The sequence below is a fragment of the Microbacterium sp. P03 genome (assembly GCF_043556235.1).
Classification (GTDB): domain Bacteria; phylum Actinomycetota; class Actinomycetes; order Actinomycetales; family Microbacteriaceae; genus Microbacterium.
Window position 1 is genome coordinate 57,282 of sequence record NZ_JBIGIM010000001.1, and the last position, 57,411, is coordinate 114,692.

Annotated in this window: 47 protein-coding genes and 1 pseudogene (2 of these 48 running past the window's edge); 16 read left to right on the forward strand and 32 right to left on the reverse strand. The window is 70.1% G+C overall.

Going from position 1 to position 57,411, the window contains the following annotated elements:
• The 3 genes from ACFXOO_RS00235 to ACFXOO_RS00245 form a co-directional block, all read right to left on the reverse strand.
• Positions 1-35 carry the beginning of a cytochrome P450 gene (locus ACFXOO_RS00235; RefSeq protein WP_394562422.1) on the reverse strand. Its footprint begins 1,219 nt before the window's first position, so 35 of the gene's 1,254 nt are visible here — the first part of the coding sequence; the start codon lies at positions 33-35; the stop codon falls past the left edge of the window.
• A 61-nt stretch (positions 36-96) separates the two neighbouring features.
• Positions 97-1,269 (reverse strand): NAD(P)/FAD-dependent oxidoreductase, encoded by a 1,173-nt coding sequence (locus tag ACFXOO_RS00240; RefSeq protein WP_394562423.1) that lies wholly within the window; start codon positions 1,267-1,269, stop codon positions 97-99.
• Positions 1,266-1,457: a ferredoxin gene (locus ACFXOO_RS00245; RefSeq protein WP_378843447.1), complete on the reverse strand. Its 192-nt coding sequence runs from the start codon at positions 1,455-1,457 to the stop codon at positions 1,266-1,268. Before ACFXOO_RS00245 ends, ACFXOO_RS00240 begins: the two co-directional genes overlap by 4 nt.
• Positions 1,458-1,689: 232 nt before the next feature.
• On the opposite strand from ACFXOO_RS00245, the gene ACFXOO_RS00250 reads away from it, so the two are divergent.
• Positions 1,690-2,958 carry an FAD-binding protein gene (locus ACFXOO_RS00250; RefSeq protein WP_394562424.1) on the forward strand — a complete coding sequence of 423 codons (1,269 nt, stop codon included), beginning with the start codon at positions 1,690-1,692 and terminating at the stop codon, positions 2,956-2,958.
• A gap of 6 nt (positions 2,959-2,964) precedes the next feature.
• On the opposite strand, the gene ACFXOO_RS00255 is transcribed toward ACFXOO_RS00250, so the two are convergent.
• The 3 genes from ACFXOO_RS00255 to ACFXOO_RS00265 form a co-directional block, all read right to left on the reverse strand.
• Positions 2,965-4,311: an MFS transporter gene (locus ACFXOO_RS00255; RefSeq protein ID WP_378843451.1), complete on the reverse strand. Its 1,347-nt coding sequence runs from the start codon at positions 4,309-4,311 to the stop codon at positions 2,965-2,967.
• Positions 4,312-4,316: 5 nt separating this feature from the next.
• Positions 4,317-4,742 (reverse strand): MarR family winged helix-turn-helix transcriptional regulator, encoded by a 426-nt coding sequence (locus ACFXOO_RS00260; RefSeq protein ID WP_378843453.1) that lies wholly within the window; start codon positions 4,740-4,742, stop codon positions 4,317-4,319.
• A 77-nt stretch (positions 4,743-4,819) separates the two neighbouring features.
• Positions 4,820-6,472, reverse strand: coding sequence for a DHA2 family efflux MFS transporter permease subunit (locus tag ACFXOO_RS00265; protein ID WP_394562425.1), 1,653 nt, complete (start codon positions 6,470-6,472; stop codon positions 4,820-4,822).
• Between the two features lie 161 nt (positions 6,473-6,633).
• Between ACFXOO_RS00265 and ACFXOO_RS00270 the strand changes: the two genes are divergently transcribed.
• Both ACFXOO_RS00270 and ACFXOO_RS00275 read left to right on the forward strand, forming a co-directional pair.
• Entirely contained in the window at positions 6,634-9,513 is a 2,880-nt protein-coding gene (locus ACFXOO_RS00270; protein ID WP_394562427.1) for a fibronectin type III domain-containing protein, read from the forward strand.
• A gap of 73 nt (positions 9,514-9,586) precedes the next feature.
• Positions 9,587-10,438: an alpha/beta fold hydrolase gene (locus ACFXOO_RS00275; protein WP_394562428.1), complete on the forward strand. Its 852-nt coding sequence runs from the start codon at positions 9,587-9,589 to the stop codon at positions 10,436-10,438.
• A gap of 142 nt (positions 10,439-10,580) precedes the next feature.
• On the opposite strand, the gene ACFXOO_RS00280 is transcribed toward ACFXOO_RS00275, so the two are convergent.
• Entirely contained in the window at positions 10,581-11,144 is a 564-nt protein-coding gene (locus ACFXOO_RS00280; RefSeq protein WP_394563228.1) for a hypothetical protein, read from the reverse strand.
• 72 nt (positions 11,145-11,216) lie between these two features.
• Positions 11,217-11,345: pseudogene (locus ACFXOO_RS00285) on the reverse strand (TetR family transcriptional regulator); the annotation flags it as partial.
• Between the two features lie 93 nt (positions 11,346-11,438).
• On the opposite strand from ACFXOO_RS00285, the gene ACFXOO_RS00290 reads away from it, so the two are divergent.
• Entirely contained in the window at positions 11,439-12,311 is an 873-nt protein-coding gene (locus tag ACFXOO_RS00290) for an NAD(P)H-binding protein (RefSeq protein WP_394563160.1), read from the forward strand.
• Between the two features lie 210 nt (positions 12,312-12,521).
• Here the strand turns inward: ACFXOO_RS00290 and ACFXOO_RS00295 are convergent, their stop codons facing one another.
• Positions 12,522-13,694, reverse strand: coding sequence for an epoxide hydrolase family protein (locus ACFXOO_RS00295; protein ID WP_394562429.1), 1,173 nt, complete (start codon positions 13,692-13,694; stop codon positions 12,522-12,524).
• Between the two features lie 114 nt (positions 13,695-13,808).
• Between ACFXOO_RS00295 and ACFXOO_RS00300 the strand changes: the two genes are divergently transcribed.
• Complete coding sequence (locus tag ACFXOO_RS00300) at positions 13,809-14,408, forward strand: TetR/AcrR family transcriptional regulator (RefSeq protein ID WP_394562430.1); 600 nt, start codon at positions 13,809-13,811, stop codon at positions 14,406-14,408.
• A gap of 93 nt (positions 14,409-14,501) precedes the next feature.
• On the opposite strand, the gene ACFXOO_RS00305 is transcribed toward ACFXOO_RS00300, so the two are convergent.
• Both ACFXOO_RS00305 and ACFXOO_RS00310 read right to left on the reverse strand, forming a co-directional pair.
• Positions 14,502-15,677: a Gfo/Idh/MocA family protein gene (locus ACFXOO_RS00305; protein ID WP_378843624.1), complete on the reverse strand. Its 1,176-nt coding sequence runs from the start codon at positions 15,675-15,677 to the stop codon at positions 14,502-14,504.
• A 138-nt stretch (positions 15,678-15,815) separates the two neighbouring features.
• On the reverse strand, positions 15,816-16,862 hold the full coding sequence (locus ACFXOO_RS00310; RefSeq protein ID WP_378843461.1) for a substrate-binding domain-containing protein: 1,047 nt from the start codon (positions 16,860-16,862) through the stop codon (positions 15,816-15,818).
• Positions 16,863-17,153: 291 nt separating this feature from the next.
• Here ACFXOO_RS00310 and ACFXOO_RS00315 point away from each other — a divergent pair, with 291 nt between their 5' ends.
• From ACFXOO_RS00315 to ACFXOO_RS00345, 7 genes are all read left to right on the forward strand, one after another.
• Positions 17,154-18,629, forward strand: coding sequence for a sugar ABC transporter ATP-binding protein (locus ACFXOO_RS00315; RefSeq protein WP_378843463.1), 1,476 nt, complete (start codon positions 17,154-17,156; stop codon positions 18,627-18,629).
• On the forward strand, positions 18,626-19,705 hold the full coding sequence (locus tag ACFXOO_RS00320; RefSeq protein ID WP_378843465.1) for an ABC transporter permease: 1,080 nt from the start codon (positions 18,626-18,628) through the stop codon (positions 19,703-19,705). The genes ACFXOO_RS00315 and ACFXOO_RS00320 overlap by 4 nt, the downstream gene beginning before the upstream one ends.
• 131 nt (positions 19,706-19,836) lie before the next feature.
• Entirely contained in the window at positions 19,837-21,015 is a 1,179-nt protein-coding gene (locus tag ACFXOO_RS00325) for an ROK family protein (RefSeq protein ID WP_378843467.1), read from the forward strand.
• Between the two features lie 23 nt (positions 21,016-21,038).
• Complete coding sequence (locus tag ACFXOO_RS00330) at positions 21,039-22,088, forward strand: biotin/lipoate A/B protein ligase family protein (protein ID WP_378843469.1); 1,050 nt, start codon at positions 21,039-21,041, stop codon at positions 22,086-22,088.
• Positions 22,085-23,065, forward strand: a complete 981-nt coding sequence (locus tag ACFXOO_RS00335; RefSeq protein WP_378843471.1) for a DNA-methyltransferase — start codon at positions 22,085-22,087, stop codon at positions 23,063-23,065. The genes ACFXOO_RS00330 and ACFXOO_RS00335 overlap by 4 nt, the downstream gene beginning before the upstream one ends.
• A 74-nt stretch (positions 23,066-23,139) precedes the next feature.
• On the forward strand, positions 23,140-24,606 hold the full coding sequence (locus ACFXOO_RS00340) for a cryptochrome/photolyase family protein (RefSeq protein ID WP_394562431.1): 1,467 nt from the start codon (positions 23,140-23,142) through the stop codon (positions 24,604-24,606).
• A 9-nt stretch (positions 24,607-24,615) separates the two neighbouring features.
• Positions 24,616-25,602, forward strand: a complete 987-nt coding sequence (locus ACFXOO_RS00345) for an LLM class F420-dependent oxidoreductase (protein ID WP_394562432.1) — start codon at positions 24,616-24,618, stop codon at positions 25,600-25,602.
• Between the two features lie 42 nt (positions 25,603-25,644).
• Here the strand turns inward: ACFXOO_RS00345 and ACFXOO_RS00350 are convergent, their stop codons facing one another.
• Positions 25,645-27,150, reverse strand: coding sequence for a carboxylesterase/lipase family protein (locus ACFXOO_RS00350; RefSeq protein ID WP_394562433.1), 1,506 nt, complete (start codon positions 27,148-27,150; stop codon positions 25,645-25,647).
• Positions 27,151-27,299: 149 nt separating this feature from the next.
• On the opposite strand from ACFXOO_RS00350, the gene ACFXOO_RS00355 reads away from it, so the two are divergent.
• Entirely contained in the window at positions 27,300-29,441 is a 2,142-nt protein-coding gene (locus ACFXOO_RS00355; RefSeq protein WP_378843479.1) for a lamin tail domain-containing protein, read from the forward strand.
• A 77-nt stretch (positions 29,442-29,518) separates the two neighbouring features.
• Here ACFXOO_RS00355 and ACFXOO_RS00360 read toward each other — a convergent pair whose 3' ends face one another.
• The 6 genes from ACFXOO_RS00360 to ACFXOO_RS00385 form a co-directional block, all read right to left on the reverse strand.
• Entirely contained in the window at positions 29,519-30,355 is an 837-nt protein-coding gene (locus ACFXOO_RS00360) for an alpha/beta fold hydrolase (protein WP_394562434.1), read from the reverse strand.
• A 176-nt stretch (positions 30,356-30,531) separates the two neighbouring features.
• A complete protein-coding gene (locus ACFXOO_RS00365) occupies positions 30,532-32,310 on the reverse strand; it encodes a beta-galactosidase family protein (protein WP_394562435.1) in 1,779 nt (592 codons plus the stop codon).
• Positions 32,303-33,880: an alpha-N-arabinofuranosidase gene (locus ACFXOO_RS00370; RefSeq protein WP_378853273.1), complete on the reverse strand. Its 1,578-nt coding sequence runs from the start codon at positions 33,878-33,880 to the stop codon at positions 32,303-32,305. The genes ACFXOO_RS00365 and ACFXOO_RS00370 overlap by 8 nt, the downstream gene beginning before the upstream one ends.
• An 81-nt stretch (positions 33,881-33,961) precedes the next feature.
• Positions 33,962-35,311, reverse strand: coding sequence for an ABC transporter substrate-binding protein (locus ACFXOO_RS00375; RefSeq protein WP_378843487.1), 1,350 nt, complete (start codon positions 35,309-35,311; stop codon positions 33,962-33,964).
• A gap of 57 nt (positions 35,312-35,368) precedes the next feature.
• Entirely contained in the window at positions 35,369-36,298 is a 930-nt protein-coding gene (locus tag ACFXOO_RS00380; RefSeq protein WP_378843489.1) for a carbohydrate ABC transporter permease, read from the reverse strand.
• Position 36,299: 1 nt separating this feature from the next.
• Positions 36,300-37,226 carry a carbohydrate ABC transporter permease gene (locus tag ACFXOO_RS00385; RefSeq protein WP_378843491.1) on the reverse strand — a complete coding sequence of 309 codons (927 nt, stop codon included), beginning with the start codon at positions 37,224-37,226 and terminating at the stop codon, positions 36,300-36,302.
• A 205-nt stretch (positions 37,227-37,431) separates the two neighbouring features.
• Here ACFXOO_RS00385 and ACFXOO_RS00390 point away from each other — a divergent pair, with 205 nt between their 5' ends.
• Positions 37,432-38,421 carry a LacI family DNA-binding transcriptional regulator gene (locus ACFXOO_RS00390; protein WP_378843626.1) on the forward strand — a complete coding sequence of 330 codons (990 nt, stop codon included), beginning with the start codon at positions 37,432-37,434 and terminating at the stop codon, positions 38,419-38,421.
• 30 nt (positions 38,422-38,451) lie between these two features.
• On the opposite strand, the gene galK is transcribed toward ACFXOO_RS00390, so the two are convergent.
• Entirely contained in the window at positions 38,452-39,636 is a 1,185-nt protein-coding gene (galK, locus tag ACFXOO_RS00395) for a galactokinase (protein ID WP_394562436.1), read from the reverse strand.
• Positions 39,633-40,778 (reverse strand): galactose-1-phosphate uridylyltransferase, encoded by a 1,146-nt coding sequence (galT, locus tag ACFXOO_RS00400; protein WP_394563161.1) that lies wholly within the window; start codon positions 40,776-40,778, stop codon positions 39,633-39,635. Before galT ends, galK begins: the two co-directional genes overlap by 4 nt.
• A 222-nt stretch (positions 40,779-41,000) precedes the next feature.
• On the opposite strand from galT, the gene ACFXOO_RS00405 reads away from it, so the two are divergent.
• Positions 41,001-42,008: a LacI family DNA-binding transcriptional regulator gene (locus ACFXOO_RS00405; protein WP_394563162.1), complete on the forward strand. Its 1,008-nt coding sequence runs from the start codon at positions 41,001-41,003 to the stop codon at positions 42,006-42,008.
• A gap of 16 nt (positions 42,009-42,024) precedes the next feature.
• On the opposite strand, the gene galE is transcribed toward ACFXOO_RS00405, so the two are convergent.
• Complete coding sequence (galE, locus tag ACFXOO_RS00410; protein ID WP_394562437.1) at positions 42,025-43,005, reverse strand: UDP-glucose 4-epimerase GalE; 981 nt, start codon at positions 43,003-43,005, stop codon at positions 42,025-42,027.
• 176 nt (positions 43,006-43,181) lie between these two features.
• Here galE and ACFXOO_RS00415 point away from each other — a divergent pair, with 176 nt between their 5' ends.
• On the forward strand, positions 43,182-44,321 hold the full coding sequence (locus ACFXOO_RS00415; RefSeq protein ID WP_378843497.1) for a glycerate kinase: 1,140 nt from the start codon (positions 43,182-43,184) through the stop codon (positions 44,319-44,321).
• On the opposite strand, the gene ACFXOO_RS00420 is transcribed toward ACFXOO_RS00415, so the two are convergent.
• From ACFXOO_RS00420 to ACFXOO_RS00470, 11 genes are all read right to left on the reverse strand, one after another.
• The gene (locus ACFXOO_RS00420; protein ID WP_394562438.1) at positions 44,311-45,837 is read right to left on the reverse strand and encodes an aldehyde dehydrogenase (NADP(+)); all 1,527 of its coding nucleotides are present in this window, start codon (positions 45,835-45,837) and stop codon (positions 44,311-44,313) included. The two genes, ACFXOO_RS00415 and ACFXOO_RS00420, sit on opposite strands and share 11 nt — an antisense overlap.
• Positions 45,838-45,862: 25 nt before the next feature.
• The gene (locus tag ACFXOO_RS00425) at positions 45,863-46,942 is read right to left on the reverse strand and encodes a mandelate racemase/muconate lactonizing enzyme family protein (RefSeq protein ID WP_378843501.1); all 1,080 of its coding nucleotides are present in this window, start codon (positions 46,940-46,942) and stop codon (positions 45,863-45,865) included.
• Positions 46,939-47,838 carry a 5-dehydro-4-deoxyglucarate dehydratase gene (locus ACFXOO_RS00430; protein ID WP_378843503.1) on the reverse strand — a complete coding sequence of 300 codons (900 nt, stop codon included), beginning with the start codon at positions 47,836-47,838 and terminating at the stop codon, positions 46,939-46,941. The genes ACFXOO_RS00425 and ACFXOO_RS00430 overlap by 4 nt, the downstream gene beginning before the upstream one ends.
• Positions 47,805-48,764, reverse strand: coding sequence for an NAD-dependent epimerase/dehydratase family protein (locus tag ACFXOO_RS00435; protein ID WP_378853283.1), 960 nt, complete (start codon positions 48,762-48,764; stop codon positions 47,805-47,807). Before ACFXOO_RS00435 ends, ACFXOO_RS00430 begins: the two co-directional genes overlap by 34 nt.
• Positions 48,761-50,101, reverse strand: a complete 1,341-nt coding sequence (locus ACFXOO_RS00440) for a Gfo/Idh/MocA family protein (RefSeq protein ID WP_378853285.1) — start codon at positions 50,099-50,101, stop codon at positions 48,761-48,763. The genes ACFXOO_RS00435 and ACFXOO_RS00440 overlap by 4 nt, the downstream gene beginning before the upstream one ends.
• Before the next feature lie 69 nt (positions 50,102-50,170).
• Positions 50,171-51,169: a LacI family DNA-binding transcriptional regulator gene (locus tag ACFXOO_RS00445; protein ID WP_378843509.1), complete on the reverse strand. Its 999-nt coding sequence runs from the start codon at positions 51,167-51,169 to the stop codon at positions 50,171-50,173.
• A gap of 67 nt (positions 51,170-51,236) precedes the next feature.
• Entirely contained in the window at positions 51,237-53,096 is a 1,860-nt protein-coding gene (locus tag ACFXOO_RS00450; RefSeq protein WP_378843511.1) for a hypothetical protein, read from the reverse strand.
• Between the two features lie 96 nt (positions 53,097-53,192).
• Positions 53,193-54,227, reverse strand: coding sequence for a LacI family DNA-binding transcriptional regulator (locus tag ACFXOO_RS00455; RefSeq protein WP_378853291.1), 1,035 nt, complete (start codon positions 54,225-54,227; stop codon positions 53,193-53,195).
• Positions 54,228-54,301: 74 nt separating this feature from the next.
• Positions 54,302-55,183: a sugar phosphate isomerase/epimerase family protein gene (locus ACFXOO_RS00460; RefSeq protein WP_378843515.1), complete on the reverse strand. Its 882-nt coding sequence runs from the start codon at positions 55,181-55,183 to the stop codon at positions 54,302-54,304.
• Complete coding sequence (locus ACFXOO_RS00465) at positions 55,180-56,463, reverse strand: dihydrodipicolinate synthase family protein (protein WP_394562442.1); 1,284 nt, start codon at positions 56,461-56,463, stop codon at positions 55,180-55,182. Before ACFXOO_RS00465 ends, ACFXOO_RS00460 begins: the two co-directional genes overlap by 4 nt.
• 4 nt (positions 56,464-56,467) lie before the next feature.
• Positions 56,468-57,411 carry the 3' portion of a Gfo/Idh/MocA family protein gene (locus ACFXOO_RS00470; protein WP_394563164.1) on the reverse strand. It continues 184 nt past the right edge of the window, so only the last 944 of its 1,128 coding nucleotides appear in the window; the start codon falls outside the window, past its right edge; its stop codon occupies positions 56,468-56,470.

A 57,411-nucleotide genomic window follows, 5' to 3' on the forward strand; every position in this document is an offset into this window, starting at 1 on the left:
CGAGCGTGGAACGGGCACTGAGCAGGTTCGGACATGGGCCGTTTCTTCCGTTTCGAATCGTGGGCGGCGACAGGTGGGGCGGGGGACTCGGTCGGATCAGCCGGTGGTCGCCAGCGCGGAGCGGGCGAGCACGGCGCGCGCCTGACGGAAGGCCTTCGGTGAGGCGTTCCACCCGACGACGCCGCGGACTTCGCCTTCGACGCGTCCGCCGAACCCCCAGACCGTGCCGACGGCATCGGGAGGTGTGAGATCCACCACCCGCGCATCGCGATCGAACCACCCGAACGCGTTGATGCGCGTCTTGTGGATCTCCGACCAGAAGAGGGGGATCGGCTGAGCCGACTGCTGTCCGTGCGCGATGCGGCACGCGACGGCGACCGCCTGCTCGATGGCGTTGCTCTGGTGCTCGACGCGCACGTGGCGGCCCGACCCCGGGTCGCGCCACGCTGCCACGTCGCCGATCGCCGACACGCCGGGCGCCGCACAACCTGCCTCGTCGCAGACGACGCCGTCGGAGATGTCCAGTGAGGACTCTTCGAGCCACTCCGTTCGCGGGCTGCCGCCGATCATGGCGAACACGGCATTGACCCGCTGCACGCTGCCGTCGGAGAACTCGAGCTCCGACCCGCGGGGGAGCGGTCTGCTGCCGCGGACGTGCGTGTTCAGCGCCAGCTCGACGCCGTGCTCCCGGTGCAGGTCTTCCAGCGGGGCGGAGAGCAGGGTCCCGACGCCGCCGAAACTGAGCGAGGCGCCTCGGCCGACCAGGAGCGTGTCGGCGCCGTGGTGGCGGGCCGCACTCGCGACCTCCGATGCCAGGATGCCCGCGCCGACCACAGCCACGCGACCGGCGGCGGCCAGCCGATCCCGCAGCCGAACGGCGTCGCCCATCGTCCTCAGCGTGAGCGCATCCGGGAGGGCGGGGTGACGGCGCGGCCCCGTGCCCGTCGCGATGACCAACTCGTCGAAGGCGACGTCGCCGGTCGTCGTGTGCAGCACGCGCAGCCCGACGTCCAGTCCCGTCGCGGTGCAGGAGGAGCGGAACTCGACACCGAGCGCGTCGATCTCGCCGACCTCGCGGATCACCGCCTGATGAGGCTCCCACTCCCCGAGCAGGATCTGCTTCGACAGCGGCGGACGCGTGTACGGCAGGTGGTTCTCGTCACCGATGAGGACGATCGGTCCGGCATAGCCCTCTTCCCGCAGCGTCTCCGCGGCGGTGAGGCCGCCGATGGATGCGCCGACGACGACGACACCCCTCGAGACGGTCATCCCTCGAGGGCGATGGCCCGCGCCGGGCACAGTCGCACCGCACGCGTCGCGGCAACCCTGTCGTCGCCCTCGGGCTCGGCATTCAGGACGACCACGATGCCGTCGTCGTCCTGATCGAACACGTCGGGAGCGACGAGGGCGCACTGCCCGGCTCCGATGCAGGCATCCTGCGTGACGATGACACCCATCGGTACTCCTTCGTCCCTGTTCGCATCTCCTGCGTCAGAAGAATTCAATCCGCTGCCGCCCGTCGCCGACATGGTCGTCGCCCTCAGAACATGGACTGGACCGTCACGGCGCCTCCTCGCGAGCGGCACGCACCGAGGTCAGCGCTCGCCGGTGCGGGCTCGCGGATGTCGACCGCCGCCCCCGAGCCGTCCGAAGGGGTTAGCGTGAATCGTTCGAAGTGAAGGAGCGCGCATGGAACGCAACTGGGCAGGCACGTACGAGTTCACCGCACCCCGGATCGAGGCGGCGACCTCCGTCGACGAGGTGCGCGCGCTCGTCGCCCGCGAAGCGGCCACCGCGGGCAAGGTGCATGCCCTCGGCACACGGCACTCCTTCACCGACCTCCCTGACACCGCCGGGACGCTCATCGACGTCTCGGGGCTCGACGGCGTGCTCGCCCTCGACGAGGAGGCGCGCACCGTGACGGTCGCCGCAGGGACGCGCTTCGGCGTGCTCGCCCTCTGGCTCGAGGAGCGCGGGTGGGCGCTGCACAATCTCGGCTCGCTGCCCCACATCAGCGTCGGTGGCGCGACCGCCACGGCGACGCACGGCTCGGGTGACCGCAACGGCGTGCTCACCACCGCCGTCGGGGCGATCAGCTACGTGGGTGCCGACGGCGAGGTGCACGATCTCGCGCGCGGCGACGCCGACTTCCCGGCCGCGGTCGCCGGCGTGGGCGGGTTCGGCATCACCGTCGCTCTGACCCTCGACATCCAGCCCTCCTACCGGATGCGGCAGGACATCTACGCGGGCGTGACATGGGATGCCGCGCTCGAGGATCTCTCCGCGGTGACCGGCGCGGGCTACAGCGTGTCGGTGTTCACGTCGTGGGACGACACCACGCTCGACTCGGTGTGGGTCAAGACGCGCCTCGCGCACGATGACGACCCCGTGCCGGACGCTCTCCTCGACGGCCACCGGAAGGACCCGGCCTCCCCCCTCGGGGACGAGCACGATCCGAACCTCACGACACTCGGTGGCGTGCCGGGCCCGTGGCTGCACCGGCTGCCGCACTTCCGCCTCGACGGCACGCCGTCCTTCGGCGACGAGATCCAGAGCGAGTACTTCGTGCCCCGGGCCGACGCCGTGGCGACACTGCAGGCGGTGCGCGGCCTGGCCGACAGCATCCGTCCTCTGCTGTTCGTCAGCGAGCTGCGCACGGCGGCCGCCGACGACCTGTGGCTGAGCGGAGCGAGCGGACGGGACACTCTCGCGATCCACTTCACGTGGCGCAACGACGCGGCCGGGGTGGCCCGCGTCATCCCGCAGATCGAGGAGGCCCTCGCACCGTTCGGCGCGCGGCCGCACTGGGGCAAGTACCACTCCTTCGACGCGGTGCGGATGGCGCAGGTGCACCCGCGGCTCGCCGATGCCCGAGCGGTGTTCGAGCGCCTCGACCCGGAGGGCCGGTTCAGGAACGCCCACCTCCAGCGGGTCGGTCTGCGCGCGCGCGAGGTCTAGCGGGGCTCAGCGCGGTGGCGTCCGGCCCGTCGGCGAGCCGGCGGGTTCGGGGAGCGGCACGGGGGTCGTCGACGCGATCTGCTCGCTGAACTCCTCGGGGGCGACGACGCGGATCGGCAGGGTCTCGTCGATCGTGAGCCGGAAGCGCCGGGTGGCATCGCGCTGCAGCCGGCCGGATGCCGCGATCCACACGAGGCCGACGAGGCAGGCGACGAGCCCGGCGAGGGCTCCGAGCTGGATCGCCGCGCGCGGTCCGTACGTCGTGGCGACCCAGCCCGCGATGGGCGCGCCGACCGGCGTGGAGCCCATCAGGATCGCCATGTACAGCGCGAGCACGCGGCCGCGCAGCGCGGGGTCGGTCGTGGTCTGCACGTAGCCGTTCGCGGTCGTCAGCATCGACACCGTGCAGAACCCCACGAACACGAGCGTGACGCCGTACAACCCGTACACCGGCATGAACGACGAGACCAGCGACGCGATCCCGAACCCGCCGGTGGCGAAGATGACCACGCGCATGCGCGCACGGTCGCGGCGCGCGGCCAGCAGGGCACCGGCGAGCGAACCGACCGCGAGGATCGAGCTCAGGATGCCGTAGCCGTCGGCCTGCTGCCCGAATTCGAGCGCCATGGTCGAGGCGAAGATCGGGAAGTTCATCCCGAAAGCGCCGACGAGGAAGACCATCACGAAGGTGACGATGAGGTCGGGTCGTTTCGCGACATAGCGGAAACCGTCCGCGAGGCGCGCGGAGCCCGCGGACCGCAGACGCGGGATCAGCTCGCGCTGCCGGATCAGCATGAGCGCGACGATCATCGCCAGGAACGTGATCGCATTCACGATGAACACCCAGCCGGTGCCGACGAGCACGATCATGAAGCCGCCCACCGCGGGTCCGATCATGCGGGCCGCGTTGAAGGATGCCGCGTTCAAGGCGACCGCGTTCGACGCGTTCTCCCTCGCCACGACGTCGGAGACGAAGGCCTGCCGCGCCGGGCCGTCGAAAGCGTTGACGACGCCGAATCCCAGGGCGAAGCACCACATCATGGGCAGGGTCATCACGTCGGTGAGGAGCAGCACGCCGATCGCCACGGCCAGGGCCATGAGGATCGTCTGGGTGAGCATCAGGAGCCTGCGCCGATCGAACCGGTCGGCGACCCAGCCGGTGACGCTCACGAGCAGCAGCGGCGGCCCGAACTGCAGGGCCATCGTGATGCCCATGGCCGTGGCGTCGTTGTCGGTCAGCTGGGTGAGCACCACCCAGTCCTGAGCAGTCGACTGCATCCAGCCGCCGACGTTGGAGACGAGCGCGCCGATGGTCCACACCCGGAAGTTGTAGAGCCGGAGGGAGCGGAACATGCCCCTCATCGTTCGGCGACCTTGCGCATGACCTCGGCCGCGCGCTCCAACAGCTCGCGCTCGTCGCCGGACAGCTCGGCGAGCGCCTCCTCGAGCCACGCATCGCGACGCCGGACGGTCTCCTGCACGACGTCGAGTCCACGAGGCGTGAGCGCGATGTTCACCTTGCGCCGGTCGTTCTCGTCGGGCGTCCGGGTGAGGTACCCCGACTCCTCCAGACAGTTCACGGTGCGGTTCATCGACGGCGCCGTGACCCGCTCGCGATCCGCCAGCTCGCTCAGCGTGTGGGGACCGTGCACCTTGAGGGCGGCGAGGACGGCGAACTGACCGTCGCCCATCGAGTCGACGGCGCGCTGCGCCCGGAGACGTCGGGCGAGGCGGAAGGTGGCCATGCGCAGGTCGGATGCGGCATCGGGATGGGGGGTACTCATGCTTTTACTTAGCCTAGCTCATTAGCTCTGCTAAGGAAATCGAACGCCCACTACCTGACCGTTCGGGGTGTGCGTTCTCAGCGGCCGGCCGCGGCATCCTCCGGTCGTTCCTCGCCCCTCTTCCGCGGCCCCGAGCCCGAGCCCGACGCCGGTGCCGACCCCGAGCCGAGCGACAGGGACGCGAGCAGTCCGACCACGAGGAAGCCTGCCGCCGTGAAGGCAGAGAAGCGCGTGCCGTCGGAGAACGCGGCCTGTGCGTCGGCTCCCACGTCCGCGGTGGCGGGGTCCGCGACGAGCCCCGCGATGGCGCCGCCCGCGCTGTCGACCACGGCCGAGACGACCGAGTCGCGCTGCGCGGCGGGGACCCCCTGGTCGTCGAGGCGGGCGCCCAGCACGCCCGCCGTGCTCGTGAACAGCACGGTTCCGAGGATCGCGATGCCGAGCGCCGAGCCCACCTGACGCGCGGTCGACTGCGTGCCCGAGCCCTGTCCCGACAATTCGACGGGAACGTCCTGCAGCACCACGCCCGTGAGCTGAGCGGTGGCGAGGCCGACTCCGAAGCCGTAGATGAACAGGGCCGGCAGCAGCCATCCCCACGCGGCATCGGGCGCCACGACGATCCCCACCCAGACGATGCCGACGATCTCCGCCAGGATGCCGATCCGCACCACCGCGACGGGAGCGACCCGTCCGCTGAACGCTCCCGCGAAGCCGCTCGCCACGAACGAGCCGACCGCGAGCGCGAGCAGCACGAGCCCGGTCTGGAGTGCGTCGAAGCCGAGCACGAACTGCAGCCACAAGGGCAGCGACAGGATGATGCCGAACTCGCCGAGCGAGACGACGAGAGCGGCGATGTTGCCGTTGCGAAACGAGGTGATGCGGAACAGCGATGGCTCGATGAGCGTCGATCGGCCCGCGCGGCTGCGGCGGATCTCCCAGACCACGAATCCCACCGCCGCCAGGATCGCCAGCCCGAAGGCGAACGGGATCGGCGACACGCTCCAGGTCCAGTCGATCGGGCCGAGGTCGACGTTCTCCGTCGCCGTCCACCATCCGAACGAGCGTCCTTCGATGAGCCCGAAGACGAGCGAGCCGAAGAGCACGACCGACAAGGCCGCTCCGACGACGTCGAGGGCACCCGCTCGCCGTTCTGAGGACTCCTGAACGGTGAGCAGCACGCCGATCACGATGATGATGCCCAGCGGAATGTTGATGCCGAACGCCCATCGCCACGAGAACGCGGTGGTCAGCCAGCCGCCGAGCAGCGGTCCCACCGCCGCCATGCCGCCGATGGTGGAGCCCCAGACGGCGAAGGCGATTCCGCGCTCCCGCCCCCGGAAGGTCGCGTTGATGAGCGACAGCGTCGTCGGCAGGATCATCGCTCCGCCGATGCCCTGTACCAGGCGCGAGAGGATCAGCAGCTCTCCCGTGGGCGCCAGCGCCGCGAGCACGGACGACAGAGCAAAGACGATGACGCCGATGAGCAGCATCCGTCGTCGCCCGAATCTGTCGGCGAGGCTGCCGAAGAGGAGCAGCAAGGAGGCGAAGACGAGTGTGTACGCCTCCTGCACCCACTGCACCTGGGTCGACGAGATGCCGAGGTCGTCGACGATCGAGGGGATCGCGACGTTCACGATCGTCGAGTCCACGATGATCAACGACACCGCGATGCTGATGAAGATCAGGCCCACCCACCGCAGGCGGTGGGCTTTGGATGAGAGTTCGGCCACGAGATATCCCTAGCTTTTCTAGCGAAATTGGACGGATGCCACGATAGCACCGCCGGTCTCCTGCGCGGATGGGTCCTGCTGAGCTGGTTGACCCCGGCACACGACGGACGTATGGTCGAAGTGCCTCGGGAAAACGCTTCCCGAAGATTGGGACAACTTCGATGACGAATACGTTCAGGTCCATCACGCGCGCCACGATCGTCGGGATCACCGCCGCGGCGCTCGCGTTCACCGTCGCGCCACCTGCCGTCGCCGCGCCGCCCGACGGCGGGTCGGGCACCGGCGCACCCCAGCTCGAGCAGCTGGATCGCGGCCTCGTCGCGGCGCAGACCGGCACCGGTGTGTTCCTCAGCTGGCGTCTGCTCGTGGGGGAGGCGTACGGCTCCGGCGCCACCGGGCTCACGGGCGCGGACTTCGTCGTCTATCGCGACGGTCAACCGCTCGCAACGGTCACCGACAGCACCAACTACCTGGATGCCGCCGGTACCGCGACGTCGCAGTACCAGGTGGCGAAAGTCGTCGCCGGTCGGGAGTCCGCCCCGAGCGACGCTGTCGCGCCGCTCGCCGAGAACCACCTCGACATCCCGCTGCAGCGCCCGGCCGATGGTGTCACGCCCGCCGGGGAGGCATTCACCTACGCTGCCGGAGACGTCTCGGTCGGTGACGTCGACGGCGACGGACAGTACGAGTACGTCGTGAAATGGGACCCGTCCAACAGCAAGGATGTCTCGCAGGTCGGCTACACGGGAACCGTCTACGTCGACACCTACGAGCTCGACGGCACGCTGCTCAACCGCATCGATCTCGGCGTCAACATCCGGGCCGGCGCCCACTACACGCAGTTCCTGGTCTACGACTTCGACGGCGACGGGAAGTCGGAGACGATCCTCAAGACCGCGCCGGGAACGAAGTCGGTGACCTACGCCGCTGATGGCAGCGTCGCCGACGAGGGCTTCATCACGATGCCGGCGGAGGACGTCGCGGCGGGCTTCGGTCATGCCGACGACTACCGCATGAGCGCCGCAGACTTCGCCGACCACCTGACCGAGACCTTCCAGGGGTGGAGTACCCGCTCGGAAGTGACCTCGGGTCAGTGGCCGGCCACGATCGAGGAGGCCCTCGGCGTTCCCGTCACGCACTCCTACCCGCTGTCCCAGACCGATGCGCGCGAGCTCGTCGACTATTTCATCGACGTCTACGCCCCGTCACGGAGTGCGAACAACAAGCTGCGCAACTTCGCCGGATTCATCCTCGACGGCCCGGAGTACCTCACGGTCTTCGACGGCGCCACCGGGGCCGAACTCGAGACGGTCCGCTATGAGCCCGGTCGCGGCGACGACGGCCTGCTGTGGGGCGATTACGCCATGGGGCGCATCGAGCCCGGCAACCGGGTCGACCGATTCCTGTCGGGAGTCGCGTACCTCGACGGCGAGCGTCCGTCCGCGGTCTTCGCCCGCGGGTACTACACGCGGTCCACGATCACGACGTACGACTGGGACGGCTCGCACCTCACCCCGCGCTGGTCGATCGACAGCGGGCACGTTCCGCTGGCCAACCCGTTCAACGACGGCCCGCACGGTCGCGACGGCACCGACCCCGTGTACGGGTCGATCACGACGCAGGGCTTCCACAGCCTGAGCGCCGCCGACGTCGACGGCGACGGCAAGCACGAGATCGTCTACGGCTCGGCGACGATCGACGACGACGGCGGCCTGCTCTACAGCTCGACCGACGTCATGCCCGAGGGCAGCGCCACCCCCGGCGTCGACACGCGCCTCGGGCACGGGGACGCCATGCACGTGACGGACATCGATCCCGCTCGCCCCGGACTCGAGATCTTCACGGTGCACGAGGGCGGCGCCTACGCGCCCTACGGCACCGCGATGCGCGATGCGGCGACCGGAGAGGTGATCTTCGGCGCCTATTCCGGCCGCGACACCGGCCGCGGAATGATCGGCGACGTCCGGGCGGATGTGGCCGGCATCGAGACGTGGTCGAGTATGCCGGGCGGGACGGATGCCTCGGGCCTGCTGTCCGCGCAGGGCGACATCCTCTCCGCCTCGACGCCTGGGACCAACCAGTCCATCCGGTGGTCGGCCGACCTCACCACGCAGCTCGTGAACGGCAGTGGCACCGCCGACGCGACGATCGACGACTGGACGCGCGGCCGTGTGCTCGATGCCACCGGCACGCGGACGAACAACGGCACGAAGGGCAACCCCGGGCTGGTCGCCGACGTGCTGGGGGATTGGCGGGAGGAGCTCGTCGTGCGCACGGCGGACTCGAGCGCGCTCCGGCTGTTCACGAGCACCGAGGTGACGACCCACAAGCTGTACACGCTCATGCACGATCCGCAGTACCGCGCGGAGGTCGCCCGCCAGCAGACGACCTACAACCAGCCCAGCTACACCGGGTTCTACCTCGCGTCCGACATGTCGTTCGCGGACGTACCGCTGCGCGCCGCTCCCCAGCCCGTCGCGAAGCCGGGCATCGGCGTCGCGACCGCGGGAGTCAACGTCACCTGGCAGGCGCCGGCGGTCGAGGGCACCTCGGCGATCACCGGCTACCGCGTCACGCTGACGCCCGCCTCGGGTGAGTCGCGCACCCAGGACGTGGGGGCTGCGGCCCGGAGCACGACGTTCGCGGGGGTGCCGGCCGGCACCTGGACGGCCACGGTCGTCGCCCGGAACGCCCAGGGAGCGTCCGACCCGTCGGACGCCTCCGCGGGTGCGGTGGTGACCGGGAAGCAGCCCGTTCCGCTGGGCGTCAACGCGAAGTCGCAGTGCGTGAACGGCACTGCTCACGTCGCGGTGTACGCCTACAACAGCTCCGGCAAGGCGGCCGACATCCGGCTCTCGGTGCGGGGCGTCGACAAGAAGCAGTCGGCGGTCGCACCTGCCGCCGCGGTGTACAACCTCGTCCCCAGCGGGCAGACGTCCGTCGCGGCCGGCGCCGCCTCGGTGACGGCGTACTCGTTCGCGGACGGCGTCGGGTACCACTCGACATACTCGCTGCCGTACGCCGCGATCACCTGCGGCTGATCGAAGGTGAAGGCCGGGGCATCTGCACGGATGCCCCGGCCTTCACGGCGTCCGGAACCATAGGATCGGCACCATGCCCGAGTTCATCGACGCGCACGGCGTCGCGATCGTCTACGACGTCCATCCCGCCACCACCGCGCCGCGGGCGGTCGTCCAACTGTTGCACGGCGTCGGAGAGCACGCCGGCCGATACCAGGCCACGATCGCCGCTCTCGTCGCCGACGGCTACACGGTGTACGCCGACGACCATCGCGGTCACGGCCGCACGGGTATGAAGCAGCACGCGGGGGATGCCTCGAAGCTCGGGCGGCTCGGCGCGGGCGGTCATCGCGCCACGGTCGCCGCCGTCTGGCAGTTCACCCGGCTCATCCGCGACGAGAACCCCGGATTGCCTCTGGTACTGCTCGGCCACTCGTGGGGCTCATTCCTCGCGCAGATCCTGCTCAACGACCACCCCGACGCCTACGACGGGCTGATCCTCTCGGGGTCGGCGCTGCGCTGGCCGGGATCGCTGAACGCCGGCGATCTCAACGCGCCGTGGGCGGGTCCCGACGCCATCGGCATGGAATGGCTGTCGTCCGATCTCGCCGTCGGCCGGGCTTTCGTCGACGATCCGCTCACGACCGGTACGCCGCTGATGCAGCTGTTCGGACCGATCGACGCCGCGCGCCTCTTCGGCCGGCCGAGGAAGAACCTGGGCCGCGACATCCCGACTCTTCTCATGGTGGGTCGGGACGACACCGTCGGTGGACCGCGGAGCGTGCACAGACTGGCCGACGCCTACCGCGCGAGGTCGGGTTTCACCGACGTCACGACATTGGTGTACCCCGGCGCGCGGCATGAGATCTTCGCCGAGGTCGCGCAAGAGGACGTGCGCGCCGACCTGCTCGTCTGGCTCGACGCCCGTTTCCCGGCGCGGGACTGACGGATTCGCGTCGGCGTCACCGCCGCACCGGATCCGAACATCTCCGACGTCACGGGCATCCTGAGCGCGGTCGCTCGTCCTGTTGCTTCCGGCCAGCACGTTCCTGGTACTCGAACGGGCACAGTCGCTTTCGGTGACGCTGTCAGCGTCCGCGACGAGCGTCAGATCTCATCCTCGACGAGTCCTCGAGATCGTGCTTCTCAGTGGTCCCGATCGATCTGCGCAACCACTCCGTCATGAGCGATCGCTCCGCGCTGCTCAGCCCCGGAAGATCCGCGACGAGCGTAGCGAAGTGAATCGCACTCGACACAACGTCGCCGGCATCGTCGGCGACGGATCGAGGACGGATTATCTGACCGAGGATGGCATCCAAAACGGCGTCGGCGAGTCCGAGGTCTCTGTTCTCGGGGGGAGTCTCCAGAAGAGCCTGCACGGCACCCGTCCCGGCGGCGTGGATCATGCCGAAGGCTCGCTGCTCACTGACTTGAAGCAGTCCGGCGGTCGCGAGGCGGTGGATGCGATGCTGCAGCACGTCGATGCCGGCCTCGATCGCCGGTGACGGCGCGACGCGGGCATTCATGAGGCGGATGAGCTCAGGGTTCGACAGGCCGAACTCGATCTGCGTGCCCCAACCCGATCGCAGCGCGTGCAGGGGGTCTTCATCGTCGTCCGCGCGTTGCGCCTTTTCGGCGACGTGGAGGGCCATGGCGTGCTCGGCGACGGCGTCGAGAAGGCCGCTCTTGTCACCGAACAGACGGTAGATCGTCGGCGCTTGAACACCCGCCGCGTCCGCAACTCGACGCGTCGTGACGGCAGTGGCTCCCTCGTCGCGGAGCAGTCGGTGGGCCGCATCGATGATGCCGGCTCGTACGTCCGAACGAGGGGGGGAATCGAGATCAGCAGGCACGTATCGATGATATCAAAAGATGCTGATCAGCGGAAACATGATGGTATGGTCGGTCTGGAAGTCAATATCAAAGGAAACAAAATGAGCGAATCAATGATAATCATCACGGGAGCGACGGGGAACCTCGGCGGTCGGATCGTGAATCGGATTCTCGAGCGAGTCCCCGCGGCAACCGTCGGAGTCAGTGTCCGAGACGTGGGGAAGGCGGCGGCGCTTGCAGCGAAGGGTGTTCGGGTTCGGCTGGGGGATTTCACTCGACCCGAAACGCTGGAGAGCTCGTTCGAGGGCGCGGATCGTGTACTGATCGTCTCCGCGGCCATCCGCGGCGGGGGAGCCTTCGAGGCGAACACGTCCGCGATCGACGCCGCGGTCGCGGCGGGCGCCTCACGGATCCTGTACACGAGCCATCAGGCCGCCGCCGCGGACTCCCTGTTCCCGCCGCAGCAGGTCCATGCCGCGACCGAGGAGTACCTGGCACGACAGGGCGTCCCCTTCGTTGCGCTTCGGAACGGCTTTTACGCGAATGCGCTCGGTGTTCACCTGGAAGCTGCGCTGTCCACGGGTCAGATCGTCGTTCCCGAAGACGGACCCGTCTCCTGGACATCGCATGAAGACCTCGCCGAGGTCGCCGCCATCGCGCTCGCCGATGCAGGCGCGATCAGCGGCATCTCTTCCCCTCTGACCGCCTCGGTATCGCTTGACCTCGCCGACATCGCCGACATCCTCAGCCGCCTCTCGGGTCGTGCGATCACCCGACTGACCGTTGACGATGACGAATGGAAGACGGCCGCGATCGCGCGAGGCCTACCCCCCATGGTCGCCGACTTCTCCCTCGGGATGTTCCGCGCGTCGCGACGAGGCGAGTTCGACGTCGTGAGCCCCGCTCTCGAGACCGCCCTCGGCCGCCCACCCCTGCCGGTCGAGCACACACTCGCTCATCTCCTGGGAGGGGGCATCCTCAACTAGCCTCATCCCTGTTCAGCCGATGTGGAACCCGACCCCGGTTCATGACATTCGCCCGGACCCGAGGTCGGCCAGCTCCGCGGCGGCGGCGAGCCCGATGCGGTCCAGGGGGCCTTGCTCGCCCGGCAGGGGAGATGGTGTACGCGTGATCCCTCGTCGAATGCGATGGTGCCGCCCTTTCGCCGCCGTGATCAGGTCGATGGGCCTCGTGGTTCACATGAGAGGGGAACGGAGGCTCCGGAGCCCGCTGCGGATCTCGCTGACCAGAATCTCGGGCTGCTCGAAAGCTGCGTAGTGACCGCCCTGGGCGGCTTCGCCGTAGTGGATCAGGTTGGAGTAGGTGTCTTCGATCCAGCTCCGCGGGAGGAGCGGGATGTCACGCGGGAACACCGTCACAGCGACCGGCAGATTCAGTACAGGGCCGGCCATGCTGCCACCCTTGTTCTCCCAGTAGATGCGGGCCGACGACGCCGCACTGTTGGTGAACCAGTAGAGCGAGATGGCGTCCAGGATCTCATCGACGGTAAGAGCGTCCTCGGCGAGACCACGATTATCGGTTTTGGATTGGAACTTGTCGTAGATCCACGCGGCCTGGCCGGCCGGGGAGTCTGCCAAAGCGATGCCGATGGTCTCGGGCTTCGTGCCTTGGAGGTGGTTGGCTCCTCCCATGTCTCCGTCGTAGAGGGCGAGGGTGTCCACCGCATTCTGCTCTTCCCGAGTGAGCGTGTGTGGGATCTGCGCGGGGAACGCATAAGGACTGTTCAGATGGATTCCCCGCAGGCCTGCTGGCCGAATCGCCCCGAGGGCAGTGGTGACGACGGATCCCCAGTCACCGCCCTGAGCGGCCCATTCCTCGTAGCCGAGGCGTCTCATGAGTTCCGCCCACGCGGTTGCGATCCGGACGACGTTCCACCCCGTTTCGCTCGGCTTCCCGGAGAACCCGAATCCGGGCAGCGAAGGTACGACGACGTCGAAGGAATCCTCGACATTCCCGCCAAATGCCACCGGATCAGTCAGGGGTCCGATCACCTTCAGGAACTCGACGATGGATCCCGGCCATCCGTGCGTCAGGATCAGCGGCATCGCGTCCGGGTTCTTGGACTTGACATGGATGAAGTGGATATCCAGTCCGTCGATCTCGGTCAGGAATTGCGGGAACCCGTTGAGCTCCGACTCGAATCGACGCCAGTCGTATTCTCGTTCCCAGTATGCGACCAACGTTTTCGCGTGCTCGATACGGACTCCCTGCGACCAGTCGGGGACGGTCTCGGGGTTCGGCCAGCGAGTCCTGGCCAATCGCTGCTTGAGGTCATCGATCTCCGAGTCGGAGACGGCAACGGTGAAGGGACGGATGAGAGGCGAAGGTGCGGGGGCAGATGCGGTCATGACGATGTTCTCCTGAACAACGGGGAGGAGCACAGCAATCTGCTGCACACCTGTGTGCAATGCACACTGCTGTGCAATCTAGCTCACTGCACGCCGTTGTGCAATGATCGAATCGTGCACCTCCAATCCGCCCGCGCCCGCTCCACGAACGAGACGAGGGACCGGATCCTCGACGTCGCGCTGGAGGTGTGGGGGCAGGACCCGTACGCCGGCATGGGCGACATCGCCGCCGCCGCCGGCGTCGTGCGCCGCACCGTCTACGGCCACTTCCCTACGCGCTCGGATTTGGTGCGAACGCTCACGCAGAGGGCAGTGGACGAGATGACAACCGTCCTTGCACAGGTCAGCGCCCCCGACGGAGAAACAGACGTGGCGTGGGCGGAGTTCATTCTCCGCTTATGGCCGTTGGTGCGTCGCTACCGCGTGCTGTTGGCGCTGCGGCGAGGTGAGTTCGGGGCAGAGATCCACGCTCTCCTCGGCCCCGTGGACGAGACCCTCGCGAACCTCGTGCGGAGAGGCCAGGACAGCCACGTGTTCGGGCACCACCTGCCCGCCGAGGTGCTCAGCCAGGTCGCTTTCGCCACCGTGTTCTCCATCGCAGACAACGATTCGTCGGAGGGGGGTCCCGGCGCCCACGCGGCGACCGTGACCAGCCTCCTTGTTCTGGGAGTCCCTCGGTCGCGCGCAGAGTCCCTCGGGGGTGACCCGTCGTGACCTCAGACAGTTCGACCAGCGGCAGTCCCCGAGGCGGCCTCTACCCGGGCGCCTGAGGTCGACGGCGACTGCCTGCGAGGAGAGGCGCCTGTGTCAGTCGCGCTGATCCTCGGGGATCGCGATCCAGCTGCTGCCGGCGGCCGAACTGCGCTCCACGGCGTCGAGGACGCGCTGCACGTGCAGTCCGTCGCCGAACGACGGCCGCGGCTGCTCCCCGCGATGGATCGCCTCGACGAGGTCGACCACCTGGTGCGAGAAGCCGTGCTCGTAGCCCAGCATGTGGCCTGCCGGCCACCACGGGGCGAGGTAGGGGTGCTCGGGCTCGGTGACGAGGATCGTGCGGAAGCCCTGCTCGGCGCCGGGGAGGGTGGCGTCGTAGAAGTCGAGTTCGTTCAAGCGCTCGAGATCGAACGAGACCGCCCCCTTCGACCCCGACACCTCGATGGTCAGGCCGTTCTTGCGACCGGTCGCGAAGCGCGTCGCCTCGAAGCCGGCGAGGGGCGCGTAGCGGCTGCCCGCGGGCGTTTCGTAGCGACCGGAGAAGAGGGCGATGTCGTCGACGGTCACGGCGCCGCGCTCGGTCGAGGCGGTGCCCGAGAGACCTGAGCCCTCGGCGAGCAGCGGACGCTCCGTCACGATGGTGTCGATGATGCCCGACACGCTCGTCAGTCGCAGACCGGTGATGTACTCCGACAGGTCGACGGCGTGCGCGCCGATGTCGCCGAGGGCACCCGAACCGGCACGGTCCTTCTGCATGCGCCACGTGAGGGGCGCCTCGGCATCCGTCAGCCAGTCCTGACGGTAGGCCGCGCGCACCTGGCGGATCTCGCCGATGCGGCCGGCGGCCACCAGGTCGCGGGCGAGCGTCGCAGCCGGAACCCGACGATAGGTGAAGCCGACCATCGCCCGAACGCCCCGGGACGCCGCCCGGGACGCGGCATCCGTCATCGCCTGCGCTTCCTCCACCGTGTTCGCCAGCGGCTTCTCGCAGAGGACGTGCTTGCCCGCCTCGAGTGCGGCGATCGCGATCTCGGCGTGCGTGTCACCCGGGGTGACGATGTCGATGACGTCGATGTCTTCGCGGTCGATGACTTCGCGCCAGTCGACCGAGGACTCGGCCCAGCCCCATTTCTGTGCGGCCCGCGCGGCCGCGGCGGCGTCGCGACCCACGACCACCGCCATCACCGGATCGGCGGGCAGGTCGAAGAAGCGGGGAGCGACGCGCCATCCCTGAGAGTGGGCTGCGCCCATGAAGCCGTGGCCGATCATGGCGACGCGGAGTGTTTCGGTCATGAGTGCTCCTGGGGTTGGGAGAGTGCAGAGGGTGTCGAAGAGACAGGGGGATGCCGTGAAGGGGACGCCCGCTGTTCGCAGGCGCCCCCTCCACGGAGTGTCGAGCGGTTCAGATCAGGATTCGAAGGCCAGATCGATGAACTGGTCGACGTTCTCCTTCGTGACGACGGGCGCATCCAGGACGATGCGGTTCGCGACGCTCGGCGTGATCAGGTCGCTCATGGTCTTGCCCTGGGCGATCAGTCGAGCGAGCGCGATGCCGTCGGCGGCCTGGGTCGACGGGTAGATGATCGTCGCCTTGAGCACCGAGTCGTCCGCGGCGATGGCGTCCATCGCGTTCTTCGAGCCGGCACCGCCGACCATGATGAACTCGTCGCGTCCGGCGGCGGCGATCGCCGCGAGGACGCCGATGCCCTGGTCGTCGTCGTGGTTCCACAGGGCGTCGATCTGCGGGTTGGCCGACAGCAGCTGGGATGCCGCGGCCTCTCCGCCCTGCACCGTGAAGTCCGCCGCCACGCGGGCCGAGACCGTCAGGCCGCAGTCCTCGAGGGCGTCCGCGAAGCCTGCAGAGCGGTCCTGGGTGAGCGGGAGGGAGTCGATACCGGGGATCTCGGCGACCACGGCGTCGGGGTTGTCGCCGAGCTGCTCGCAGATGTAGGTGCCGGCGCTGACGCCCATGCCGTAGTTGTCGCCGAGGATCGTGGCGCGTGCCGCGAACGGGCTGGAGAACTCGCGGTCGACGTTGATGACCGGGATGCCGGCCTCCATCGCCTTCGTCGCGACCTCGGTGAGGGCTGCGCCGTCGCTCGGCAGCAACACGATCGCGTCGACGCCGTTGTTGATGAAGGTCTCGACGGCGGCGATCTGGGCGTTCACGTCGTTGGTGCCCTCCGCCAGTTCGAGCTCGACATCGGGGAAGCTGGCGGCCGCCGCCGTTGCGCCCGAGTTGATCGCGCCGAGCCAGCCGTGGTCGGCCGCGGGGCCCGAGAAGCCGATGACGACCTTGTCGCCGCTCGCCTGGTTCTCCTCCGACGTGGTCCCCTGGTCGGCCACGTCCTCTTCGGCCGCGCCGGCGGTGCAGCCGGCGAGCATGGTGATGGCGGCGAACGCTGCGACGCCGGCGCCGATCGTGCGAACGCGCACGGATCGAGTAGAACGCATGTATTCCTCCTTGAATGTGAATGCGGTGTCGGCGGCGAGCGGCGCGCAGGGAAGCGGAGGTCGACCGGGCTGACGGGGACAACGTAGCAGAATGCTGCATTCGGGCGACAGCTTTTGCGGGTTTCGTGGCAGAAGTGTGATGATCCGAAATCAGCGCCGTTCCGGGGTTCGCGAGCGTCGGCGGGGCACGGTGACTTTCGCATGTGGGTCTCGATCCGGCAGCGACCGGCGTGTTACTGTCTGCTCGTGATCAAAGGTGACCAACATTCGGCGTTACTCGAGGTGCGCGGTGTGACGAAGAGCTTCGCCGGCGTGCAGGCGCTGCGCGGAGTGGATCTCGACGTCCGCGAGGGCGAGGTGCACTGCGTACTCGGCCAGAATGGCGCCGGCAAGTCGACGCTCATCAAGACGCTCGCGGGGGTCCACCGGCCAGACGAGGGCACCATCGTGTGGCGCGGCGAGGTCGTCGAGATCAGCGACCCCGACACCGCGATCGGTCTCGGCATCGCGACGATGTACCAGGAGCTCGACGTCGTCGACGGCCTGACGATCGCCGAGAACATCTTCCTCGGTCACGAGCTCTCGCGCGGCGGCTTCACGCAGCGGTCGGAGGCCGCTCGTCAGACCAGAGAACTTCTGCGGCGTCTGGGTCACGAGAACCTCGCCCCGAACACGGAGGTCGGCCAGCTCAGCGCCGCGAACAAGCAGATCGTGAGCATGGCGCGAGCGCTGTCGCACGACATCAAGCTGATCATCATGGACGAGCCCTCGGCCGTGCTCGACACCGAAGAGGTGAAGAACCTCTTCCACGTCGTCAAGGAGCTGACCTCCGAGGGCATCGCCGTGGTCTACATCACCCACCGACTGGAGGAGATCCGCCAGATCGGCGACCGCATCACGGTGCTGAAGGACGGCAAGTCGATGGCGTCCGGCATCCCGGTCGCCGACACCCCGACCGCCGAACTGATCCGCCTCATGACGGGCCGCACGGTCGCCAACGTCTTCCCGCCGGCCGAGCCTCTGGCCGCGGACGCCCCGGTCGTGCTCGAGGTCGATGGCCTGGGCCTCGCGGGGGTGTTCTCGGACGTGTCCTTCTCGGTGCGGGCCGGCGAAGTCGTCGGCCTCGCCGGCCTCGTCGGGTCGGGCCGATCGGAGATCGTCGAGACCGTGTACGGCGCACGCAAGGCGACCGCCGGCACGGTGACGGTCGCCGGGCGTCCGCTCCGGCGCGGATCGGTCGTGGCCGCGGTGCGCGCGGGTATCGGGCTGTCACCCGAGGAGCGCAAGAGCCAGGGGCTCGTGCTCGACGAACCCATCTTCGTCAACGTCACACTTTCGTCCATGGACCGGTTCGCGAAAGCGGGCTTCCTCGACGAACGGGCGGAGCGCCGCGTCGCGGCGGAGCAGATCGAAGCGCTCGAGCTGAGGCCCGCGAACACCGATCGGCCGGCGCGGACCCTCTCGGGCGGCAACCAGCAGAAGATCCTCCTCGCGCGGTGGCTGGTGCACGGCACCCGGGTCCTCCTGCTGGACGAGCCCACCCGCGGCGTCGACGTCGGTGCCCGCGCCGAGATCTACGCCCTCATCCGCCGGCTGGCCGCCGCGGGCAACGCCGTGGTCATCGTCTCGAGCGAGATCGAGGAGGTGCTCGGCCTCGCCGACACCGTGCTCGTCGTCTCGGACGGACGCGTTCTCCAGACCCTTCCCGCCGCAGAGATCGACGAGCACGGTGTGCTCGATCTCGTCATGAGAGGAACAGCCGCATGAGCGAGCCAGTAACCACCGGGGACCTGGTCGGTCCGCCCTCTTCGGCGGGCACGCCGCAGGGCGCTCCGTCCGGGCCGTCCTCACCGCGCGCCGGTGAGAAGACCGGCCTGCAGAAGGTGATGTCGGGTTCGGTCGGCCGCAACCTCGGACTGGTCGTCGCTCTGGTGGTGCTCGTCGTCGTCGGCACCGTCAGCGCCGGCGAGAACTTCGCATCCCTGAGCAACGCCCTGGTGATCCTCCGCCAGGCATCCATCATCGGCGTCATCAGCATCGGCATGACACTGGTTATCATCGCCGGCGGCATCGACCTGTCGGTCGGCTCGGTGATGGGACTGGCCTCGATCGTCGCCACCCTCGCAGCCATCCAGGACCTCGCCGACCAGACCCACTGGTTCGTGATGGTGCTCATCGCGCTCGCCGTGGGGCTCGCCGCCGGGCTCATCAACGGCGTCGTGATCGCGTACGGCAAGGTCGTGGCCTTCATGGCGACCCTCGCGATGCTGGTGGCCGCACGCGGGCTCGCCGAGATCCTGGCGGAGCGGCGCACCCTCGTGGTCGAGGACCGCGGGTTCATCACGTTCATGAACTCCGACTTCATCGGCGTCGACATCCTGATCTGGATCTTCGTGCTGGTCGCCGCCCTCGGCTGGGTGCTGCTCAATCGCACCACCTTCGGACGACGCACCGTCGCGATCGGCGGCAACCGCGAGGCCGCGCGTCTCGCGGGCATCAACGTGCGGCGCCACACGATGTGGCTGTATGCGATCGCGGGACTGACGGCCGGCATCGCCGGTGTGATGATCCTCGGCCGCACGACCGCCGGCAGCTCGACGAACGGTCAGCTCTACGAACTCGACGCGATCGCCGCCGTCGTCGTCGGCGGCACCCTGCTCGTCGGCGGCCGCGGCACGATCACGGGCACGGTCTTCGGTGTCCTGATCTTCGCGACCCTCACCAATGTGTTCGTCCAGAACAACCTGTCATCCTCGGTTCAGGCGGTGGCCAAGGGCGTTATCATCGTGGTCGCGGTGCTCCTGCAGCAGAGATTCGCTCGTCCGGTCGGCCGAGAATCCTGACGATGGTCCGTCTGCCTGCTCGTGCGGGCGACGTCAGCACTTTCGACGGGTCGACGGTGGCCGTCCGCGAGGCCGGGGAGGATGTCGCTCCCTCCCGCCCTCTGCGGCTGCATGAGTGAGTGGATCGGTACATGGGTGTGGAGTCTGCCTCTGCCGGAATCGGTGTGACGGAGCTGTTCCAGCTCCTCCGCGACGGAGTGCCGCGGACGCGGGCCCAGCTGGCGAAGTCGACCGGTCTCGCCCGTTCGACCATCGCCGTCCGCGTGGACGAACTCATGCGGATGGGGCTCGTCACGCCCGTCGCCGAGGCGGCGTCCACGGGCGGCCGGCCACCCTCGCAGTTCGCCCTGAATCCGGCCGCCCGGGTGGTCGTGGCCGCCGACCTCGGGGCATCCCACGCCACCGTCGCCATCACCGACCTCGGGGCGACGCCGCTCGCGGAGCGCCAGGAGCCTCTCGACATCGCCCTGGGCCCCGTTCCCGTGCTGGAGCGCACCCTCGAGATCGTCTTCGAGCTGCTCGCGGAGGCCGGGCGTTCGCCGCACGACGTGGCGGCGATCGGCATCGGTGTCCCCGGCCCGGTGGAGTTCTCCAGCGGACGACCGATCAAACCTCCGATCATGCCCGGCTGGGATCGCTTCGACGTGCCGGGCTGGGTCGCGCAGCATCTCGATGCTCCCGTGCTCGTCGACAACGACGTCAACGTCATGGCGCTCGGCGAACGGGCGGCGGTCGACCCGGCGGTGGAGAACCTCATCTTCGTGAAGGTCGCGACCGGCATCGGCGCGGGTGTGGTCTCGTCGGGCCAGCTTCTGCGCGGAGCACAGGGTGTGGCGGGCGACATCGGGCACGTGCGTGTCGCGCGCGGCGCGGACGTGCCGTGCACCTGCGGGAACCGCGGATGCCTCGAAGCGCTCGCATCCGGCCCCGCGATCGCGCGCGAGCTGCGCAGTCACGGGATCGATGCGCACGGGGGCAACGACGTCGTGGATCTCGTGAAGCACGGCAACATCGACGCGATCCTGGCCGTGCGCCAGGCGGGGCGCGACATCGGCGAAGTGCTGACCACCTGCGTCAGCCTCATGAACCCGTCGGTGATCGCCATCGGCGGGTCGATGGCGCGCGTCGGCGAGCATCTGATCGCAGGGGTGCGCGAGGTCATCTACAGCCGCTCGACGCCGCTCGCGACCGAACACCTCAGTATCGTGCAGTCCTCGGCAGCAGGTGACGCCGGCGTCCGCGGCGCCGGGATGCTGGCGATCGAGCACGCCCTGTCGCCGGAGGCGCTGCGCGCGCTCGTCACCGCCTAGCGGGTGCGGCCTAAGCTGAAGCCATGCACGGCGAATACAAGGTTCCGGGCGGCAAACTCGTCGTCGTCGATCTCGAGGTGCGCGACGGCGTCATCGCCGACTTCCACCTCGCCGGCGACTTCTTCCTCGAGCCCGACGACGCCCTCGCCGACATCGACGCGGCCGTGACCGGGATGCCGGTCGAATCCGATGTCACGACCATCGCCGCCGCGGTGCGGGCGGCGCTGCCCGAGGGGGCGCAGCTGCTCGGGTTCACGGCCGAGTCGGTGGGCACCGCCGTGCGGCGCGCGCTCGTGGTCGCCCCGGGCTGGAGCGACTTCTCGTGGGAGGTGGTCCACGACCGCCCGGTCTCGCCGCAGCTGAACCTCGCGCTCGACGAGGTGCTCACCACCCGCGTGGGGGAAGGTCGGCGCAACCCCACCCTGCGGCTGTGGGAATGGGACGAGTCGGCGGTCGTGATCGGATCGTTCCAGTCCTACCGCAACGAGGTCGATCCCGCCGGGGCGGCCGCGCACGGCTTCGACGTCGTCCGGCGCATCTCGGGCGGCGGCGCGATGATGATGGGCGCGAACTCGATCGTGACCTACTCGTTGTACGTCCCGGCATCCCTCGTCTCGGGGATGACGTTCGCCGACTCGTACGCCTTCCTCGACGACTGGGTGCTGCAGGCCCTGCGCTCCCTCGGTGTCGACGCCACCTACCAGCCGCTCAACGACATCGCCTCGCCGCAGGGCAAGATCGGCGGCGCCGCGCAGAAGCGTCTCGCGAACGGGGGAGTGCTGCACCACGCGACGCTCAGTTACGACATGGACGGTCAGGTGATGACCGAGGTGCTGCGTATCGGGCGCGAGAAGCTGAGCGACAAGGGCACGGTGTCGGCGGCCAAGCGCGTCGATCCCCTCCGGCGCCAGACCGGCCTGCCGCGCGAGGCGATCATCGAGCGCTTCATCGAAACGTTCACGACCATGTACGGCGCCGAGACCGGCCACATCACCGACGACGAGTACGCCGAAGCGGAGGCGCTCGTGCAGTCGAAGTTCTCGACCGAGGCCTGGCTGCACCGGGTTCCGTGACCGACCCCGCGCGGCCGGCACCCGCGGGCGGTGTCGCACCCGGTGCGGTGACGATCCACCACGGCGACAACCTCGCCGTGGCCGCGGGTCTCTCCGACGGCGCGTTCACCCTGATCTACCTCGATCCGCCGTTCAACACGGGGCGGCCGCAGGAGAAGGCGGTCGAGACGGCGCGGTGGATGTCCCCGAGTTCTGCTGCGCGTGACGGAATCAGCGCCGAGGGGTCGGTGTCGGCGACATCAGACCCACCGCGCAGAAGTTCGGGACGGGATTCGGCGGCAGCCGGCCCCGCGGCACCGGCCCGGCGCCTCGGGTTCCACGGGCGCGAGTACGAGCGGCTGCGGGGCGACCTCCGCGTCTATGACGACCGCTTCGAGGACTACTGGGCCTTCCTCGAGCCGCGGCTGCTCGAGGCCTGGCGACTCCTCGCCGACGACGGCACGCTGTACGTGCACTTGGACTATCGCGAGGTGCACTACGCGAAGGTGCTGATGGACGCGCTCTTCGGCCGCGAGCGCTTCCTGAACGAACTCATCTGGGCCTACGACTACGGAGCGAAGACGAGGAAGCGCTGGCCGACGAAGCACGACACGATCCTCGTGTATGTCAAGAACCCGGCCCGCTACTGGTTCGACTCCGACGCCGTCGACCGCGAGCCCTACATGGCGCCGGGACTGGTCACGCCCGAGAAGGCGGCGCGCGGCAAGCTGCCCACCGATGTCTGGTGGCACACGATCGTGCCGACCACCGGCCGGGAGAAGACCGGCTACCCCACGCAGAAGCCCGAGGGAATCCTGCGCCGGATCATCCAGGCCTCCAGTCGCCCCGGCGACCTCGTCCTGGACCTCTTCGCCGGCAGCGGCACGACAGGTGCGGTCGCCGCGTCCCTCGGGCGCGACGCCGTGCTGGTCGACGCGAACCCGGAGGCGATCGCCGTGATGACCTCGAGGATGCCGTACGCCCGCGTCGTCGACTGAGCACCGGCGCGCGGAGGAGGTCGCGGCCGGCGCAACCCCGCCCCTGTGTCGCACCCGTGCCGGAGGATGGAGCCATGACACGCGTGCGGTGGGTGGTGGCCGGTCAGCTCGGCGAGCAGTTCGACGATGGTGGACGGATGCTGCTCGTCGAGGCGCGCTCGGCATTCGCCCGTGCTCCGATGCATCGGCGCAAAGCACACCTGTACCTCTCCGCGATGCGGCACCGCAAGGCCGAACTCGGCGATCGGCTCGAGTACGTGCGGGCCGACACCTTCCGCGAAGCGCTCGCAGGACGCGACCTCGAGGTGATCGATCCCACGTCCTATCGAGCGCGACGCCTCGCCCGCGAGCTCGGCGCCGAGATCCTCCCGAGTCGGGGCTTCGTCACCTCCGAGGCGGACTTCGCGGGGTTCGCCGACGCGCACGAGCATGCGGCGATGGAGGACTACTACCGCTGGGTCCGCGAGCGCACGGGCATCCTCATGGAGGGCGACCGCCCCGCGGGCGGCGCCTGGAACTTCGACCGCGACAACCGCAACCCCCCACCCAAGAACGCCCTCACCCTCGGGCTTCCCGATCCGTGGTGGCCGACCGAGGACGACATCGATGCCGAGGTGCGTCGAGATCTCGACCGCTGGGAGCGCGACGGCGACGTGCGCTTCGTCGGCGAGGACGGGCCCCGCGAGTTCGCCGTCACTCCGACAGAGGCTCGTGCCGCGCTGCAGGATTTCGTCGACACCCGACTCGGCGATTTCGGGCCGTTCGAGGACGCCATCCTCCGCAGCGACTGGACGATGGCGCACTCGCTGCTGAGCGTGCCGATGAATCTCGGGGTGCTCGACCCCCGCGAAGCCGTCGAGACGGTCGTCGCGGAATACGACGCGGGACGCGCTCCCATCGCGAGCGTCGAGGGCTTCACCCGCCAGATCATCGGATGGCGCGAGTGGGTCTGGCATCTCTACTGGCGGTTCGGCGAGGACTACGTGCACAGCAACGAGCTCGGGGCGCGGCATCCGGTGCCGTCGTCGTTCCTCGATCTGGCTCCTGAGGCGATCGAGGAGGCGTGCCTGTCGGCCGCCGTTGAGGGCATCCGCGACCACGGGTGGACGCATCACATTCAGCGACTCATGGTGATCGGCAACCACGCTCTGCAGCGCGGCTACGACCCGCGCGAGATGAACGACTGGTTCGTGGCCATGTTCGTCGACGGCACCCCCTGGGTCATGCCCGCGAACGTCGTCGGCATGACGCTGCACGCCGATGGCGGCCGTGTCGCGACGAAGCCCTATGCGGCGGGCGGCGCGTACATCAACCGGATGTCCGACCACTGCGGCGGCTGCCGCTTCGACCCCAAGAAGCGTCTCGGCGAGGACGCCTGCCCGTACACGGCCGGATACTGGGCCTTCCTCGACCGCGTCGAGCCGACCCTCGGCAAGAACCACCGTCTCGCGCAGCCGTTCGCCGGTCTCCGGCGGCTCGCCGATCGCGCGGCCGTCGTCGACCAGGAGCGCCGCCGAGACGCGGAGGCCGGACGCGCCTAGTCTGAGAGCATGCGTTTCGGAACCTTCATCCCCCAGGGCTGGCGTCACGACCTCGTCGGCATCGATCCCATCGACCAATGGCGCGTCATGCGCGAGCTGGCGCAGCGCGCCGATGAGGGGCCGTGGGAATCCCTGTGGGTCTACGACCACTTCCACACCGTCCCCGTACCGAGCGCAGAGGCGACCCACGAGGCGTGGACGCTCATGTCGGCTTTCGCGGCGGTGACCGACCGCATCCGCCTCGGGCAGATGTGCACGTCCATGGGCTACCGCAACCCGGCCTACCTCGCGAAGGTCGCCGCCACGGTCGACATCATTTCGGGCGGACGCGTCGAGATGGGCATCGGCGGCGGCTGGTACGAGCACGAGTGGCGTGCCTACGGCTACGGCTTCCCCGGCATCGGCGACCGCCTCGGCGCGCTCGACGAGGGCGTGCAGATCATGCAGCAGGCCTGGGCGACGGGATCCGCCACGCTCGACGGCAAGCACTTCCAGGTCGACGGCGCGATCGTCCAGCCGCAGCCGCTGCAGAAGGGCGGAATCCCCACCTGGATCGCCGGCGGCGGCGAGAAGGTCACGCTGAAGATCGCGGCGAAGTACGCGCAGTACACGAACTTCTCCGGTCAGCCGGAGGAGTTCGCCCGCAAGTCCGAGATCCTGCGGGGCCACACCGACGCCGTCGGCCGCGACTTCGCCGAGATCACCAAGTCGGCCAACTTCAACACCGTGATCGGCGAGACCGAGGCCGAAGTGGCCGAGCGCGTCGACGCCATCGAGGCACGCGTCGCCCCGTACCTCGGCGACCGTACCGAGGCCTTCATGGCGGAGTACCGCGGCGGTGCCGGCTTGGTCGGAACCCCCGAGCAGATCGTTGAGCGCCTCAACGAGATGCGGGCGGTCGGGCTCGGCTACGCGATCCACTACTTCCCCGAGCACGCCTACGACCGTTCGGGCGTGGACCTGTTCGAGCGCGAGGTCATCCCCGCACTGGACTGAGCGGCCCCGGGACCGGGCCTGGGTTCTGACCGGCGACGGGACTCAGACCAGGGCCCGCACGCTGGCGTAACCGTCGGGGATCACATCGGCGGTGGACGCCTCGCCGCCGAACACACGCGTCGTCCCACGGCTGTCCGACCACGCCTCCCACCCCGGCTCGGCACCACGGACGAAAGCCGCGGCCGAGCCGTGGAGCGCGTCGGCGAGGGCCTGCGGGGGAGCGTCGCCCGCGATCCCCGGCACCGCGTCGGCGTCGAGGCAGTCCCACCAGAACGGCACGTCGAGGCAGTGGCACGCCCAGCCGATCGTCGGCGACACCCATGAGAAGCGGTACATCCACGTCGGGGCGTCCCCGCGTGCGTCGGCCACCCGCACGGCGAACGCCCGGAAGATCCGGTCGGTGGCGTACCGGCCGAGCACGGCGGCCGTGCCCCTCCGCCTCTGCTGCGCATTGTCGGCGAGGTAGGCATTCCGCACACCCCGGTCCTTCTGCAGGCGACCGAGGGCGAGCGACACCGGCACGAACCGCAGCGCCTTGCGTGCCCTGTCGGTCGCCATGGTGAATTCGTCGTCGGTGGTGCCCAGCACGAGCGGCTTGCCCGCGCCGATGCCGGAACGCAGCGACTCCGGCGAGGGGCGGGTGAGCAGGTCGCCGTCGATCGTGGGAGCCCACGCGCGACCCTCATCGAGGGTGGACCTCAGCTTCTCGAACGGCGATGTCCCGAGAGCGGATGCCGCGCCATCCTGCAGCTCGAGAAGCCGGGCTTCCGGCACCGAACGGAAACCCGCCCGCGTGGGGGCGACCCCCGCCAGATCGGCGAGGCGGTCCACGAGCGCCGTCGCTCGGGCCGCGGGAACATCGCCCACCACGGCGGACAGCGCCCAGACGGCGTGGAAGAGATGCTGCGCGGCGGGCATGCCGAGCAGGGTCAGGACGGCGCCGCCCCCGGCGGACTGCCCGGCGATCGTGACGCGGCCGGGGTCGCCGCCGAACGCGCGGATGTTGGTCTGCACCCACTCGAGTGCGGCGAGCCAGTCCCGCACTCCACGGTTGCTCGGGGCGTCCTCGATCGCGCCGAATCCATCGAAACCGAGGCGGTACGACACGCTGACGGTCACGATGCCGTCGCGGGTGAAGGCCGCCCCGTCGTACCACGGGCTCGCCGGCGAGCCTTCGACGAAGCCGCCGCCGTGGAACCAGACGAGCACGGGCAATGCGGCATCCACTGCTCCCGGCAAGGGCGTGAAGACGTTGACATTGAGCGTGCTCTCCCCGGGGATCGCGGGCTCGGGGATGAGCGTCCGCTCGCCCGGCTTCGCCCGTTTGGCCGTCGCGCCGTTCTCGCGTGCGTCACGGACGCCGGTCCACGGCTCGGGTGGCACCGGAGCGGCGAACCGCAGGTCGCCCACGGGTGCCTGCGCGAACGGGATGCCGAGGAACGCGGCGGACGGTCCGCGCCAGAATCCCCGGACGGACCCGGGGGCGATGTCGACGACAGGTGCGGCGTGTGCCACGGGCTCGCCGCCACGCGCATCTCGTCGGGCCATGTCTCGACTGTAGACCGCGGTCGTGCGCGGTCGCCTGGCCCGCGCGCGGCGAGGTCCGTCCCTGGCGCGTCACGCGGCGTTCACCTCCCGGCCGTGTGCGCGGACCATTCTGGCCGCTCCCCCGTCTGCCGATCGAAGGTGCACGCCGCATGCGTTCCGATTCCCCTCTTCCCACCCCTGGGCGCCGCTGGGCCGCGGTCGCCGCCGCGCTGGGTCTCGTGGCCGTCCCGCTCCTGGTCGCCGCGCCGGCGCAGGCCGACCCCTTGCCGCCGGCCGCCTCGACGCTCGTCATCAACGAGGTCGAGAGCAACGGCGACGACACCGACTGGGTCGAGGTGTACAACACCGGCGCCGAATCGATCGACCTCACGGGCTATCGGTTCCTCGACTCGGATGACACGCACGCCGCGTTCGTCCTCCCGGCCGGCTCGCTCGTCGCCGCAGGCGGATTCCTCGTGATCGACCAGACCAGCGCGACGAACCCCGTCGGGTTCGACTTCGGCCTGGGCGGGGGCGACGTCGCGCGGATCTTCGCACCCGACGGGACCACGCTCGTCGCCAGCTATGCGTGGGAGACGCACGCGGCCGTCAGCTACGGGCGGTGCCCCGACGGCGTGGGCGACATGCAGCAGACGACGGCATCGACGAAGGGCGCGGCCAACGACTGCAGCTCGCCCGTGCGCATCAACGAGATCGAGAGCAGGGGTGACGCGACCGATTGGGTGGAGCTGGTGAACACCGGCACCACCGATGTCGACCTCGGTGGATTCACGGTGAAGGACGACGACGACACGCACGCGTTCGTCGTGCCCGCCGGAACGACCGTCGCGGCCGGCGGCTTCTACGTCGCCGACGTCGACGCGGCCGAAGACGGCTTCGGGCTCGGCGGCGCCGACTCCGTGCGGCTGTTCGCGCCGAACGGATCGACGCTGCTCGACAGCTACAGCTGGGCGGAGCACGCCTCGACGACCTACGGCCGCTGCCCCGACGGCACGGGGGAGTTCACGACGACGGCGGTCCCGTCCAAGAATGCGATCAACGTCTGCACCGGGCTGATCACCCCTGAGGCGTGGCCCGGCGGCGCCGAGGTGCGCACGCTCGATGACGCCGACACCTTCCCCAGCGGTGATCTGAGCGGACTGTACTGGGAGGCATCGGGCACGGCGGCGCCCGGCACCCTGTGGGCGGTGCAGAACGGCGACGGACTGCTCTACCGCATCGTCTCCGACGTCGACGGCAGCTGGGCGCCGGATGCTTCAGCCGAATGGGCGGCGGGCAAGGTGCTGCACTACGCCGACGGCACCGGCGCGGTCGACGCCGAGGGCGTGACGATGACGGATGCCGGAGCCGCAGCGGGCGTCTACGTCTCGAGTGAGCGCGACAACGACGACAGCGGCGTGAGCCGCCCCTCGGTCCTTCGTTACGACGTGTCGGGCTCGGCGACGAGCCTGAACGCGTCGCAGGAGTGGAACCTCGCCGCCGACTTCCCCGGTCTGGGCGCCAACGCCGGGCTCGAAGCCATCACCTGGATCTCCGACGCCTCCCTGGTAGCGGGCGGTTTCATCGACGCGACGACAGGTGCGCCGTACGCGCCGGCGTCCTACCCGGGCCACGGCGACGGCCTGTTCTTCGTCGGGGTCGAGGGCACGGCATCCGTGTACGCCTATGCGCTTCAGGACAGCGGCGCCTTCACGCGGGTGGCGACGATCGCCACACCGTTCGCGATCGTCGCCGAGGTGCAGTTTGACGCCGATGCCGCGAGCGGTGCGGGCGCACTGTGGGTCGCCTGCGACGATGCCTGCGACGGTCAGACCGCCGTGTACGAGCTCACGGACGGCGCCTTCGTCGCCACGCACGTGTACGAGCGCCCGGCGGGCATGGGTGCCGGTATCGCGAACGAGGGCTTCGCGATCGCCGATGACGCGGTCTGCGCGCCGGCGGGCACCAAGCCGACGTTCTACGCCGACGACAACGACACCGATGGCTTCTCCCTGCGCCAGGGCACCTTCCCCTGCACGTACGTCGAGGCGCCGGTCGATCCGACCGACCCGACCGACCCGACCGACCCGACCGACCCCGTGGGCCCGTCGCTGCCCGTCACCGGGCCCGGCACTCCCGCGGGTCCGGTCTCGGGTCCGACCGACGCCACAGGCGTCTCGGGGAACGGCTCCACGAAGGCGCTCGCCGCGACCGGCGGGAGCCAGCCCATCGTGCCGCTGGTCCTCGCCGGGTCGATGCTCATCGCCGGGGGAGCGCTCGTGGCGCTGCGCCGCCGGATCAGCCGCACGTAACAGCACGGCGGCTGGACGACGGATGCCTCGGCGCACACTCTGCGCCGAGGCATCCGTCGTTCCTCCCGGACCGCGGCTCAGGTGCGCAGGAAGTCCAGCATCGCCGTGTTGACCTCGTCGGCATGCGTCCAGATCATGGCGTGCGGAGCGCCTTCGATCTCGACGTACGTCGCGTCGGGGAGCAGCTTCGCGAACCGACGAGCGGTCGCGTCGATGGGGAGGATGCGGTCGGCGGTGCCGTGGACGATGAGCGCCGGAACATCGATCTTGGGGATGTCGTTCCGGAAGTCGGTCGGCCACGTGAGGGGAGCGGCCGCGATCGCGGCGTTGCCGGCCTGGTTGGCGATGCAGACGCTCGCGTGCAGCGCTTCTTCGGAAATGCGCGTGCCGAGGTTCTCGTCGAGGTTGTAGAAGTCTGCGAAGAACCCGGTCAGGAACGCGTACCGATCGGCGCGCACCGAGGCCGCCGTTGCGTCGAAGAAGTCCTGCGGGCCCGCTCCGTCGGGGTTCTCATCGGTCTTCAGCAGATACGGCTCGAGCGACCCCAGGAAGACGGCTTTCGCGACCCGTTCGCTGCCGTAGGTGCTCAGGTAGCGAGCCACTTCGCCCGTGCCCATCGAGAACCCGACGAGCACGGCCTTCTCGAGATCGAGCGCCACCATGAGCGCCTCGAGGTCGCTGGCGAACGTGTCGTAGTCCGACCCGCTCGCGGTCTTCGTCGACGCGCCGAAACCGCGGCGGTCGTACGCGATCACGCGGTAGCCGGCGTCCAGGAGGGCGGCCTGCTGCTTCCCCCAGGACTCCCCGTTCAACGGGAATCCGTGGATGAGGACGACCGGCTGTCCCGACCCTTGATCGGTGTAGTACAGCGAGATGTCCGATGAGTTCTCGATGCCGACGGTGATGCGTGCCACGTTCGCTCCTTTTCGTCTGAAGCGGCCGGAGGTCCGCCCACCGGCGCCTCGGGTGCCGAGGGCGGAACGGCCACTCCTTCGACGGTAGATCGCGGGCGGGCGCGCGACCAGGGGTTGCCCCGGCGGCCGAGACGGCGTACGACCGCCACGGCACCGCGACCGCATCGAACCCGCACTCAGAAGTCGGTCTGCCCGAGGTCTGGCTCGGCGGCGAAGGCGACCGTCGACGCGGCGGCGTGCAGCTCGAGCACGACCACCTCGTTCACTCCGGCGTGCACCAGGGCGGAGGGGACGAACAGCGTGTGCTGCGGACCCTTCGACCAGTAGCGGCCGAGGTTCACGCCGTTGACCCAGACGACGCCCTTGCCCCAGCCGCGGGTGTCGATGAAGAGGTCGGTGGGTTCGTAGAGCTCGACCTCGGCGCGACCGAACACCGGTCCGGCGAGGGCGCCGTCCCACGGACGGTCGTGGAGCGCGTCCCGCACGGGACCGAGATCCCGGAGGTCGAGGGCCTGCACCTCCCACTGACGGAGCGGATCGCCGTTGAGGGTGGCGGCGCCGATCAGCCCTTTGGGCTCGCCGATGCGCTCGCCGTAGTTGACCCGGCCCTGGTCTTCGACGAGCAGCTCCAGCACCCCGCGCGCGTGCGAAGGCAGCGGCAGGCGGGCATCGTGGTGCTCGCGCGCGAGGACGCCGACCGGCGAACCTTCGACGAACACGATCGCCCGGTCGCGCACTTCATCGATGTGCAGGACGGCGGGACCGCTCACGTCGATCACGGTGCGGTACAGCGCGAACCCGGTGAACGCGCCGAGCGCGTCCATGCTCGGCAGCTCCTCGTGCGCCGACGCGGTCCCCAGCGACGGTGCGACCTCCGCCAGCGGCACCGCGGAGCTCCACCGGGTGTGAGGAGTCGGCGCGGGGACGGATGCCGCGGGCACGTCGTCGATCGCGAGGTCGGTGTACTTCGCCAGCACGTCGCGGAACGCCCAGTACTTAGCGGTCGGGTTGCCCGCCTCGTCCAGCGGGGCGTCGTAGTCGTAGCTCGTCACGAGGGGCTGGTAGACGCCCTTGTCGTTGGCACCGTTCGTGAAGCCCATGTTGGTGCCGCCGTGGAACATGTACAGGTTCACGGAGGCTCCGGTGGCGAGGAGATCGTCGAGGTCGCCCGCGGACTCCTCGACGGGGGTGGTGTGGTGGTGCGCCCCCCAGTGGTCGAACCAGCCGTCCCAGAACTCCGCGCACATCAGCGGCCCGGTGGGCTGGTGCCGGCGGAGGGTCGCCAGCCGTTCGATCGACCGGGAGCCGAACGAGGCGGTGGTGTGCAGGCCGGGGATGCTGCCGTTCGCGAGCATCTCGTCGGTCGGCTGGTCGACCGACGTGAACGGCACGGTGAGGCCGATCGCGCGGTTCAGGTCGACGAGCTTCTGCAGGTAGACGGGGTCGTGGCCGTAGGCGCCATACTCGTTCTCGATCTGCACGAGGATGATCGGCCCGCCGCGGTCCACCTGCCGCGGGACGAGCACGGGTGCGAGCTGCTGCAGGTACCGCTCGATGGCGGCGAGGTACTGCGGCTCGTCACGGCGCACCCCGACGGTGCCCGAGCGGAACAGCCAGGCGGGGAGACCGCCGTTGTCCCACTCCGCGCAGATGTACGGCCCGGGTCGGACGATCGCGTGCATGCCCTCGGCAGCGACATCGTCCAGGAACCGCCCGAGATCCAGGCCGCCCGTGAGGTCGAAGACGTCCTCCTGCGGAGCATGCGCGTTCCATGCGACGTAGGTCTCGATCGTGTTGAGTCCCATCTGCCGGGCCTTGCGGATGCGGTCGCGCCAGAGGTCGGGGTGCACCCGGAAGTAGTGCAGGGCGCCCGACAGGATCTGCAGCGGTGCACCGTCGAACTCGAAGTCCTGGGCGCCGATGCGGAAGTCGTGGGCGGGGCGGGAATCACTCATGCGGGGTCTTTCGGGTGGGAGCGAGCTCGAGGACGGACCACGAGAGGGCCGGCAGCACGACGGTGATCGAGGACGATGGCGGCGTCGGTGTCGCCGCCGCCTGCGGTGCAGGAACGGTCAGGGGGCGCATGCCGACAGGCTGGGCCTCGGCGGTGTTGGTGGTGTGGCGGTCGCCGTCGGCGGGGATCGTCAGCGTCTCGGCGCGCACGAGGCTGTATCCGGATGCCGCGGCCGAGGCGTCGGTGACGTCGATCGTCAGCTCGGCGGCGTCCTCGAGCGATCGGTTGCACGCGAAGACGGTCATCCGCCCGTCGTCGTCGACCGTGGCGACGGCATCCACCAGCGGCGCCGCACCGTGGCGGAGCGTGTCGATCTCCGGGGAGTCGACGTCGGCGACGAGCACGCTGCCGCGTGCCCGGGTCGCGGTGTGCTGGAACGGGAAGAACGTGCTCTGACGCCAGGCAGGACCCCCCGGCTCGCACCGGATCGGCGCGATGACGTTGACGAGCTGGGCGAGGTTGGCCATCGACACGCGGTCGCTGTGACGGAGCAGCGAGATGAGCAGCGACCCGACCACGACGGCATCCGTCACCGTGTACGTGTCCTCGATCAACCGCGGGTGCTCCGGCCATCCGCCGGTGAGGACGGCCGTCTTGTCGTGCTCGTTCCACCTCGTCTGCGACCACACGTTCCACTCGTCGACGCTGATGCCGACGGGATGCGCAGATCCGGGGCCCGCGCCGACCTCGTCGATGATCGCGGCGACGGTGTCGATGTAGCGGTCGAGCGCCGTGGCCGAGGCCAGGAAGCTGACGGCGTCCCCGTCCTGCTCCTCGTAGTACGCGTGCACCGAGATGTGGTGCACCAGTCCCGCGGTGTGCGTGAGCACCGTCCGCTCCCACTCGCCGAACGTCGGCATCTCGGCGTTCGAGCTGCCCGCGGCCACGAGTTCGATGTCGGGGTCGAGGAACGTCATGAGGCGCGCGGTCTCGGCAGCGAGACGCCCGTATTCGTCGGCGGTCTTGTGGCCGATCTGCCACGGGCCGTCGACTTCGTTGCCGAGACACCACAGTCCGATGGCGAAGGGGGCGTCGGCGCCGTTGCGGCGACGCTGGTCGGAGAGCGCGGTCCCGGCCGGGTGGTTGGCGTATTCGAGGACGTCGGCGGCGGCGTCGATGCCGCGCGTGCCGAGGTTGACGGCGTACATGAGCTCGAGGTCGGCCTGGGCGGCCCAGCTCGCGAATTCGTGGAGCCCGACGGCATTGGTCTCGGTGCTGTGCCACGCGGCGTCCAGTCGCACCGGACGATCGGCCCGCGGTCCGACCCCGTCCTCCCACCGGTAGCCCGAGACGAAGTTGCCGCCGGGGTACCGCACGGTGGTCGCCCCGAGCTCGCGGACGAGCGCGAGCACGTCGCCGCGGAACCCCTCGGCATCGGCGGTGGGATGACCCGGTTCGTAGATGCCCTCGTACACGGCGCGGCCCATGTGCTCGACGAACGTGCCGAACAGGCGGCGGGGGACCGGCGCGAGGACGAGCTGCGGGTCGAGGGGGAGACGCGCGGAGAGCATGGGGATCCTTCGGGGGGAGGAGATGCGGATGCGGCGGCCGACGTGCGGCCGCCGCATCCGTGTTCGATCTCTTCGTTCGTGCTACTTGACGGTGAAGCCCTGCTGGTTGCCGTAGTCCACGAGCTGCTTCTGCCACTCTTCGAGCCCGGCGTTCAGGTCGGTGCCGTTCTTGTAGGCCTGACCGACGGTGTCGCCGAAGATGCTGTTCGCGTACACCTGGTAGGGCAGGTACTGCCATCCGGAGGGGACGTTCTTCGAGGCATCCACGAGCACCTCGTTGATCTTCTGGCCGCCGAAGTACTCGGGGGCGTCGGCGAGGAAGTCGGAGGACTCGAGCTCCGCGGTGGTGGAGGGGAACCCGCCCGATTCGAGGAAGACCTTGATCGACGCGGGGTCGCTGTTCAGCCACTTCAGGAACGCGGCCGCGAGCGCCTGGTTCTTGCTCTGCTTGAGCACGACCTGGCCGCCGCCGCCGTTCTCGGCGGTCACCGGGGTGCCGTCGTAGGTCGGCATGGGGGCGACGCGCCAGTCACCGGAAGCATCCGGCACCGACGACTGGAGGACGCCGGGCATCCACGCGCCGGTCAGCAGGGTCGCGATCGTGCCGTCACCGAGGGCCTTGTACCACTCGTCGCTCCAGCCGGGGGTGCTCGAAAGCAGGCCGCCTTCGACGAGCCGGTTCCAGCTGTCGGCCCACTTCTTCGAGCCGTCGTCCTGGAGGTTGATCGTCACATCGGTGCCGTCGGCACTGAACGGCTTGCCGCCGGCCTGCCAGATCATGCTCGTCGCGAAGCCGGAGTCGCCGGTGTCGGATGCGATGTAGGCATTCGGGTTGGCGGCGTGCAGCTTCTCGGCGGCGGCGACGTACTCGTCGTACGTCGTGGGGACCGCGATGCCGTAGGTGTCGAAGACGGTCTTGTTGTAGAACATCGCCATGGGGCCCGAGTCCTGCGGCAGGCCGTAGATCTTGTCGCCCGAGGTGACGGCGCCCCAGGGTCCGGCGGTGTACTTGTCCTTCAGATCGCCGAAGCCGTAGGGCGCGAGGTCCACCAGCGAGTCCGCGAGGGCGAACTGGGGGATCGCGTAGTACTCGACCTGTGCGACATCCGGAGCACCCGAACCCGCGGTGATCGCGTTCTGCAGCTTCGTGTACTCGTCGGTGTTCGTCCCGGCGTTGACGAGGTTGACGGTGACCTTCGGGTAGGCCTTCTCGAACGCCTCGACCTGGGCTTCGGCCGACGGTGTCCAGCTCCAGTACGTGATCTCGCCGCCGGCTTCCAGGGCGCTCTCGAGGGCGTCGGCACTGGCATCGCCGCCGGATGCCCCGCCGGTGCTGGACGAGCAGCCCGACAGGATCAGGCCGAGGGAGACGGCGGATGCTGTGGCCACAGCTGCCAGGCGCGCTCTGCGCGCTCGGGTGATGGTGGACATCGGTGTTCCTTTCACTTCTTTGTTAGGGGTGGGCAGGACGCCCGGGTGATGCGGGACCTACTGTTTGACGCTGCCGGCGCTGAGGCCGGACTGCCAGAAGCGCTGGAGGAAGAGGAAGGCGACGACGATCGGGATGATCGTCAGGAGCGAGCCGGTGATGACGAGGTTGTAGATCGGCTGGGCGGCGACGCCCGTCGCCTGCGCGCTCCACTGACTGAGACCGACCGTGAGCGGATACCAGGTCGGCTCGCTCAGCATGATCAGCGGCAGGAAGTAGTTGTTCCACGTGGCCACGACGGCGAACAGCAGCACCGTCACGATCCCGGGGGAGAGCAGGCGCAGCGAGATCGTGAAGAACGTGCGGAACTCGCCCGATCCGTCCATGCGCGCCGCTTCGAGCAGCTCGGTCGGCACCGCGTCGACCGCATAGGTCCAGATCAGGTACAGGCCGAACGGGCTGATGAGGGAGGGGAGGATGACCGCCCAGGGGGTGTTGGTGAGCCCCAGCTGGCTGAACATGAGGAACGTGGGCACCGCCAGCGCCGTGCCCGGGATCGCGATCGCGCCCAGAACGACGGCGAACACGGCGCGGCGACCGGGGAAGTTGAACTTCGCCATCCCGTAGCCCGCGACCGTCGCCAGCAGTGTCGCACCGCCGGCGCCCACCACGACGTAGAGCAGGGTGTTGCCGAACCACTGCACGAAGATGCCGTCGCGGTAGGTCAGGGTGTCGACGATGTTCTGCCACAGGTGGAAATCGGAGCCGAACCACAACCCGAAGCTCGAGAACAGGTCGGCCTGACTCTTGGTCGCATTGATGAGCAGCCATGCGAGCGGGATGACGGAGTAGATCACCATGATCGCCATGACGATCGTGAGCATGATCGACCGGCGCGGGCGGGACGGGCGCCGATGCACGTAGGGGACGCGACGGTTTCCGGGCCGGGCGCGGGGGGTGGAGGTGAGGACCTCGGTGTGGGTGGCCATCTCAGCGCACCTCCTGTCGGGAGCCGCGCAATTGCACGATGTAGGCGATCGTCGCGGTGACGACACCCATGACGATCGCGACGGTGGCGGAGTAGTTGAACTGCTGGCCCGCGAACGAGAGGTTGTAGGCGTACATGTTCGGGGTGAAGAAACTGCTGATGACATTGGGGGCGAGGTTCTTCAGCAGGTTGGGCTCGTTGAACAGCTGGAAGCTGCCGATGATGGAGAACACTGTCGCGATCACGATCGACCCCCGCAGGGCGGGAAGCTTGATGCCGGTCACGATCCGGAACTGACCCGCGCCGTCGATCTCGGCGGCTTCGTAGAGGTCGGCGGGGATCACCTTGAGGGCCGCGTAGAAGATGAGCATGTTGTAGCCCAGGAACTCCCACGTGACGATGTTGCCGATCGAGGCGAGGATCCACTGGGATGTGAAGGGCTGGAAGATCTCGGCACCCAGGAGGTCGTTGAGCGTCCCGGTCAGCCCGAACTGGTTGCCGTAGATGAACCCCCAGATGAGGGCGGCCACCACGCCGGGGACGGCATAGGGCAGGAAGATCGCGATGCGGATGAATCCGGCGCCGTGGAGGCGCGCGCTGTCGATGGCCAGGGCGGCGCACAACGACAGCAGCAGCATGATCGGCACCTGGACGATCAGGAAGAGGGTGACGCGACCGAGCGCTTCCCAGAACTTCTCGTCCTGGAAGAGCTGGATGTAGTTCGCGAGTCCGACGAATCCGTTGCCGCCGACGAGCTGCTGGCGGAAGAGCGTGAGGTACAGGGCGTAGATCACGGGGGCGACCAGCACCGCGAGGAACACGATCATGAACGGTGCGACGAATCCCCAGCCACGCCAGTCCCGTCGCGCCCGACGGGGGGCCGCGGTGGTGGGGGGAGCACCCGAAGCGAGTGTCGACGCCATCGTCATGATTCAGTCCATTCGTTGACCTGGGGGACATGTTTGCGTAACCATGTCCGAAACGGAGCCTAACATGTTTGCGTAACCATGCAAGTGCTGATTCACTGACAGCAGGCGTCCGGCAGGGAGTGCCCGGAAGTCATCCCGCAGACCGGGAGGCTCCACGTCGGGATCGAGGGGGATCGTGCAGGAGAAGCAGCGCCGCGCGCCGTCCATGGCCGACGTAGCCCGGCACGCCGCCGTCTCGGCCCAGACGGTGTCGCGGGTCTCGAACGGCCACACGAACGTCGACGACTCCACGCGGGATCGGGTGCTCCGCTCGATGCGCGCCCTCGGCTACCGGCCCAACGGCGCCGCCCGGGCGCTCAAGTCCGGGCGCTTCCACACCGTGGGCGTGATCATGTTCACCCTCGAGACGCTCGGCAACGTGCGCACCCTCGACGCCATCGCCGTCGAGGCGGCGAGGGCCGACTACTCGGTCACGCTGATGCCCGTCCCCGACCCCACGATCGGCGCCGTGTCCGGCGCGTACCGCCGCCTCACACAGCAGGCCGTCGACGGCGTCATCATCATCTTCGAGGCGTCTCTCCTCGACCGTGTCGAGATCTCGCTGCCTCCCGGGCTCCCCGTCGTCGTCATCGACTCGAACGCCGGCTCGGGTTACCCGGTCGTCGACACCGACCAGGCGCAGGGCGCCCGCGTCGCCACCGAGCATCTGCTGAGCCTCGGACACCCGCAGGTCTGGCACATCGCCGGCCCGACGACGTCGTTCTCGGCGTCCCACCGTGCGGACTCGTGGCGCTCGACGCTGCGACGCGCGGGCATCGCCCCGCCCGAGGAGTTCTACGGGGATTGGACCACCGACTCCGGCTACCGGATCGGTCGTGAGCTGGGCGCGCGCGAAGACGTCACGGCGATCTTCGCCGCGAACGACCAGATGGCGCTCGGAGCCATGCGCGCGCTGCACGAGCTGGGTCGCGACATCCCGGGCGACGTCAGCGTCGTGGGCTTCGACGACATGGACGAGGCGCGCGACTTCTGGCCGCCGCTGACGACCGTGCATCAGAGCTTCCGCGAGGTGGGACGGCTCGCCATGGAGCGGCTCCTCGCGCAGATCGCCGACCCCGGCGCGGGCGTCGGCACGACGTTCATTCCGACCGAGCTGGTCGTGCGCGACAGCACCGGACCCTACAGTCGGCGCTGAGGACGGCCGTCCCGGGCCGGCGACCCCGGCTCAGGCGTCGCGCCGGGCGCCCTGCGAGGGCGTCACGGTGAACTGCACCGGAGCGGCGAAACCGGATGCCGCGAAGGCCGCGTCCACGGCATCCTTCACGGCCCCGACCCGATCGTGTGCGACGAGCGCGATCGCGGCACCGCCGAAGCCGCCGCCGGTCATGCGGGCGCCCACGGCGCCGGCGGCCAGTGCGGCGTCCACGGCGGTGTCCAGCTCCGGGGCGGAGATCTCGAAGTCGTCGCGCATGGAAGCGTGGGAAGCCACCAGCAGTGCGCCGATCGCCGCCGGCCCGTCGTCCTCCAGTGCGCGAACGGTGTCGAGCACCCGCTGGTTCTCGGTGACGATGTGCCGCACGCGGCGGAAGGTCACGTCGTCCATCAGCTGCTCGGCGCGGGGGAGGTCGGCGAGGGAGAGATCGCGGAGCGCCGGCACCCCCATGATCTCGGCTCCGCGTTCGCACGAGGCGCGGCGCTCGCCGTAGCCGCCGGTGGCGTGGGAGTGCGAGACGCGGGTGTCCATCACGAGAAGCTCGAGGCCGGCCCGGTCGAAGCCGAGGTCGACGATCGTCGTCTCGAGCGAACGGCAGTCGAGGAAGATCGCGGCATCCGTCCGGCCCAGCATCGAGGCCATCTGGTCCATGATGCCGGTGGGGGCACCCACCGCATCGTTCTCGGCGGTGCGGCCGACGCGCGCGAGCGCCACCGGGTCGAGCTGCAGACCCCAGACGTCGTTCAGCGCCGCGGCCGTCGACCCTTCGATGGCGGCGGACGACGACAGGCCGGCGCCGACGGGGACGTCGGAGGCGATCGCGATGTCCACGCCGGTGAGGGTCGAGACGTCGACCCCGGTGGCGTGCACGAGGGCCCACGCGACGCCCAGGGGGTACGCCGCCCACTCCGGCACGGTCTCGTGGCCGTCGCGCTGCGGGAACACGTCCGGCAGTGCGCTCAGCGCCACCTCGACCGGGGCGGCATCGAAAGTGGAGGCCACGCGGATCGTGGCATCCGTCCGCTCGGCCAGTGCGACGTGCGTGCGGTGGTCGATCGCGAACGGCAGGACGAAGCCGTCGTTGTAGTCGGTGTGCTCGCCGATCAGGTTGACGCGCCCCGGTGCGGACCACTCGCCCGAGGACGCCGTCCGCGTGAGGGTGGCCAGCAGTGCGCGGGCCTCGGATGCTGCGGTCATGCGGGGATCACCTCTCGGAGTCGGGCCGCCACGGTCTCGGGCGGGACGTCGCCGATCCAGGCGCCCATGGCGGACTCGGAACCGGCGAGGTACTTCAGCTTGTCGACGGCGCGGCGGGGGCTCGTGAGCTGCAGGTGCAGACGCACGGTGTCGCGGCCGACGGTCACGGGGGCCTGGTGCCATGCCGCGATGTAGGGGGTCGGGCTGTCGTAGAGGGCGTCGACGCCACGGAGCAGACGCAGGTACACCGGGGCGAGCTCGTCGCGTTCGGCCGCGGAGGTGGCGGCGAAGTCGGGCACGTGGCGGCGTGGCGTCAGGTGCACCTCGATCGGCCAGCGCGCGGCGAACGGCACGTAGGCGATCCAGTGCTCCGCCTCGAGGACGACGCGGGGGCCCGCCGACTCGAAGTCGATGATGCGTGCGAAGAGGTCGTCGCCCTCCCGGGCGATCGAGCCCAGCAGGAGGGTCGTCCGCGGGGTGAGGTAGGGGTAGGAGTAGATCTGCCCATGGGGGTGGCGGAGCGTGACGCCGATCTCCTCGCCGCGGTTCTCGAACGGGAAGACCTGCTGCACGCCGGGGAGTGCCGAGAGCGCGTCGGTGCGGTCCGCCCAGGCCTCGATCACGGTGCGGGCGCGGACGGGGGTCTGGGTGCCGAAGGAGCCCTCGCGCTCGGGCGAGAAGCAGACGACCTCACAGCGTCCGACCGAGCTGCGGGTGCGGCCGAGGCCGGGGGCGTCCAGATCGGCCAGACTGCGCGGCGGATCCTCCGCGGCGGGAGCGTCGGTGGTGGCGACGGCGAGGGCGGGCCCGAACGAGGGCGATTTGTTCTCGAACACGGCGACGTCGTACAGCGACGGGATCTCCGACGGATTCGTCGGCGTCTGCGGGGCGAGCGGGTCGAGGTGCGCGGGGGGCAGGAAGGCACGGTTCTGGCGTCCCGCGGCGATCGAGATCCAGTCGCCGGTCAGGACGTCGCGACGCATCGTCGCGGTCTCGGCGCGTGCACCCGGTTCGCGCGTGTCGGCGGCGCGCTCAGCGGGCAAGGTCGTCCCGGGGTCGTCGAAGTAGATCAGCTCGCGGCCGTCGGCCAGGCGGGTCGACCGCTTGACGACACCCGCACCGAGCGTCTGGGGGGCGGGCATCGTCGCGCCGAAATCCGGTGTGTTCACGTCAACACGGTAGCAAGACCGGATGGTAACGTCAACATGCCGACGTTGCGCACGCGCTTCGGCGGGTACGGGAGCAGACCGCCCCCGCGGCGATCAGAAGGGCGACGAATGGGGCTCAGTCACCAGGACCTGACCGGCGTGCCCGATCTCCGGCGACCTCCGAGGGAGGCTCCCGACCCGACCCGTCGCGTGTCGATGGCCGACGTGGCCGCCGCGGCGGGAGTGTCGGGCCAGACGGTCTCGCGCGTGGTCAACGGCAGCCCGCGGGTCGACCCCGGCACCCGCTCGCGCGTCGAGACGGCGATGGTCCGTCTCGGCTACCGACCGCACCGTGCCGCGCGAGCGCTGCGCACGGGCCGCACGCAGACCATCGGGCTGGTCGTGTCGACCCTGGCGACGGTGGGCAACTCCCGCATGCTGCAGGCGGTGACGGATGCCGCGGCATCTCGGGGCTATGCCCTCACGGTCGTCGCACTCGGCGGCCCCGACGCCGTCGCCGACGCGTTCGCGCGCTTGCACGACCAGGGCGTCGACGGCGCGATCGTGCTGAACGAGGCCACCGTGTTCGCGCGAGATGCCGGGATCCCGCCCGGTATCGCCGTCGTCGTGGTGGACTCGCCGCCCGACGGACGCTTCGGCATCGTGCAGACGGATCATGCGACCGGTGCCCGCGCGGCGACCGAGTATCTGCTCTCTCGGACGCACGACGGCGCGGCGCCCGACGTGGGGCACGACGGTGCGGTGCACGACGTGGTGTGGCACCTCGGGGGACCGCCGGCCTCGTTCGCGGCCGCCGAGCGGGAGCGAGGATGGCGACTCGGTCTCGGAGCCCGCTCCGCCCCGCCCGTGCTCCGCGGCGACTGGACCGCGAGCTCCGGGTACGACGCGGCGCTCCGGCTGCCCGTCGACGCGACCGCCGTGTTCGCGGCGAACGACCAGATGGCGCTCGGTCTGCTGCGAGGGCTCTTCGACGCCGGGCGTCGTGTCCCCGACGATGTGGAGGTGATCGGGTTCGATGACATCGAGGACGCCGCGCAGTACCGCCCGCCGCTGACGACGGTGCGTCAGGACTTCGACGCGCTCGGAGCGGAGGCGGTGGCGACGCTCGTGGCGACGATCGAGGGCGGTCGGGCGTCGTCCGGGGCGCTGATCGCGACCTCCCTCGTCGTGCGCGAGAGCACGCGGCGGCGGCCGGGCGGATGAACCTCCGGCGTCCGGCTCAGGCGGATGCCGCCCGACGCGCCTCCCAGGCGCTCCGCACCATGTCGTCGACGCTGTAGCGGTTCGCCCAGTCGAGGTCGCGCGCGGCGAGCTCGCCGGTGGCGACGATCCGGTCGGGATCGCCCGTGCGCCGGGGGCCGATGTCGGGCGTGAAGTCGATGCCCGTCACCCGCGCCATCGCGTCCATGATCTCGCTGACCGACAGGCCGTTCTGCGAGCCGAGGTTGTAGGCCGGTTCGATCGGTTCTCCCGCGACCAGTCGCTGGGCGGCGGCGACGTGTGCGAGGGCGATGTCGGCGACGTGCACGTAGTCGCGCACGTTCGTGCCGTCGGGCGTGGCGTAGTCCTCGCCGTTGATGCGCGGCGTGCGTCCGTCGATGAGCGCCTCGAACACCAGCGGGAACAGGTTGTGCGGGCTCGAGTCGAACACCGCGGGATCGCCGGACCCGACGACGTTGAAATAGCGCAGGGAGGTGTGGCGGAGCGGATGCTTGGACCCCGCGGTCGCGATGCCCTGGTCGCGCAGCAGCCACTCGCCGATGAGCTTCGACTCGCCGTACGGGGAGGCGGGCGCCTTCGCCGTCTCCTCCGTGACGAGGTCGACATCGGGCGTGCCGAACACGGCGGCGCTCGAGGAGAACACCAGGTTCGTCACGCGCGCCGCCTCCATCGCCTCCAGGACGACCCGCGTCGCATCGACGTTCTGGGCATAGGTGTGCAGCGGGCGCGTGACCGAGACGCCGGCGTATTTGAAGCCGGCCACGTGGATGACGCCCTCGACGTCGTGCGAGCGCAGCGTGTCCTCGACGAGGGCCCGATCGAGGATCGTGCCCTCGATGAACGGCACGCCGCGCGGCACGAAGGAGGCGTGACCGCTCGAGAGGTCGTCGATCACGACGGGCGGCAGGCCCGCCGCGTCGAGCGCGCGCACGATGTGTGCGCCGATGTAGCCGGCGCCGCCGGTCACGAGCCAGGACATGACACTCCTCGGGGTGGATGCAGCGGACCGCGGGAACGCGCCGCCGTCGCCCAGGCTATCGCGGAGCCGTGTCCCGCCCGGGTCGGTCACTCGATCGGATAGCGCTTTCCCTCGCTCACGCCCCCGCGGTAGGCTGAGACCGCGCCCGCACCGGGGCGACGGGTACGGAGGTCGGGATGGCGGAACGCATCGTCATCGCCGTCGACTCGTTCAAGGGGACGATCGGCGCCGCCGACGCCGCGCGGTGCCTGCGCGAAGGCTGGCTCGAGGCGCGTCCGTCCGACGACGTGGTGCTGCGCCCGATGGCCGACGGCGGTGAGGGCACCGTCGATGCCTTCGCCGCGGCCGTGCCCGGCGCCTCGCGCCGTGCGGTGACGGTCCACGGTCCGGAGGGCACGCCGGTGGCGGCATCCTGGCTCCTCCTCCCTCCGACCGCCGAGACCCCCGCGGGTACCGCCGTCGTCGAGCTCGCTAACACGTCCGGCATCGAGTTGCTCGAGACCCTCCCCGGCGGAGGGCCACGTCGGCGCCCCTTCGACGCGGGCACCCGCGGGTTCGGCGAGGCGATCGCGGACGCCCTCGCTCACGGCATCACGCGCCTCGTGCTCGGCATCGGATCGAGCGCATCGACGGACGGTGGCGCAGGCATGCTCAGCGCGCTCGGCGCGCGATTCACGGATGCCGGGGGCCGGGCGATCGTCGACGGCGCGCGTGGTCTCGCCGAGATCGCGGCGGTCGATCTCTCAGGGCTGCCAGCCCTCCCGGCGGGCGGTGTCACAGTGCTCACCGATGTCACGAACCCGCTGCAGGGTGCCCGCGGAGCCGCCGCCGTCTTCGGGCCTCAAAAGGGCGCGGGACCCGCCGACGTCTCAGCCATGGACGCTGCGCTCGGACGGTTCGCCGCGCTCGTCGGGAGAGCCGACCCGGTCGCTCCCGGCGCCGGCGCGGCGGGAGGAACAGGCTACGGACTTCTCGTGTGGGGCGCGACGCTGGTTCCCGGTTCGGCGGCCGTGGCCGATCTCATCGGGTTGCGGGCGGCGGTGGCCGAGGCATCCGTCGTGATCACGGGTGAAGGCTCGTTCGACATTCAGTCGGCGTCGGGCAAAGTGCCCTCGCATGTCGCCGCGCTCGCGGCGCAGGCGGGCGTGCCGGTGAGACTCGTGGCGGGACGGATAGCTCCGGATGCCCCGACCTCGGCCTTCTCGGCGGCGATCTCGCTCACCGACCTGGCGGGTTCGGCCGAGGCGTCGATGTCCGAGACGGCGCACTGGCTCCGCGTCGCGGGGGCGCGGCTCGCAGCGGAGTTCAGCCGGTAGCGGAGCTCAGCACACCGTTGCGGCGATGGGGGATGCCGGCGAGCTCCGCATCGCGCAACGGCGCGGGAAGCAGATGAGCGGGGGCATCCTGGAACGCGACCGGGCGGAGGAACCGGCGGATCGCGGTGGCGCCGACGGACGTGTGCAGCGATGTCGTCGCCGGCCACGGTCCGCCGTGCTGCTGCGACCAGGTCACGGCGACGCCCGTGGGCCACCCGGCGAAGAGCACTCTGCCGGCTTTGCGCTGCAGCACCTCGAGCACGTCCGCGACGTCGTCGCCGGGCTCGGAGTGCAGCGTCGCCGTGAGGCTGCCGGGCACCGACTCCAGCGCCGCGAGCAGATCGTCGGGACCGTCGTAGGCCACCAGCAGCGTGACGGGTCCGAAGCACTCCTCGAGCAGCACCTCGGGACGCGCGATGACCGCGGCGGTGTCCGTGGCGAGGACGACGGGCTGAGCGGCGTCGGGCGTCGGCACCGTGCCCGCGAGGATTGAGACCGAGGGGTCGGCGGCGAGGTGCGCGATGCCCTCGGGGAACGCCTCGGTGATGCGGTCGGTCAGCAGCGGGCCGCCGGCGACGCCCTGCACCGCCTGCGCGACGAGCGCGCCGAACTCCGCGCCGCCGGCACCGCCGCGCGGCACGAAGACGACGCCGGGCTTCGTGCAGAACTGCCCCACGCCGAGCGTGAACGACGAGACCAGCCCCGAGGCCAGCGCATCGCCGCGCGCCGTGATCGCGGCGGAGGTGATGACGACCGGGTTCACGCTCCCGAGCTCACCGTAGAAGGGGATCGGGTCGGGGCGTCCGGTGGCCAGGTCGAAAAGGGCCCGGCCTCCGCCCACCGACCCTGTGAAGCCCGCTGCCTGGATGACCGGATGCTGCACGAGGGCGTTGCCCGCTTCCCGACCCGTGACCAGCGCGAGTGAGCCCTCGGGCGCACCGGCGGAGGTGAGCGCGGCGGCGACGATCTCGGCCGTGCGGACGGAGAGCCGCGGATGCCCGGAGTGGGCCTTCACGATGACCGGGTTGCCCGCAGCGAGAGCCGAGGCGGTGTCGCCCCCGGCGACCGAGAACGCGAACGGGAAGTTGGAGGCCGAGAAGACCGCCACCGGTCCGACCCCGGTGAGCATGCGGCGCAGCTCCGGACGGGGAGGAGTGGCGGTGGGATCGGCGTCGTCGACGATCGCCTCTAGGTACGAGCCCTCCTCGACGACCGTGGCGAACAGCCGGAGCTGCCCCGAGGTGCGGCCCACCTCGCCCCGGAGGCGGACGGCGCCCAGGCGCGTCTCCTCGTCGGCGATCACCACGAGTTCGTCGAGGTGCGCGTCGAGGGCGTCCGCCGCGGCGCGCAGCCACGTCGCGCGCTCTGCGGCGGTGGACGCCCGCCAGATCGGCGCGGCCACGGCCGCCCGCCGGGCGAGCTCGTCGAGCCGCGCTGCGCTCGTCGGCTCCGCGCCGATGGGCGCTCCGCCGGTGGTCTCAGGGCTGGTGGTCTCAGGGCTAGTGGTGATGCTCATGTGGGTGTCCTTCGTGTGCGAACGGTCAGGCGAAGCGGATGCCGAGGCCGACGTGCGGCGGAACGGTCAGGATGCCACCGGCGATGGCCACCGGCGAGGGGTCGAGGAGCGCGCCGAGCGCGCCGAAGCCGGCGTCCTCGACGTCTTCGGCCATGGGCTCGGCGGCTCCGGGGGCGTGTTCGAGGGTGAGCGCGAGTTGACCCGAGAGCTCGGGCAGCAGATGCGGATGCAGCGTCGCGCCGTGCCGGGCGGCCAGCGCGGCGATGCGGCGGAAGGGCGTGATGCCGCCGACGCGCACGATATTGGGCTGCACGATCTGCACGGCGCCGGCGTCGAGGAACTCGGCGAAGCGCGACGCCGTGTGGAGGTTCTCGCCGAGGGCGATCGGGATGGCGATGCGACGGGCGAGTTCGGCGTGACCCGCGAGATCCTCCGCGCGCAGGGGCTCCTCGATCCACGCCGGGTCGAACTCCGCGAGAGCGGCGACGGCACGCGTCGCCGTCTCGAGGTTCCAGCGCTGGTTCGCGTCGATCATGAGCGCGCGGTTCGGCCCGAGCAGCTCCCGCACGGCGGCGACCCGCGCGATGTCGTCGGCGAGCTCGTTCCGGCCGACCTTGATCTTGACCGCCTCGAACCCGGCGTCGATCCACCGGCCCACCTGGGCGCGGAGGTCATCGAGCGAGTAGTGCAGGTTGACGCCCGACCCGTAGGCGCGCACCGACGTCCGACGCCCGCCCAGGTGGTCGCCGATCGAGAGGCCGACGGCCCGGGCCGCGGCATCCCACAGCGCGAGGTCGAGCCCGGCGAGCGCGATCGTCGTCAGACCACTCCCGCCGGCTTCGTGCAGATGGTGCCACGTGTCGTCCCAGAGCAGCTCGGGATCGGCGGTCCGGCCGATCGCGAACGCGGTGATGTCGTGGGCGAGCAGTGCGTGCACCGCCTGGGACCCGATCTGCGGCGTCCACGAGAATCCCCAGCCCTCGCCGCCGTCCGAGCGGCGCACGTGCGTCGCGATCACGCCGACCGACGTGACATCCGCCGCCCACGGCCGCGTCAGCGGCACGCGCAGCAGACGGGCGTCGAACGAGGCGATCGTGGGGGTCACAGCAGGGCGCGTCCCGCCTCGAGGATCTCGCCGAGACGCTGCTCCTGCGCGGGCGACGGGTCGACCAGCGGAGCGCGGACGCCCCCGACGGGCAGCCCCGACAAGCGCAGCCCGGCCTTGATGAGCGAGACGCCGAACCCGGGGGTCTCGTCGCGCAGCCGCACGAGGGGAGCGTAGAACCCGTCGAGCAGTTCCAGCCGCCGGCCCTCGTCGCCGTCGACGTACGCGCGGTAGTACGCGTTCGCCACTTCGGGGACCATCGCGAACGCCGCTGACGAGTAGAGCGGGATGCCGATGCCGCGGTACGCGCCCTGGGTCAGCTCCGCCGTGAGCAGCCCGTTGAAGAACGCGAAATCGGTGCGCCCCGTCTCGGCGACGGCGCGCACGATCTGCTGGGCGAGGCCGATGTCACCCGTGCCGTCTTTGAACCCCACGATCTTGGGGTTCTGCGCGAGGCGGCGCACGGACTCCACCGAGTACTGCGCGGTGCCGCGGTGGTAGATGACGACGGGGAGATCGGATGCCGCGGCCACCGCTTCCGCATAGGCCACGAGTCCCGCCTGCGGTCCGCCCACGAGGTACGGGGGAAGCAGGAGCAGCCCGTCGGCTCCGGCGTCCGCCGCTGCACGCGCGAGCGCGATGGCCTGCCCGAGCGGACCGCCCGTGCCCGCCACGACCGGCACCGCACCCGCGACGGTGTCGACGGCGGTGGAGACGACCGTGCCGATCTCGTCGGCCGACAGGGCATGGAACTCGCCGGTGCCGCACGCGGGGAAGACCCCGCCGGGGGAGTGCGCGAGCGTGGTCGAGATGTGATGGCGCAGCAGCCCCGTCTCGACGCGTCCATCCGCGTCGAACGGCGTCACCGGGAAGAAGAGGATGCCGTCGAAGTCCATTCCGGCACGTCCTTTCGGTCGAGGGGTGCGGGCGCGATCAGTGCGTCGCGCCAGCGGTGCACGGGCGTCCAGCCGAGCATCCGTCGCGCCTTGGCGGTGGAGAATGCCGGGGCCGTTCCGGTCAGGACCGCGGCTGCGTCATCGGTGCCGGGGAAGAACCGGGGCACGAGTTCGGCGAGCGGCTCGCGGGCGAGCGCGTCCTCGGCGCCCACGAAGAACACCTCCCCGTTGGGAATGTCGCTCATCGCCGGCAAGAGGGTGTCGATGAAGCGCGCGACATCGCGCGCATCGACGTAGTTGAACAGGGCGGGTGCCGCCAGGGCGGGGTCGTCCAGGCGCTCGCGCACCGTGTGGCCCTGCTGCGTGGGTGCACCGGCCCATTCCTCGGGGGCGATGACGTAGCAGGGCCGGAACGCGGCGAAACGCGTCGCATCGCCGGTCTGCCGTTGCAGCATCCGCATCGTCTGCTCCGCCAGGTGCTTCGAGAGCGCGTAGGCGTTCCAGGGCGCGGGCGCCGTGTCCTCGTCGAGGGGGAACCGGTCGGGAATCCAGCCGGCAGGAGCGCCGTAGCCCAGCACCGTCGGGCTCGAAGCGGTGACGATGCGGGGGATGCCGGCACCGATGGCCGCGCTCAGAGTGTTCAGGGCCATCGCGGCGTTCGTCCGCAGGATGACGTCCTCGGGGGCGCTGAAGGGTACGGCGATCGCAGCGAGATGCACGAGCGCATCAGCACGGGCCTCCCGGATCGCGCGAGCGGCGTCGTCCGCCGCGGTCAGATCGACCGCGATCTGCTCGACCGTGGCGAGCTCGGGGGCGTCGGACGGCACGCGGTCGAGCGAGACGAGCTCGTGGCCGGCGGCGGAGAGGCCCGCGACCAGCGACCGGCCGAGCCGGCCCGAGCCGCCCGTGACGGCGATCCGGCTCACGCGCGCTGCCGCTCGAGCATCCGGATCCCGAGGTCGGCGACGTCCACCGGCAGTCCGGTCTCGAGCGAGCGGTTGCCCGAGATGCCCACCGCGATCGACCGCACGCCGTCTCGCCAGTCGGCGGGGCGCGACAGCGGGTCGTCGGCCGAAGGCCCGAGGAAGATGTCGGCGAGCAGGAGCGCGTCCCCGCCGCCGTGTCCGCCGGGGCCGCCGTCGATCGGAACCTCGGTCGCGTCCTCCCAGTGGTGCTGCACGATCAGGCGCTCGCCCTGGGGCCGGAGTGATCCGGTCGCCCCGGCATCGACCGCGCTCGGGTCGAGCACTGGGTGCAGCCCCTCGTCGGCGAGCACGGCTCCGCGCTCGATCACCTCGAGCTCGGCACGTCCCTCGGTGCCGTTGACGGCCACGCGGTAGCCCTCCCAGGGCGAGTGCGCGTTCAGCGAGTAGCTCAGGGTCGCGCCCGAGTCGTAGTCCACGACGAGCGCCAGGTTGTCTTCGATCGTGATGCCCTCGCCGAACACGTCGCGGTCGCGCAGATAGCCGTCATGGGCCTCGGCGTCGAGGTAGAGCGACGCGAGGTTCTCGTCGTCGCGCAGATCGAGTTCGAAGGCCGTGTGATCGCCGTCGTGCGTGCCCCGCGTCGGGCGGGGAGGGATGCCGCGGGCGTCCGCGTTCTCGGAACCGTAGAAGCGCAGACCGCCCGAGGCGAAGACACGGCGCGGCTGGCTGCGGATCCACCAGTTGACGAGGTCGAAATGATGGCTGGCCTTGTGGACGAGCAGACCGCCGGAGTGCTCCTTCTCGCGGTGCCACCGACGGAAGTAGTCGGCGCCGTGCTTGGTGTCGAGCACCCACGAGAAGTCGATCGAGGTGATGCGGCCGATCGCGCCGCTCTGCAGCACCTCGCGCAGCGCGCTGTTGCGCGGTGAGTAGCGGTAGTTGAAGGTCACGACGACCTCGCGCCCGGTGCGGGCGATCGCGTCCTCGATGCGGGCGGCACTCCCGGCGTCGATCGTGAGCGGTTTCTCGACGACGACGTCAGCTCCGGCATCCAGTGCCCGCACGATGATCTCGGCGTGCAGATCGTCGCGGGCCGTCACGATGACGCGGTCGATCCGCTCGGTGCGGATCATCTCCTCCAGGCGATCCGGATGCCACGTGCTCGGTGTCGCCCCTGTGCGCTCGGCGACCGTGCCGAGGTAGTGCGCCGCACGCACCGGGTTGGGTTCGCAGATCGCGGCGAGGGTGGCGATCTCGGCGTAGTCGCCGGTGATCGCGCCGACGTACATCGAGGCGCGTGCGCCGGCTCCGACAAGGGCGTAGCGCCGCTGGTTCATGGGGGATGACTCCTTCAGGAAACGTTTTCTCAGCGTATCACGCGGTCCGCGGCGCGGGCGGGGCGCAGCTCAGCGCGCGGGGCCCGTGCTCGCCCGCACCTGCAGCCGCGGCCGGAGGAACAGCGGCTCGGCGACATCGCCCGTCGCCAGCAGCGCGGCCATCGCCGCCCAGGCGCGAGCCCCCAGCTCGCCCGTCGGCACGGAGGCGGTCGTGAGCGCCGGCGTGGCGTGTCGGGCGAAGGGGATGTCGTCGAAGCCGGTGATCGACACGTCTTCGGGGACGCGAACGCCCGCCGCCCGCAGGGTGCTCATCGCGCCCATCGCCACCAGGTCGTTGAAGCCGAGGATCGCCGTGGCATCGGTCGAGCCGAGGCCTGCCGCAGCCCGCTCCCCGCTCTCGAAATCGACGCCCGCCTCCCGCTCGTCGACCGTCACGTCCGGGTGCGCGGCGCCGAACTCTGCGATCGCCCGAAGTCGCGCCGCATTCGAGGCGCTCCGTGTCGTGCCGGCGAGGTACAGGTAGCGACGGTGACCGTACGCGTACAGGTGGTCGAGGATCTCGCGGAGGGCCGCCGCGTAGTCCGCGGCGACGACCGGGGTACCCGCCTCCGGAGCCCGGTTGACCAGCACGACCGGCGAGATCTGAGGCAGCAGCGCCCGCAGCTCGTCCAGGGGCATGCGGGGGGCGCAGAGGATGATGCCGTCCGTGCGACGGCGGGTCGCCACCGCGAGCACGGACTCCTCACCGACCGTCTCCGCCGAATCCGCGATCAGCACGTGGTAGCCGTCCGCGGCCGCTGCGCGGCTCAGTCCCCGGAGGATCCCCTGGAATGTGGGGTTGCCGAGATCGGGAACCACCACCGCCACCGTCTGGGTGCGGCCGAGCACGAGGCTCCGCGCCAGCGGATTGGCCGAGTAGTTGAGCTCTGCGGCGGCGGCCCGCACCCGGTCCGCCATCACCGGGTCGACCGTCGGGTTGTCGTTGAGCACCCGGGAGACGGTCGACAGCGAAACCCCGGCCCGTGCGGCCACATCCGAGATCGTGACACCCTTCGTCGGCCGCGACATCGGCTGCTCCTTCCGGCTCGGGTCGGCTCAGCCTATCCGGCGGACTCTTGCCTCCCGCGGCGCCGCATCAGCGCACGACCGGCGCGACGTAGGGCCGGACGGTGAAGTCGATACCGCCTACGAGCCCCCTGCCGGAGGGGTTCTGCACATCGAACCGGGTGAGGTCGACGCGATCGGCGTCGATGACTTGATCGACGTGGTCGCTCAGGCGAACCTGGGAGAGGACGGCTTCGTTCCGCATCCCGCCGATGACGGCGTCCGAGACGGAGGCGCGCCCGCGCAGCGTCGAAAGGATGCCGTCCGAGACACCCACCCGCACCTCGACCGGCGGCAGCGGCTGCGGGTTGAGTTGCACCTCCACGGGAGGCAGCGGCTGCGGATTGAGCGACGTCTCGTCGGACCGTGACGGGGTGAAGGGGCGGCGCACGGCTCCTCCGACACCGTCCTCGAGAGTAAGCCGCTCCCGCGTGAACCGCCGGAAGTCCTCGATCAGCTTCGGATGAGAGGCAGGGTCACCCTTTTCGACCGTGACCGTGCCCTTCCAGCCCGCGCTCACCACCACGACCTGATCGTCGGGGCCGTTCCACTCCCACCGCGGAGCGACGGCGGCCGTGATCGTGAGGGCGACGTCGGTCGCGACATCCACCAGCCGGAACCGCCGGCGACAGGTCGTGGCGTCGTCCGCCGCCCAGAGCCCGTCGCGCTGCGAGACGACCCTCATGTCGGGGAACAGCCCGGTGCCTCCGACGGGGGTCGTGGCTTCGACGGTGAAGTCCGTTCGTCCCCGCGCGAACTCGTTCAGCGCCAGGGTTGCGGTCGCCGATCCGACGAGGGAGACGAAGCGGGATGCCGCACCTTGCCGCAGCTCGCCGACCGCCGCGGCGCGCTCGGCGTCGGGCAGCTGCGACAGCGCCACGTCCAGCGGCGAGTCGAGCGCAGGAGCGGGCGCACCGGAAGTGTCGGCGAGCACCGGCGCCGGCGCGTCGGCGGGGCGGGCGGGGAGGGGGAGCGTCGCGAACCTGGCGACGGTGTCCGACCGGGTGAATCCGACCATGACCGCGGCGGTCGACCCGGCGATGTCGATCGAGTCGGTCATCATCCCGGCGAGCATCGGCCGGCCCAGGGCCCGCGGCCAGGAGATCTCGCCCTCGACGATGCCGGAGCGGTCGAGTGCGCGGGCGACGAGGAGCACGTCGAGCCGATCGGGCGTCGCGCCCGGGATGCTCAGTCCGTGGATGCTGCCGCTCGTGCCGTCGAGCTGGTCGACGGCGAGGTCGAGGAACCAGAAGCCCTCCGCGGCGAGTTCGGCGAGCTTCGCGTTCAGGGGCGCCAGCGCCCCGTTGATGATGCCGGAGAAGTCCATCGAGGACACCATGGCCCGGACGGATTCCAGCAGGTTCGAACCGCCGAAGAAATCCACGAGGTCGTTCAAGAAGAAGGCGATGTCGGCGACCAGGTTGTGTGAGTCAGGCAGCGGGTTCAGCACGCGCACGTCTCGGAAGCCGGTGGCCGAGACGGCACCGGTGAGCGGCGGGATGTCGAGCACGTACGAGAACGTCAGACCGAACGCGACCGAGACTCTCGGGTCCGCCCATTCGCCGAGCGCGGTCGGCTGCGTGGAGGTCGCCTCGACGTAGTTGCCGCCGGTGGTCACCGTGACGACGAGGTCGCCGGGCGCGTTCCTGTCGATCGTGAACGACAGGTCGGGGGAGAGGTGGAGCGTGATGTCGTACAGGGTGAACCCCGCATGGATCAGGTCACCCTGCCCCAGCAGGTCCTTCAGCTGCTTCTCGAGCCGGGGACGACCTTCCGCCCACGCGCTCTCGGCGGAAGACCTCAGGATGTCGGCGAAGAAGCCGGCGGGTTCCGCCGGACCGCCGTTCGTGGTCGTCGCCACGCCGATGCCGCCGCTGATAGGAAGAGTCATGTCGCACCTCGATCTCCGAAGGGACCCGGGTGGTTCCTCCCAAGAGATAGACGACGCGAACGGCCGCCTTGATACACGCGACGCGGTGCCGGCGACTCAGTCGCGAGGGGGCGTGCTGCCGCGCAGCTTCACGTCGAGCGGGAGGGCCGGGAGCGAGGCATCCCATTCCGGGTCCGTCGCCGCCTGCAGCGCGCGGTAGCCGAGCTCCTCGAGAGGCACGTGGACGGTCGTGAGGCCGGGCTGCACGTCGCGTCCGGTGGAGATGTCGTCGAACCCGGCGACCGCGATGTCGGCGCCCACCACTCGCCCCGCGTCTCTGATCGCCGACATGACGCCGATCGCGACGACATCGCTGATGCCGAAGATGACGGTGCCCGGCGCGACGCCGCGCGCGAGCGCTTCCGTCGCAGCGGCGTACCCCGCATCACGCGTGAAGCCGCCGCGGAGCACCTCGAGCACCGTGCCGCCGCCCGACGCGAACCCGTCGGTGAAACCGGCGATGCGGTCGTCGGACGTGCGCAGACCGTTCGCGGCGCCGATCACGAGCGCGTCGCGATAGCCGGCACCCGCCACAGCGGCGCCCAGCTGCTCCGCGCCCGCGCGGTTGTCGAAGACGATCGAGCGGATGCCGCTGCCCCCGGCTCCGAAGACCACGACGCGTCCTCCCATGGCGGTGAAGGCGTCGAGCTCGCTCTGCAGCCCCGCGGAATCCGCGTCGGCACCGCGGGAGGCGGCGAGGATCAGGCCGCGCGGGCGCTGGCCGCGAAGGGCGCGCACGAGACGGGTCTCGCGCACCGGGTCGCGCTCCGTGATGCCGATCGTGACGACCAACCCGGCCTCGTCGGCGCCGCGCGCGACGCCCGCCGCGATCTGGCCGAAGTACGGGTCGGCGATGTCGGCGACGAGCAGCGCGATGATGGCGGACGTGCCACGGGCCGTGGCCTGCGCGGAGAGGTTCGCGGTGTAGCCGAGGCGATCCGCGGCATCCTGCACCCGCGCCCGGTAGCTCTCCGCCACTTTGCGCGTCGAGCCGTTGAGCACGCGCGACGCCGTTGCCAGCGACACCCCTGATTCCCGAGCGACGTCCTCGAGGGTCGCCGCAGAGCGCACGGGGGTGTTCGTCTCGCTCACAGCGCCGATTCTATTCCTGTACGCCGACGCCTACGTCGCGGTCGCCGACGCGGGAGGGTCCGCGGGTCGAGCCCTCAGACGCGGGCGGCCCGTGCGGCCAGGTGCGGGCTCACGGCGCGCGCGAAGCCGGCCGCCGTCCGCTGCACGGCGAGCAGCGGGTCGGTCGCCCAGATCTCCTCGTTGAAGATCTCGACCTCGATGTCGCCGGTGTAACCGGCATCCTCCACCGCGACGGTGAGCGACCCGAAGTCGATCACCCCGTCGCCCGGGTAGTGCCGCGACAGCAGGACATCGGCGGCGAGCGGCGTCTTCCAGTCGCATACCTGGTAGGTCGCGATCCGCCCCTCGCGTCCGGCGCGGGCGATCTGGGCGCGTACGTCCGGGTCCCACCAGACGTGGAAGGTGTCCACCGTCACGCCCACGACGTCCGGATCGAAGTCGCCGGCGATGTCGAGGGCCTGGCCCAGCGTCGAGATGACGGCGCGATCCGACGCGTACATCGGATGCAGCGGCTCGATGGCGAGCGTCACACCGGCGGCCGCAGCATCCGGTGCGAGCTCGCCGATCGCGTCGCGCACCCGCTCGCGAGCCCCGATGAGGTCACGCGAGCCCTCGGGGAGGCCGCCCGCGACCAGCACGAGGATCGCCTGCGACCCGGATGCTCCGGCTGCGGCCAGTGTCGCGGCCTCGTCGATCGCGACACGGTTGTCGTCGATCGATGCGCGGCGCGACGGACCTTCGGGGACCGTGAAGAAGCCTCCGCGGCAGTGCGTGGTGAAGCGCAGGCCGGAGTCGCCCAGCATGGACGCAGCCGTGGCCAGCCCGACCGCCTGCACGGGCTCACGCCACAGGCCGATGCCCTGGACGCCGGCTTCGGCCGTCACCCGGAGCGCCGTCGCCAGGTCGGCGTGCTTGATCGTCGCCTGGTTGATCGAGAGGCGGGGGTCGATCGTCATGCGTCCACTCCGTTCACGCGCAGCATCGCGTGCCACCGGTCGGCAGCCAGTTCCGGCTGCTCGAGCGCACTCGAGGCGTTCGCGAGTTCGACGATGCGCGACAGGTGGGGGAGGCTGCGCGCGGAATGCAGCCCGCCGACCATCTGGAACGCCTTCTGGTGGCCGTTCAGCCACGACAGGAAGGCGACTCCGGTCTTGTAGTAGAACGTCGGCGCCGCGAACACCTGGCGGCTGAGTGCCTCGGTGGGACCGAGGATGCGCAGATACTCGTCGGGGTCGCCGGCGTCGAGCGCCTGGATCGCCGCGGAGGCGACCGGAGTGAGGGCGGCGAAGGCACCGAGCAGTGCGTCGGAGTGTCCGGCCGCGGGCGCGGCGGGCGCGAGCGTACGGGTTCCCGCCGACGGCGCGGATCCGCCGCGCACGGAGTCCGTGTGCTCGGCGGCGGATCGTGCACTCGCGGCACCGACCCCGGAACCGCCCTCGAGCGAGTCCCCTCCGATCAGACCGACGTAGTTGAAGTCGTCGCCGGTGAACATGCGCACCCCGGCGGGGAGCCGCTCGCGGACCGAGACCTCGGACGCGGCGTCCAGCAGGCTCATCTTCACGCCCGCGATGCGGTCCGTGTTCTCGCCGATGATCTCGAGGAGCACGGCGGATGCCTCACGCCAGTCGATCGCTCCGAAATAGCCCGCGAGGGACGGGTCGAACGCCGTTCCCAGCCAGTGGAGCACGACGGGAGTGGTGGCCGCGCCGAGGACCTCGCGGTACACGCGGCGGTAGTCGTCGGCGGACTCCGCCGCGCGTGCGAGGTGGCGGCTGGCCATCAGGACCGGGCCGGCACCCTGCTCCTCCGTGAAGTGCAGCTGCTCCTTGTAGGCGTCGATGATCGCGTCGATCGAAACGACATCCTGATCCAGGTGGTCGGTGTTCACCCCGACCACGACCGAGCCGCCCTCCTCGCGGGCGACCTGGGCGGAGCGCGCGATCAGCTCACGGGTCGCGGCGGCGTCGAGGCCCATGTTGCGCTGAGCGGTGTCCATGGCGTCGGCCACGCCGAGGCCCCAGGAGTACACGGCGCGACGGAAGTCGAGTGTGCAATCCCAGTCGATCTCGGCGGGACGGCCGGGGGTGTTGTCGGCCGACACCTTCGGCACGACGTGCGCCGCGGCATAGGCGACGCGACTCTGCAGCGGCGCGGTGGGCTTCGCGTAGCCGGGCGCCGCGGCGAGCTCGACGGTCGAGGTGACGCCGTCCGTCGAGAGGAGGGTGAGGTCGGTCATCGGGTCAGTCCAGCGTCAGGTCGGTGAGGGCGACCTTGCGACCCTCGCGGCTGGACTGCAGCCCCGCCTCGGCCAGCAGCACGCCGCGCGCGCCCGAGAGCAGATCGAACTCGTACGGGGTGTCGAGCACGTACGACTCGAGGAATTCCTCCCACTGCTGGCGGAAGCCGTTCTGGAACACGTCATTCGTGGGCACGTCCGCCCAGTCGGCGTCGTAGTCGTGCGCGTCGGCCAGGTCGGGGTTCCAGACCGGCTTCGGGGTGGCGTTGCGGTGCTGGATCTTCGCGCCGAAGAGTCCGACCACGGCTGATCCGAGCGTGCCGTCGACGTGGAACTCGACGAGCTCGTCGCGGTGCACGCGCACGGTCCACGATGAGTTGATCTGTGCGATCGCGCCGCCTTCGAGTTCGAAGATGCCGTAGGCGGCGTCTTCGGCCGTGGCCTGGTATGGCTCGCCCTTCTCATCCCAGCGGGTCGGGATGTGGGTGGAGGCCTGCGCGTAGACCGTCTCGACCTTGCCGAAGAGGTTCTCGAGCACGTAGTTCCAGTGCGGGAACATGTCGACGATGATGCCGCCGCCGTCTTCGGCGCGGTAGTTCCAGCTGGGCCGCTGCGCGGGCTGCCAGTCGCCTTCGAACACCCAGTAGCCGAATTCGCCGCGCACCGAGAGGATGCGGCCGAAGAAGCCGGAGTCGATGAGGCGCTTGAGCTTCTGCAGCCCCGGCAGGTAGAGCTTGTCGTGGACGACACCGGTCTTGACGCCGGCCGCCGCCGCGAGATTCGCGAGCTCGAGGGCCTCTTCGACGGTCTCGGCCGTCGGCTTCTCGGTGTAGATCGTCTTACCGGCGGCGATGGCCTTGCGAAGAGCGGATGCCCGGGCCTTCGTCACGAGGAAGTCGGCGTAGATCTCCCAGCGCGGGTCGGCGAGTGCCGCGTCGAGGTCGGTCG

What these genes read in the sequence shown, in the direction of transcription:
- ACFXOO_RS00355 (WP_378843479.1), top strand. Translation starts at nt 27,300, where the DNA reads ATGCGTTCCGATTCCCCTCTTCCCACCCCTGGGCGCCGCTGGGCCGCG.
- galK (WP_394562436.1), bottom strand. Translation starts at nt 39,636, where the DNA reads ATGACCGCAGCATCCGAGGCCCGCGCACTGCTGGCCACCCTCACGCGG.
- ACFXOO_RS00280 (WP_394563228.1), bottom strand. Translation starts at nt 11,144, where the DNA reads ATGGCCCTCCACGTCGCCGAAAAGGCGCAACGCGCGGACGACGATGAA.
- ACFXOO_RS00350 (WP_394562433.1), bottom strand. Translation starts at nt 27,150, where the DNA reads ATGGCCCGACGAGATGCGCGTGGCGGCGAGCCCGTGGCACACGCCGCA.
- galE (WP_394562437.1), bottom strand. Translation starts at nt 43,005, where the DNA reads ATGTCCTGGCTCGTGACCGGCGGCGCCGGCTACATCGGCGCACACATC.
- ACFXOO_RS00240 (WP_394562423.1), bottom strand. Translation starts at nt 1,269, where the DNA reads ATGACCGTCTCGAGGGGTGTCGTCGTCGTCGGCGCATCCATCGGCGGC.
- ACFXOO_RS00290 (WP_394563160.1), top strand. Translation starts at nt 11,439, where the DNA reads ATGATAATCATCACGGGAGCGACGGGGAACCTCGGCGGTCGGATCGTG.
- ACFXOO_RS00260 (WP_378843453.1), bottom strand. Translation starts at nt 4,742, where the DNA reads ATGAGTACCCCCCATCCCGATGCCGCATCCGACCTGCGCATGGCCACC.
- ACFXOO_RS00295 (WP_394562429.1), bottom strand. Translation starts at nt 13,694, where the DNA reads ATGACCGCATCTGCCCCCGCACCTTCGCCTCTCATCCGTCCCTTCACC.
- ACFXOO_RS00310 (WP_378843461.1), bottom strand. Translation starts at nt 16,862, where the DNA reads ATGCGTTCTACTCGATCCGTGCGCGTTCGCACGATCGGCGCCGGCGTC.
- ACFXOO_RS00275 (WP_394562428.1), top strand. Translation starts at nt 9,587, where the DNA reads ATGCCCGAGTTCATCGACGCGCACGGCGTCGCGATCGTCTACGACGTC.
- ACFXOO_RS00390 (WP_378843626.1), top strand. Translation starts at nt 37,432, where the DNA reads ATGGCCGACGTAGCCCGGCACGCCGCCGTCTCGGCCCAGACGGTGTCG.
- ACFXOO_RS00330 (WP_378843469.1), top strand. Translation starts at nt 21,039, where the DNA reads ATGCACGGCGAATACAAGGTTCCGGGCGGCAAACTCGTCGTCGTCGAT.
- ACFXOO_RS00340 (WP_394562431.1), top strand. Translation starts at nt 23,140, where the DNA reads ATGACACGCGTGCGGTGGGTGGTGGCCGGTCAGCTCGGCGAGCAGTTC.
- ACFXOO_RS00430 (WP_378843503.1), bottom strand. Translation starts at nt 47,838, where the DNA reads ATGGACTTCGACGGCATCCTCTTCTTCCCGGTGACGCCGTTCGACGCG.
- ACFXOO_RS00320 (WP_378843465.1), top strand. Translation starts at nt 18,626, where the DNA reads ATGAGCGAGCCAGTAACCACCGGGGACCTGGTCGGTCCGCCCTCTTCG.
- ACFXOO_RS00385 (WP_378843491.1), bottom strand. Translation starts at nt 37,226, where the DNA reads ATGACGATGGCGTCGACACTCGCTTCGGGTGCTCCCCCCACCACCGCG.
- ACFXOO_RS00270 (WP_394562427.1), top strand. Translation starts at nt 6,634, where the DNA reads ATGACGAATACGTTCAGGTCCATCACGCGCGCCACGATCGTCGGGATC.
- ACFXOO_RS00250 (WP_394562424.1), top strand. Translation starts at nt 1,690, where the DNA reads ATGGAACGCAACTGGGCAGGCACGTACGAGTTCACCGCACCCCGGATC.
- ACFXOO_RS00465 (WP_394562442.1), bottom strand. Translation starts at nt 56,463, where the DNA reads ATGACCGACCTCACCCTCCTCTCGACGGACGGCGTCACCTCGACCGTC.
- ACFXOO_RS00245 (WP_378843447.1), bottom strand. Translation starts at nt 1,457, where the DNA reads ATGGGTGTCATCGTCACGCAGGATGCCTGCATCGGAGCCGGGCAGTGC.
- ACFXOO_RS00450 (WP_378843511.1), bottom strand. Translation starts at nt 53,096, where the DNA reads ATGACTCTTCCTATCAGCGGCGGCATCGGCGTGGCGACGACCACGAAC.
- ACFXOO_RS00365 (WP_394562435.1), bottom strand. Translation starts at nt 32,310, where the DNA reads ATGAGTGATTCCCGCCCCGCCCACGACTTCCGCATCGGCGCCCAGGAC.
- ACFXOO_RS00420 (WP_394562438.1), bottom strand. Translation starts at nt 45,837, where the DNA reads ATGAGCATCACCACTAGCCCTGAGACCACCAGCCCTGAGACCACCGGC.
- ACFXOO_RS00460 (WP_378843515.1), bottom strand. Translation starts at nt 55,183, where the DNA reads ATGACGATCGACCCCCGCCTCTCGATCAACCAGGCGACGATCAAGCAC.
- ACFXOO_RS00415 (WP_378843497.1), top strand. Translation starts at nt 43,182, where the DNA reads ATGGCGGAACGCATCGTCATCGCCGTCGACTCGTTCAAGGGGACGATC.
- ACFXOO_RS00440 (WP_378853285.1), bottom strand. Translation starts at nt 50,101, where the DNA reads ATGAACCAGCGGCGCTACGCCCTTGTCGGAGCCGGCGCACGCGCCTCG.
- ACFXOO_RS00380 (WP_378843489.1), bottom strand. Translation starts at nt 36,298, where the DNA reads ATGGCCACCCACACCGAGGTCCTCACCTCCACCCCCCGCGCCCGGCCC.
- ACFXOO_RS00445 (WP_378843509.1), bottom strand. Translation starts at nt 51,169, where the DNA reads ATGTCGCGGCCGACGAAGGGTGTCACGATCTCGGATGTGGCCGCACGG.
- ACFXOO_RS00370 (WP_378853273.1), bottom strand. Translation starts at nt 33,880, where the DNA reads ATGCTCTCCGCGCGTCTCCCCCTCGACCCGCAGCTCGTCCTCGCGCCG.
- ACFXOO_RS00345 (WP_394562432.1), top strand. Translation starts at nt 24,616, where the DNA reads ATGCGTTTCGGAACCTTCATCCCCCAGGGCTGGCGTCACGACCTCGTC.
- ACFXOO_RS00325 (WP_378843467.1), top strand. Translation starts at nt 19,837, where the DNA reads ATGGGTGTGGAGTCTGCCTCTGCCGGAATCGGTGTGACGGAGCTGTTC.
- ACFXOO_RS00405 (WP_394563162.1), top strand. Translation starts at nt 41,001, where the DNA reads ATGGCCGACGTGGCCGCCGCGGCGGGAGTGTCGGGCCAGACGGTCTCG.
- galT (WP_394563161.1), bottom strand. Translation starts at nt 40,778, where the DNA reads ATGCCCGCCCCCCAGACGCTCGGTGCGGGTGTCGTCAAGCGGTCGACC.
- ACFXOO_RS00305 (WP_378843624.1), bottom strand. Translation starts at nt 15,677, where the DNA reads ATGATCGGCCACGGCTTCATGGGCGCAGCCCACTCTCAGGGATGGCGC.
- ACFXOO_RS00375 (WP_378843487.1), bottom strand. Translation starts at nt 35,311, where the DNA reads ATGTCCACCATCACCCGAGCGCGCAGAGCGCGCCTGGCAGCTGTGGCC.
- ACFXOO_RS00255 (WP_378843451.1), bottom strand. Translation starts at nt 4,311, where the DNA reads ATGTTCCGCTCCCTCCGGCTCTACAACTTCCGGGTGTGGACCATCGGC.